This is a genomic window from Prochlorococcus marinus CUG1438, from assembly GCA_017644325.1.
In the GTDB taxonomy this organism is placed as follows: domain Bacteria; phylum Cyanobacteriota; class Cyanobacteriia; order PCC-6307; family Cyanobiaceae; genus Prochlorococcus_A; species Prochlorococcus_A marinus_AA.
Genome location: JAEPLS010000001.1, coordinates 519043 through 576713 on the forward strand (window position 1 = coordinate 519043; position 57671 = coordinate 576713).

The 57671-nt window shown below is 32.5% G+C and carries 60 protein-coding genes, 3 tRNA genes, 1 other RNA gene and 1 riboswitch (2 of these 65 only partly in view); of the genes, 46 read left to right on the top strand and 18 right to left on the bottom strand.

What is annotated here, in order from left to right; translation table 11 throughout:
- A protein-coding gene (locus JJ847_02850; GenBank protein ID MBO6959824.1) for an RpoD/SigA family RNA polymerase sigma factor crosses the window boundary here: on the top strand, window positions 1-681 show its 3' portion. Its footprint begins 321 nt before the window's first position; 681 of the gene's 1002 nt are visible here — the last part of the coding sequence; the start codon falls outside the window, past its left edge; it ends in the stop codon at window positions 679-681.
- Here JJ847_02850 and JJ847_02855 read toward each other — a convergent pair.
- Entirely contained in the window at window positions 666-1583 is a 918-nt protein-coding gene (locus JJ847_02855; GenBank protein MBO6959825.1) for an alpha/beta fold hydrolase, read from the bottom strand. The two genes, JJ847_02850 and JJ847_02855, sit on opposite strands and share 16 nt — an antisense overlap.
- A gap of 86 nt (window positions 1584-1669) precedes the next feature.
- Between JJ847_02855 and JJ847_02860 the strand changes: the two genes are divergently transcribed.
- Window positions 1670-2668 (top strand): carbohydrate kinase, encoded by a 999-nt coding sequence (locus JJ847_02860; protein ID MBO6959826.1) that lies wholly within the window; start codon window positions 1670-1672, stop codon window positions 2666-2668.
- Here the strand turns inward: JJ847_02860 and tsaE are convergent.
- On the bottom strand, window positions 2626-3063 hold the full coding sequence (tsaE, locus tag JJ847_02865) for a tRNA (adenosine(37)-N6)-threonylcarbamoyltransferase complex ATPase subunit type 1 TsaE (protein MBO6959827.1): 438 nt from the start codon (window positions 3061-3063) through the stop codon (window positions 2626-2628). The genes JJ847_02860 and tsaE overlap by 43 nt on opposite strands.
- A 51-nt stretch (window positions 3064-3114) precedes the next feature.
- On the opposite strand from tsaE, the gene JJ847_02870 reads away from it, so the two are divergent.
- Entirely contained in the window at window positions 3115-4533 is a 1419-nt protein-coding gene (locus JJ847_02870; GenBank protein MBO6959828.1) for an adenosylhomocysteinase, read from the top strand.
- Between the two features lie 2 nt (window positions 4534-4535).
- Window positions 4536-5195: a DedA family protein gene (locus JJ847_02875; protein MBO6959829.1), complete on the top strand. Its 660-nt coding sequence runs from the start codon at window positions 4536-4538 to the stop codon at window positions 5193-5195.
- Here the strand turns inward: JJ847_02875 and JJ847_02880 are convergent.
- A complete protein-coding gene (locus tag JJ847_02880; protein ID MBO6959830.1) occupies window positions 5192-5566 on the bottom strand; it encodes a single-stranded DNA-binding protein in 375 nt (124 codons plus the stop codon). The genes JJ847_02875 and JJ847_02880 overlap by 4 nt on opposite strands.
- A gap of 142 nt (window positions 5567-5708) precedes the next feature.
- Between JJ847_02880 and JJ847_02885 the strand changes: the two genes are divergently transcribed.
- The 6 genes from JJ847_02885 (at window position 5709) to JJ847_02910 (ending at window position 10831) form a co-directional block, all read left to right on the top strand.
- Window positions 5709-6761, top strand: a complete 1053-nt coding sequence (locus JJ847_02885) for a rod shape-determining protein (protein ID MBO6959831.1) — start codon at window positions 5709-5711, stop codon at window positions 6759-6761.
- Between the two features lie 4 nt (window positions 6762-6765).
- Window positions 6766-7515, top strand: coding sequence for a rod shape-determining protein MreC (mreC, locus tag JJ847_02890; GenBank protein MBO6959832.1), 750 nt, complete (start codon window positions 6766-6768; stop codon window positions 7513-7515).
- Entirely contained in the window at window positions 7515-8054 is a 540-nt protein-coding gene (locus JJ847_02895) for a hypothetical protein (GenBank protein ID MBO6959833.1), read from the top strand. Before mreC ends, JJ847_02895 begins: the two co-directional genes overlap by 1 nt.
- A 161-nt stretch (window positions 8055-8215) precedes the next feature.
- Window positions 8216-8962, top strand: coding sequence for a response regulator (locus JJ847_02900; GenBank protein ID MBO6959834.1), 747 nt, complete (start codon window positions 8216-8218; stop codon window positions 8960-8962).
- A gap of 50 nt (window positions 8963-9012) precedes the next feature.
- Complete coding sequence (gene lysS, locus JJ847_02905) at window positions 9013-10518, top strand: lysine--tRNA ligase (protein MBO6959835.1); 1506 nt, start codon at window positions 9013-9015, stop codon at window positions 10516-10518.
- A 64-nt stretch (window positions 10519-10582) separates the two neighbouring features.
- The gene (locus JJ847_02910) at window positions 10583-10831 is read left to right on the top strand and encodes a hypothetical protein (protein MBO6959836.1); all 249 of its coding nucleotides are present in this window, start codon (window positions 10583-10585) and stop codon (window positions 10829-10831) included.
- A 23-nt stretch (window positions 10832-10854) separates the two neighbouring features.
- Here the strand turns inward: JJ847_02910 and smpB are convergent, their stop codons facing one another.
- A complete protein-coding gene (gene smpB, locus JJ847_02915) occupies window positions 10855-11349 on the bottom strand; it encodes an SsrA-binding protein SmpB (protein ID MBO6959837.1) in 495 nt (164 codons plus the stop codon).
- A 52-nt stretch (window positions 11350-11401) separates the two neighbouring features.
- Between smpB and ruvB the strand changes: the two genes are divergently transcribed.
- The 5 genes from ruvB (at window position 11402) to thiC (ending at window position 16202) form a co-directional block, all read left to right on the top strand.
- Window positions 11402-12460, top strand: a complete 1059-nt coding sequence (gene ruvB, locus JJ847_02920; GenBank protein MBO6959838.1) for a Holliday junction branch migration DNA helicase RuvB — start codon at window positions 11402-11404, stop codon at window positions 12458-12460.
- Window positions 12447-13235 carry a tetratricopeptide repeat protein gene (locus tag JJ847_02925; protein ID MBO6959839.1) on the top strand — a complete coding sequence of 263 codons (789 nt, stop codon included), beginning with the start codon at window positions 12447-12449 and terminating at the stop codon, window positions 13233-13235. Before ruvB ends, JJ847_02925 begins: the two co-directional genes overlap by 14 nt.
- Before the next feature lie 3 nt (window positions 13236-13238).
- Window positions 13239-14423, top strand: coding sequence for an amidohydrolase (locus JJ847_02930; protein ID MBO6959840.1), 1185 nt, complete (start codon window positions 13239-13241; stop codon window positions 14421-14423).
- The gene (locus JJ847_02935; protein MBO6959841.1) at window positions 14420-14635 is read left to right on the top strand and encodes a DUF3188 domain-containing protein; all 216 of its coding nucleotides are present in this window, start codon (window positions 14420-14422) and stop codon (window positions 14633-14635) included. The genes JJ847_02930 and JJ847_02935 overlap by 4 nt, the downstream gene beginning before the upstream one ends.
- Window positions 14636-14698: 63 nt before the next feature.
- A riboswitch (TPP riboswitch) is annotated at window positions 14699-14797 on the top strand.
- A gap of 34 nt (window positions 14798-14831) precedes the next feature.
- Window positions 14832-16202: a phosphomethylpyrimidine synthase ThiC gene (thiC, locus tag JJ847_02940; GenBank protein MBO6959842.1), complete on the top strand. Its 1371-nt coding sequence runs from the start codon at window positions 14832-14834 to the stop codon at window positions 16200-16202.
- A 14-nt stretch (window positions 16203-16216) separates the two neighbouring features.
- Here the strand turns inward: thiC and tkt are convergent, their stop codons facing one another.
- Genes tkt through acpP form a run of 3 tightly spaced genes read right to left on the bottom strand, consistent with a single transcriptional unit; the run spans window position 16217 to window position 19757 of the window.
- Window positions 16217-18223: a transketolase gene (tkt, locus tag JJ847_02945; protein ID MBO6959843.1), complete on the bottom strand. Its 2007-nt coding sequence runs from the start codon at window positions 18221-18223 to the stop codon at window positions 16217-16219.
- Window positions 18224-18266: 43 nt separating this feature from the next.
- Window positions 18267-19511 (bottom strand): beta-ketoacyl-ACP synthase II, encoded by a 1245-nt coding sequence (gene fabF, locus JJ847_02950; GenBank protein MBO6959844.1) that lies wholly within the window; start codon window positions 19509-19511, stop codon window positions 18267-18269.
- Between the two features lie 6 nt (window positions 19512-19517).
- Entirely contained in the window at window positions 19518-19757 is a 240-nt protein-coding gene (gene acpP / locus JJ847_02955; GenBank protein ID MBO6959845.1) for an acyl carrier protein, read from the bottom strand.
- A 133-nt stretch (window positions 19758-19890) separates the two neighbouring features.
- Between acpP and psaC the strand changes: the two genes are divergently transcribed.
- Window positions 19891-20136: a photosystem I iron-sulfur center protein PsaC gene (psaC, locus tag JJ847_02960; protein MBO6959846.1), complete on the top strand. Its 246-nt coding sequence runs from the start codon at window positions 19891-19893 to the stop codon at window positions 20134-20136.
- Window positions 20137-20216: 80 nt separating this feature from the next.
- The gene (gene glmS, locus JJ847_02965) at window positions 20217-22112 is read left to right on the top strand and encodes a glutamine--fructose-6-phosphate transaminase (isomerizing) (protein ID MBO6959847.1); all 1896 of its coding nucleotides are present in this window, start codon (window positions 20217-20219) and stop codon (window positions 22110-22112) included.
- A gap of 139 nt (window positions 22113-22251) precedes the next feature.
- Here the strand turns inward: glmS and rimM are convergent, their stop codons facing one another.
- The gene (gene rimM / locus JJ847_02970) at window positions 22252-22791 is read right to left on the bottom strand and encodes a ribosome maturation factor RimM (protein ID MBO6959848.1); all 540 of its coding nucleotides are present in this window, start codon (window positions 22789-22791) and stop codon (window positions 22252-22254) included.
- A gap of 27 nt (window positions 22792-22818) precedes the next feature.
- On the opposite strand from rimM, the gene JJ847_02975 reads away from it, so the two are divergent.
- Window positions 22819-23004, top strand: a complete 186-nt coding sequence (locus tag JJ847_02975) for a DUF3252 domain-containing protein (GenBank protein ID MBO6959849.1) — start codon at window positions 22819-22821, stop codon at window positions 23002-23004.
- A gap of 3 nt (window positions 23005-23007) precedes the next feature.
- Here JJ847_02975 and JJ847_02980 read toward each other — a convergent pair whose 3' ends face one another.
- Together JJ847_02980 and rnpB are read right to left on the bottom strand one after the other, a co-directional pair.
- On the bottom strand, window positions 23008-23757 hold the full coding sequence (locus tag JJ847_02980) for a ribonuclease III (GenBank protein MBO6959850.1): 750 nt from the start codon (window positions 23755-23757) through the stop codon (window positions 23008-23010).
- 21 nt (window positions 23758-23778) lie between these two features.
- Window positions 23779-24158: RNase P RNA component class A (rnpB, locus tag JJ847_02985), an RNA gene on the bottom strand.
- A 38-nt stretch (window positions 24159-24196) separates the two neighbouring features.
- Between rnpB and JJ847_02990 the strand changes: the two genes are divergently transcribed.
- The 3 genes from JJ847_02990 to JJ847_03000 all read left to right on the top strand — a co-directional run bounded on the left by JJ847_02990 (window position 24197) and on the right by JJ847_03000 (window position 25168).
- A tRNA-Arg gene (locus JJ847_02990) sits at window positions 24197-24270 on the top strand.
- 78 nt (window positions 24271-24348) lie between these two features.
- Window positions 24349-24681: a hypothetical protein gene (locus tag JJ847_02995; GenBank protein MBO6959851.1), complete on the top strand. Its 333-nt coding sequence runs from the start codon at window positions 24349-24351 to the stop codon at window positions 24679-24681.
- 31 nt (window positions 24682-24712) lie between these two features.
- Window positions 24713-25168 (top strand): hypothetical protein, encoded by a 456-nt coding sequence (locus tag JJ847_03000; protein MBO6959852.1) that lies wholly within the window; start codon window positions 24713-24715, stop codon window positions 25166-25168.
- On the opposite strand, the gene JJ847_03005 is transcribed toward JJ847_03000, so the two are convergent.
- Window positions 25161-27707, bottom strand: coding sequence for a glycogen/starch/alpha-glucan phosphorylase (locus JJ847_03005; protein MBO6959853.1), 2547 nt, complete (start codon window positions 27705-27707; stop codon window positions 25161-25163). The genes JJ847_03000 and JJ847_03005 overlap by 8 nt on opposite strands.
- Window positions 27708-27859: 152 nt before the next feature.
- Between JJ847_03005 and JJ847_03010 the strand changes: the two genes are divergently transcribed.
- Genes JJ847_03010 through JJ847_03025 form a run of 4 tightly spaced genes read left to right on the top strand, consistent with a single transcriptional unit; the run spans window position 27860 to window position 32399 of the window.
- Window positions 27860-29227 carry a cation:proton antiporter gene (locus tag JJ847_03010; GenBank protein MBO6959854.1) on the top strand — a complete coding sequence of 456 codons (1368 nt, stop codon included), beginning with the start codon at window positions 27860-27862 and terminating at the stop codon, window positions 29225-29227.
- A 42-nt stretch (window positions 29228-29269) separates the two neighbouring features.
- A complete protein-coding gene (locus JJ847_03015) occupies window positions 29270-30169 on the top strand; it encodes an alpha/beta fold hydrolase (protein ID MBO6959855.1) in 900 nt (299 codons plus the stop codon).
- Window positions 30170-30178: 9 nt separating this feature from the next.
- Window positions 30179-31033, top strand: coding sequence for a galactose mutarotase (locus tag JJ847_03020; GenBank protein MBO6959856.1), 855 nt, complete (start codon window positions 30179-30181; stop codon window positions 31031-31033).
- Between the two features lie 13 nt (window positions 31034-31046).
- Window positions 31047-32399, top strand: coding sequence for a hypothetical protein (locus JJ847_03025; GenBank protein ID MBO6959857.1), 1353 nt, complete (start codon window positions 31047-31049; stop codon window positions 32397-32399).
- Here the strand turns inward: JJ847_03025 and JJ847_03030 are convergent.
- Window positions 32396-33820: an NADP-dependent isocitrate dehydrogenase gene (locus tag JJ847_03030; protein MBO6959858.1), complete on the bottom strand. Its 1425-nt coding sequence runs from the start codon at window positions 33818-33820 to the stop codon at window positions 32396-32398. The genes JJ847_03025 and JJ847_03030 overlap by 4 nt on opposite strands.
- Before the next feature lie 210 nt (window positions 33821-34030).
- Here JJ847_03030 and JJ847_03035 point away from each other — a divergent pair, with 210 nt between their 5' ends.
- The 5 genes from JJ847_03035 to JJ847_03055 are packed head-to-tail and all read left to right on the top strand — an operon-like array spanning window position 34031 to window position 37215.
- Window positions 34031-34462, top strand: coding sequence for a hypothetical protein (locus tag JJ847_03035; protein MBO6959859.1), 432 nt, complete (start codon window positions 34031-34033; stop codon window positions 34460-34462).
- 57 nt (window positions 34463-34519) lie between these two features.
- Entirely contained in the window at window positions 34520-35230 is a 711-nt protein-coding gene (locus tag JJ847_03040) for a heme oxygenase (biliverdin-producing) (protein ID MBO6959860.1), read from the top strand.
- A gap of 6 nt (window positions 35231-35236) precedes the next feature.
- On the top strand, window positions 35237-35947 hold the full coding sequence (locus tag JJ847_03045; protein ID MBO6959861.1) for a 15,16-dihydrobiliverdin:ferredoxin oxidoreductase: 711 nt from the start codon (window positions 35237-35239) through the stop codon (window positions 35945-35947).
- Window positions 35948-36709: a phycoerythrobilin:ferredoxin oxidoreductase gene (locus tag JJ847_03050; GenBank protein MBO6959862.1), complete on the top strand. Its 762-nt coding sequence runs from the start codon at window positions 35948-35950 to the stop codon at window positions 36707-36709. It begins immediately after the preceding gene.
- Window positions 36710-36741: 32 nt separating this feature from the next.
- A complete protein-coding gene (locus JJ847_03055) occupies window positions 36742-37215 on the top strand; it encodes a low molecular weight phosphotyrosine protein phosphatase (protein MBO6959863.1) in 474 nt (157 codons plus the stop codon).
- A gap of 2 nt (window positions 37216-37217) precedes the next feature.
- Here JJ847_03055 and JJ847_03060 read toward each other — a convergent pair whose 3' ends face one another.
- On the bottom strand, window positions 37218-38750 hold the full coding sequence (locus tag JJ847_03060; GenBank protein ID MBO6959864.1) for a bifunctional pantoate--beta-alanine ligase/(d)CMP kinase: 1533 nt from the start codon (window positions 38748-38750) through the stop codon (window positions 37218-37220).
- 98 nt (window positions 38751-38848) lie between these two features.
- Between JJ847_03060 and JJ847_03065 the strand changes: the two genes are divergently transcribed.
- The 3 genes from JJ847_03065 to JJ847_03075 all read left to right on the top strand — a co-directional run bounded on the left by JJ847_03065 (window position 38849) and on the right by JJ847_03075 (window position 40823).
- Complete coding sequence (locus JJ847_03065) at window positions 38849-39892, top strand: phosphoribosylformylglycinamidine cyclo-ligase (GenBank protein MBO6959865.1); 1044 nt, start codon at window positions 38849-38851, stop codon at window positions 39890-39892.
- 132 nt (window positions 39893-40024) lie between these two features.
- Window positions 40025-40669: a histidine phosphotransferase gene (locus JJ847_03070; protein ID MBO6959866.1), complete on the top strand. Its 645-nt coding sequence runs from the start codon at window positions 40025-40027 to the stop codon at window positions 40667-40669.
- On the top strand, window positions 40656-40823 hold the full coding sequence (locus JJ847_03075) for a hypothetical protein (protein ID MBO6959867.1): 168 nt from the start codon (window positions 40656-40658) through the stop codon (window positions 40821-40823). The genes JJ847_03070 and JJ847_03075 overlap by 14 nt, the downstream gene beginning before the upstream one ends.
- 207 nt (window positions 40824-41030) lie before the next feature.
- Here JJ847_03075 and JJ847_03080 read toward each other — a convergent pair.
- Window positions 41031-41101, bottom strand: a tRNA-Cys gene (locus JJ847_03080).
- Here JJ847_03080 and JJ847_03085 point away from each other — a divergent pair.
- Window positions 41066-42373, top strand: coding sequence for a hypothetical protein (locus JJ847_03085; protein ID MBO6959868.1), 1308 nt, complete (start codon window positions 41066-41068; stop codon window positions 42371-42373). The two genes, JJ847_03080 and JJ847_03085, sit on opposite strands and share 36 nt — an antisense overlap.
- A 35-nt stretch (window positions 42374-42408) precedes the next feature.
- A complete protein-coding gene (locus tag JJ847_03090; GenBank protein MBO6959869.1) occupies window positions 42409-42675 on the top strand; it encodes a hypothetical protein in 267 nt (88 codons plus the stop codon).
- Window positions 42676-42678: 3 nt separating this feature from the next.
- On the opposite strand, the gene JJ847_03095 is transcribed toward JJ847_03090, so the two are convergent.
- The gene (locus tag JJ847_03095) at window positions 42679-43314 is read right to left on the bottom strand and encodes a ribonuclease D (protein ID MBO6959870.1); all 636 of its coding nucleotides are present in this window, start codon (window positions 43312-43314) and stop codon (window positions 42679-42681) included.
- Between the two features lie 164 nt (window positions 43315-43478).
- On the opposite strand from JJ847_03095, the gene JJ847_03100 reads away from it, so the two are divergent.
- On the top strand, window positions 43479-44036 hold the full coding sequence (locus JJ847_03100; GenBank protein MBO6959871.1) for a cofactor assembly of complex C subunit B: 558 nt from the start codon (window positions 43479-43481) through the stop codon (window positions 44034-44036).
- Window positions 44037-44063: 27 nt separating this feature from the next.
- Here JJ847_03100 and hemF read toward each other — a convergent pair whose 3' ends face one another.
- Window positions 44064-45092 (bottom strand): oxygen-dependent coproporphyrinogen oxidase, encoded by a 1029-nt coding sequence (gene hemF / locus JJ847_03105; GenBank protein ID MBO6959872.1) that lies wholly within the window; start codon window positions 45090-45092, stop codon window positions 44064-44066.
- A gap of 156 nt (window positions 45093-45248) precedes the next feature.
- Between hemF and JJ847_03110 the strand changes: the two genes are divergently transcribed.
- The 8 genes from JJ847_03110 to JJ847_03145 all read left to right on the top strand — a co-directional run bounded on the left by JJ847_03110 (window position 45249) and on the right by JJ847_03145 (window position 55658).
- Complete coding sequence (locus tag JJ847_03110; GenBank protein ID MBO6959873.1) at window positions 45249-46319, top strand: Mrp/NBP35 family ATP-binding protein; 1071 nt, start codon at window positions 45249-45251, stop codon at window positions 46317-46319.
- Between the two features lie 3 nt (window positions 46320-46322).
- Window positions 46323-47591 carry a rod shape-determining protein RodA gene (gene rodA / locus JJ847_03115; GenBank protein MBO6959874.1) on the top strand — a complete coding sequence of 423 codons (1269 nt, stop codon included), beginning with the start codon at window positions 46323-46325 and terminating at the stop codon, window positions 47589-47591.
- Complete coding sequence (locus JJ847_03120; GenBank protein MBO6959875.1) at window positions 47591-48949, top strand: HAMP domain-containing histidine kinase; 1359 nt, start codon at window positions 47591-47593, stop codon at window positions 48947-48949. Before rodA ends, JJ847_03120 begins: the two co-directional genes overlap by 1 nt.
- Window positions 48950-49063: 114 nt before the next feature.
- Complete coding sequence (locus JJ847_03125) at window positions 49064-49486, top strand: photosystem I reaction center subunit II (protein MBO6959876.1); 423 nt, start codon at window positions 49064-49066, stop codon at window positions 49484-49486.
- Window positions 49487-49545: 59 nt separating this feature from the next.
- A complete protein-coding gene (locus tag JJ847_03130) occupies window positions 49546-51066 on the top strand; it encodes an anthranilate synthase component I family protein (protein MBO6959877.1) in 1521 nt (506 codons plus the stop codon).
- A complete protein-coding gene (gene gshA / locus JJ847_03135; GenBank protein ID MBO6959878.1) occupies window positions 51067-52185 on the top strand; it encodes a glutamate--cysteine ligase in 1119 nt (372 codons plus the stop codon).
- Between the two features lie 53 nt (window positions 52186-52238).
- Entirely contained in the window at window positions 52239-55208 is a 2970-nt protein-coding gene (gene ppc / locus JJ847_03140) for a phosphoenolpyruvate carboxylase (protein MBO6959879.1), read from the top strand.
- A gap of 3 nt (window positions 55209-55211) precedes the next feature.
- Window positions 55212-55658 (top strand): N-acetyltransferase, encoded by a 447-nt coding sequence (locus tag JJ847_03145; GenBank protein ID MBO6959880.1) that lies wholly within the window; start codon window positions 55212-55214, stop codon window positions 55656-55658.
- A gap of 12 nt (window positions 55659-55670) precedes the next feature.
- On the opposite strand, the gene JJ847_03150 is transcribed toward JJ847_03145, so the two are convergent.
- Window positions 55671-55744 (bottom strand) — tRNA-Arg (locus tag JJ847_03150).
- 76 nt (window positions 55745-55820) lie between these two features.
- On the opposite strand from JJ847_03150, the gene recF reads away from it, so the two are divergent.
- Window positions 55821-56915: a DNA replication/repair protein RecF gene (gene recF / locus JJ847_03155; GenBank protein MBO6959881.1), complete on the top strand. Its 1095-nt coding sequence runs from the start codon at window positions 55821-55823 to the stop codon at window positions 56913-56915.
- Between the two features lie 51 nt (window positions 56916-56966).
- Entirely contained in the window at window positions 56967-57401 is a 435-nt protein-coding gene (locus tag JJ847_03160; GenBank protein ID MBO6959882.1) for an adenosylmethionine decarboxylase, read from the top strand.
- A 10-nt stretch (window positions 57402-57411) separates the two neighbouring features.
- Here the strand turns inward: JJ847_03160 and larE are convergent, their stop codons facing one another.
- Window positions 57412-57671: the final stretch of an ATP-dependent sacrificial sulfur transferase LarE gene (gene larE / locus JJ847_03165; protein ID MBO6959883.1), read on the bottom strand. The gene runs 565 nt beyond the window's last position; the window shows 260 of its 825 coding nt (coding positions 566-825); its start codon lies beyond the right edge, outside the window; the stop codon is at window positions 57412-57414.

Consider the following 57671-nt stretch of genomic DNA (forward strand, 5'->3'; position numbering starts at 1 on the left):
AGGTTGGTGGTAAGTGTTGCAAAAAAATATACTAAAAGAAATATGGAATTACTAGATTTAATACAGGAGGGAACTATAGGACTGGTAAGGGGGGTTGAAAAATTTGATCCAGCCAGAGGCTATAAGTTTTCAACATATGCATATTGGTGGATTAGGCAAGGTATCACTAGAGCAATCGCTGAAAAAAGTCGTGCAATAAGGCTTCCAATTCACATAACTGAAATGTTAAATAAGTTGAAAAAAGGTCAAAGGGAGTTGAGTCAAGAAATGTCTAGAACCCCAACAGTAAGTGAACTTGCGAAATACGTGGAGCTTCCTGAAGAAGATGTTAAAGATTTGATGTGTAAAGCTGGACAACCAGTGAGTCTAGAGACAAAAGTTGGTGATGGTGAGGATACTGTTCTACTAGATTTATTAGCAGGCGGTGAGGATTTACCCGACGAACAAATAGAAATGGATTGTATGAGGGGAGATCTTCATTCTCTTTTACATCAGTTACCTGATCTGCAATGTAGAGTATTAAGGATGAGATACGGCATGGATGGTGATGAACCAATGTCTCTTACAGGTATAGGAAGGGTATTGGGAATAAGTAGAGATCGTGTAAGAAATCTAGAAAGAGATGGACTACGAGGTTTGAGAAGACTCAGTGATAACGTGGAAGCTTATTTTGTTTCTTGAAGGAACTCGAATATTAATTTATTTGTTTTTTCAGGTTCTTCATCATGAGGACAATGTCCAGCTCCTTCAATAATATCTAATCTTTTTATATTCCTAAATTTTTTCTTCCATTCTTTTGCCTCACTTAAAGATTCCCAAGGATCCTTTTCTCCCCAAATCAATTGGATTGGATGATCAATCTCATCGAAAAGATCTGTAGCAAGATAATCATCAAACAAGTTGATAAATCCACGAAATGCTTCTTTAGAATTTTGCCTTTGAGAAGGTTTATAAAGTATTTCAATCAATTCATTATCGATATTTTTTCCTGAAGGGTAAGCCTGTTCAAGTATTTTCTTTATAACTTTTGGATTAGCAGCTCTTGTAAAAAGTGTATTGCTAATTACTCTTTGTCGGACTATCGTTTTAAGAACGGGTCTCAGTAGATTCATTAAGATATCACTTTTTTTTAAACGTTTATCATCCATAGTTCTTTGTGCACAATCAATCAAAATGACCCCCTTACATTTATCTTTGAGAATTTCAGCAGCTTTCAATGCAATAACACCACCAATTGAATTACCTACCAAGTAAACAGGAGATTTTATTACCTCTTCACAAAATGTTGATATCTGATTACCCCATAAGTCAAATGAATATTTAATAGAGTTTTCTTTATCAGGTTCGTAATTTAATAAAGCACTAGGTTGACTGCTTTTCCCAAATCCTAATAAATCAATTGCGTAGCATTTTGAAAATTTACCTAGAAAATCTTGATTATGTCTCCAGTGGTTTTTTGATGCCCCAAATCCATGAACTAATAAAATTTTAGTATTTTTTTCAGAAGTAGATTCTTTTGATAAAGACCAAGAAATTTCCCAATTTTTCCACTTCCAAGTTTCAGACTTATTTAAAGAAACCATGAATATGCTTTTAATTAAACTTTAATTCAAAAAAAAATTATTCGTTTTTTATAAATTATTCTTAGTTAAGAAAAAGAGTCCATTTTATGAAAAAGAAAAAGGTCATATGCGTTGGAGAGGCTTTAATCGACAGAATCAGAAATAAATCAAATCAAGGATTTACAGATTTTTTGGGAGGTGCGCCGGCTAATGTTGCTTGTGCATTAAGAAAATTAAAAATAGATTCAACATTTATAGGAAGTTTGGGTAGTGATGAATATGGAAAAAAATTTATTACGCAATTTAATGAATTGGACGTTAATTTAGATTTCTTGCAAATAGATAAAGATTCATCTACTCGTGTGGTTAATGTAGATAGAAACCAATTTGGAGATCGTTTTTTTTCAGGGTTTGAGGAAAGTTCTCATTCATTCTTTGCAGACGAAGTTCTTTGTAAGGCATTAATCGAAAAAGAAATTTTAAATTTGGAGAAATCTTTTCTAGAGTCAAGATATTTGGTTACAGGAACGATCTTATTATCATCTCCAAAATCAGCAGAGACTATTTTTTTTCTTCTTGAACAGGCTAAAAAATTGGAAGTCAAAGTGGTTATTGATTTGAATTGGAGAGAGGTCTTTTGGGATCATTCCAGTTTTTCATCAGAAATTAGTAAAGCGACACGAGTTAATTTAATCAAAAAATTTTTAAATCATGCAAATGTTTTAAAACTTGCTAAGGAAGAAGCAACTTTGTTTTTTGAGGATGAAAATCCCTTGCTAATATCTCAACAATTAGCTAATAGGCCAGACGTAATCATAACTGATGGTGAACATCCAGTATTATGGTATATCAATGGAATACAGGGAATTACCGAGACCCCTTCATCACAAAAAATTGTTGATACAACTGGGGCAGGAGATGCTTTTTTAGCTGGCTTAATTTCAAAATTAATTTCTTCTGGCTATCCTTCAAGTAAACCAGAGATAGAAGATTACATTAAGTTCGCAGGTGTTTGTGGATTAATAACTTGTCTTGGTGAAGGCGCCATCGAGCAACAGCCATATTATGAAAAGGTTAAAAAATTTTTGGGATCTCTTATTTCGTAGTTTCGCCCATAATTTTTGGCATAACTAATTTCTATTTTCCAGAAATTATCAATAACTGGTTCTATTAATTCCGGCCATTCAATAACTAAAATAGCTTGTTTTTGTATTGCCTCTTCTTCTTCTGAAAAAAAAACTTCTTTTGCTGAAGAAACATTTTCTAACCTGTATAAATCTATGTGAATTAGTGGAATTTTTCCGGAGTTATAGTGATGCGATAAAGCAAATGTAGGGCTTGTAATTTCCTCAGTGATTGATAAGCCTTTAGCAATCCCTTGAACAAATGAAGTTTTCCCAGCTCCAATTGGACCCTGCAATAAAACAATTGATTGGGGATTTAATTTGTTTGACAGTTTTTTTCCTAAATTTAAAGTCTCTTTTAAATTCTCAACAAACACAAAATTACACAAAAATCATTTATAGTTTAATAGAAAAAGTATTTACTAGATATGGTTATCGCAAATTCAGTTAAGACCTCTTCACCTAATTACGTAATTGCCGATATCTCTTTATCTGATTTTGGCCGTAAAGAAATTAAAATTGCCGAAACAGAAATGCCAGGATTAATGGCGCTTAGAGATAAATATCAATCCGTAAAGCCACTAAAAGGTGCAAAAATAGCTGGAAGTCTTCATATGACTATTCAGACAGCAGTATTAATAGAAACTCTTGTTGACCTTGGCGCAGAAGTGAAATGGGCTTCATGTAATATTTTTTCAACACAAGATCATGCAGCTGCAGCTATCGCAGATCAAGGGATTTCTGTATACGCAAAGAAAGGTGAGACTCTAGATGAATATTGGAAATATACTCACTACATTCTTGATTGGGGCCCCGACTCTCCAAATATGATTCTTGATGATGGGGGAGATGCAACTGGCTTATTGATACTTGGCAGTAAAGCAGAAAAAGATTTATCTGTTTTAGCTAATCCTGGTAATGAAGAAGAGATTGCTTTGTTCAATTCTATAAAATCTAAGTTGAAAAATGATAGTAACTTTTATTCTAGAATTAAGAGTAATATTATTGGTGTCACTGAAGAAACTACGACGGGAGTTGCAAGACTTTATCAATTACAAAAGCAAAATGCTCTACCTTTCCCTGCCATTAACGTTAATGACTCAGTAACTAAGAGCAAATTTGATAACTTATACGGCTGCCGAGAATCTCTAGTTGACAGCATAAAGCGTGCCACTGACGTGATGATTGCTGGTAAGGTTGCTTTAGTAATGGGTTTTGGAGATGTAGGTAAAGGGTCAGCCCAATCTCTAAGAGGACTTGGTGCAATTGTAAAAGTTGCTGAAGTGGATCCAATTTGTGCTCTTCAAGCGGCAATGGAAGGATTTAGCGTCGTTACATTAGACGATGTTGTTGAGGATATAGATATATTTGTTACGGCAACTGGGAACTATCAGGTAATAACAAAGGAAAATCTTGTCAAGATGAAAGATGAGGCCATAGTTTGCAATATTGGCCATTTTGATAATGAAATTGATGTGGCTTCATTGAAAGATTATCCTTGGGAAAATATTAAGCCGCAGGTTGATCACATAACTTTACCTAGTGGCAATAAAATAATCCTCTTAGCTGAAGGTAGATTAGTTAACTTAGGTTGTGCCACTGGACATCCAAGTTTTGTTATGAGTAATTCTTTTACTAATCAAGTCCTAGCTCAAATTGAACTTTTCAATAAGTCAGAAAAATATGCTAAGGAGGTTTATGTTTTACCAAAACATTTAGATGAAATGGTTGCTAGATTACATCTTGATAAAATTGGTGCAAAATTAACAAAATTAACTAAGCAACAAGCTGATTATATTAATGTTTCTGTTGATGGACCTTATAAACCAGAGCTTTATAGATATTAAGTTTGAGCCTAATTTTTGTAAATATTTTTACTTCAATCCCCGACTATATAAGTTTGGCTGTTGAAAAGAATTCAATAATTGCATACCTCACTATTTGTTTGGCTATGTTTTTAGAAAATATAATACCCCCAATACCGTCAGAAATTATTATGCCCTTGGGAGGTTTTTTCGTTTATCAACAAAAATTAAATTTTTATATTTTAGTTTTTTGGGGATTACTTGGAACTATTTTAGGATCATTGCCTTGGTATTATTTAGGAAGATTAGTAAATGAAAAAAGACTTTCAAATTTTCTAGATAAAAAAGGAAAATATCTGGGTATTTCTTCTAATGATTTAAGTAAAAGTAAAAGGTGGTTTGATAAGTACGGGGTTTCTTTAGTTTTTTGGGGCCGATTAGTACCAGGTATAAGAACTTTGATTTCTGTTCCCGCTGGAATAGAGCTTATGCCATTAAGAAAATTTTTGATTTGGACTACATTTGGGAGCTTGATCTGGGTGGCACTTCTTACTTATGCAGGTTATTTATTTGGTGAAAATTATTCAATCATTGAAACTTATTTAGATCAAATCAAATATGTTGTAAAGCCAATTTTAATTTTAATTTTTTTATATTTTTTTATAAGAATAATTATTAGATTTTTAAAAAAAAATAGAGCTTAAAAAGGGATTTCACTAGAGTTATTATTACTACTAGAATATTCGTTATTTTCCGATTCTTTTCTTGAGCTTAGCAAATTTAATCTATCTACTCTAACAACTGGTTTAAATCTATCTTCACCAGTATTTTTATCTTTCCAACTATCAATTTTGAAGCTTCCTGTAATTCCTATTAAAGATCCTTTCTTGACGTAATCTGCTGCTATTTGGGCTTGTTTTCCCCATATCTCTAGATTAAACCAATCTGGTTCTTCATCTCTGCTTCTGCGGTTCACTGCTAAAGTAAAATTCGCTACAATGCTACCAGATTCAAAATATCTGACATCTGGTTCTCTTCCAGCTCTGCCAACAAGGTTAATAGTGTTAATTTCCATGAATTTTTTTTTTAATACTACTCATATTTTGAGTTTTTGCTCAAAGTTTTACGTGGTATTCATAACTAAACGGGAGAATAGTGAGAGCTCAACAAAAAATAGATATATTATTTAAAAAAATATTTTTAAATAATTTCTTATCGTGATTTTCAACAGATTAAAGTTTTCTAGAGATATTGGTATAGATTTGGGCACTGCCAATACTTTGATACATCTTTCAGGAAAGGGGGTTGTGATACAAGAGCCTTCAGTGGTTGCAATCGATTTAGAGGCAGGAATTCCATTGGCAGTTGGTGAAGAAGCAAAGCTTATGCTAGGAAGAACTCCTGGTAACATAAGAGCTGTAAGACCACTAAGAGATGGTGTGATCGCAGATTTTGATGCGGCAGAGCAAATGATAAAAACATTTATTCAAAAATGTAACGAAGGTAATGGCTTAGTAGCACCTAGAATCATTATTAGTATCCCAAGCGGAGTTACAAGTGTTGAGCGAAGAGCAGTCAGAGAAGCTGGATTAGCAGGAGCTAGAGAAGTGCACTTGATTGACGAACCTGTGGCAGCGGCAATAGGAGCATCATTACCAGTGACTGAGCCACTTGGAACAATGATTGTTGATATCGGCGGTGGTACTACAGAGGTTGCAGTATTAAGTCTTGGTGGAACTGTATTAAGTGAATCTGTGAGAATAGCTGGTGATGAAATTAATGAATCAATTGAACTATATCTTAAAAAAGTTCACGATTTAGTTGTAGGAGAACGAACTTCTGAAGATATTAAAATTAAAATTGGATCTGCATTTCCAGATAATGATTTTGATAAAACTTCTCTTGAGGTAAAAGGTTTACATCTAGTATCTGGTTTACCAAAATCAATTACTTTGACAGCAGGAGAGATTAGAGAAGCTATGGCTGAACCACTAACCAAAATTGTTGATGCTGTAAAAAGAACTTTAGAGCGAACTCCCCCTGAACTTGCTGCAGATATTGTTGATAGGGGTATTATGCTTGCAGGGGGTGGAGCTTTAATTAGAGGTATAAACGATTTGTTGAGCAACGAAACGGGAATTTTCACTCACGTAGCAGAAAACCCATTGCTTTGCGTAGTTAATGGTTGTGGAGAGGTTTTAGATGATTTTAGAAAACTCAAAAAGGTTGTTGATACTCCAGACTTTATAAAGAACGCGATAAGAGATTAATACTATGTTAGATATCCGACGAATTTCTACTAGTCGTTGGTGGCACAAAAAGAAAACTTGGACATTGTTCTCAATATTTTTGTTTTTGATTTTCGTAAGGATATCAAAAGGTTCTATTTATAAGGATTTTTATTATTTTATTTCCAAGCCTTTTTGGCCTGGTCAGTTTCAAAAAGAAATTATTCTTAAAAGCTCTGACCAAGAATCTCTAATAAAATTAAATCTTCTTAAAAAAGATAATGCAAGATTACGGGAAATTTTAAATCTTCAAGAATCATCAAATAGTGAATATATTTCGGCTGCAGTTATTTCTAGAAAAACAGGTAGTTGGTGGCGACAAATTATATTAAATAAAGGTTCAAATGATGGAGTCCAAGTTGGTAGTGTTGTTATGGGCCCGGGAGGATTATTAGGAAGAGTAAAAAGTACTTCTTTTTTTACTTCCTCGGTCATATTGTTAACCTCTCCTGAGAGTAAAGTGGGTGTATGGTTGGATAGAATTCAACTTAATGGACTACTTATTGGTACAGGAGATGATAATCCTGATTTAATACTTTACTCAAAAGATGCCGACATAAAAGTTGGAGATTTTGTTTCATCTTCTCCAGCTAGCACTCTATTACCCTCAAATATTCCTATTGGTATTGTCCAATCTATAAACGAGTCACTAAAAGCAGAAAAAACGGCCAAAATATTGCTTTTGGCAAAACCTCATGTAATAGATTGGGTTCAAATTTTAAAAGTAAAAATTTAATGAATAAATTTTTCACTAATAAACTATCTATAATATGCTTTATTTTTATTCCAATTATTTTTCTATGGCACCCAAATTGGCTTGGAATGTTAGGAATTCAACCATATTGGCCTTTATTTTGGTTATTGCCATGGTCGATGATTAATGGATCAATAAATGGATTAATATTTGGTCTTTTTTTAGGTCTTATTTTAGATTCTGTAAGTATTGATAGTAGTTTTACTCAAATACCTGGTTTAATTTTATGTGGAATTTGGTTTGGGAGAATAAAAATTCATAGTGATATTCTGATAGGACATTTTAGATATGGTTTAGTTTGCTCGTTGGGTTGTTTTTTGTGTGGTTTTTTGCATTTTGTACAGATATTGGTTCAAAATTTTTTAGGTAGTACTTTTTTACTTTTAATCCCAAGTATTAAAAATATAATTGCTGAAGTTTTTCTTACAGGTTTGCTTGCCCCTTTAGTTTGTTCTCAACTTTTAAGGCTATTTAAATCTTGTAGGGGTAAAAGTAGAATAATTAATTACGCAAAGAAATAATAAGTTTACGGAAAATTCATATTTTTTCAATATATTTCGGATATTTGTAAATCTTGAGAATATCTCTTTGTGGCATCGTGATGTTATATTTTTAATTGTTAGAATGTAAATTCAATAGCAATAAATCTTTGCTTTGAAATATCTGAAAATCTTTTTTAACTATGTCAAAAGCGAGAATTTTAGTTGTTGACGATGAACCAGCAGTTTTGAAGGTATTAGTTACAAGACTGCAGCTAGCGGGATATCAAGTTTATTCGGCCACTAACGGAGAAGAAGCTCTTGAATCTTTTCACAGGGACTCTCCTGATTTGATTGTGCTTGACGTTATGCTCCCAAAAATGGACGGATTTGCAGTTTGCCGAAGAATTAGGGCTGAATCAGTTGTACCAATAATATTTCTGACTGCACTCGAGGCAATTTCTGAGAGAGTTGCAGGTTTGGATTTAGGAGCTGATGATTATCTATCAAAGCCATTTAGCCCAAAAGAGCTAGAAGCTAGAATTGCTACTATTTTGAGAAGAATGGGCCCAACCGTTTCGGTTACTGAAACAAAAGAAACTCCATCTGGAAAAGGAGTTATGAAATTTGGAAGTTTAGTTGTTGATACAAATAGAAGACAAGTTTCTAGGGCTGGAGAAAGAATTAGCTTAACTTATACCGAATTTAGTCTTTTAGAATTATTATTTGATGAGCCAGGTAAAGTAGTTCCACGAGCTGAAATTCTTGAACAGTTATGGGGTTATCCTCCCAGGAGAGCGGCAGACTTAAGAGTTGTAGATGTATATGTAGCAAGATTAAGGGGTAAGCTGGAACCAGATCCAAGAAATCCAGAATTGATATTAACTGTTCGAGGTATAGGTTATGCTTCTCAGAGAGTTGGCGAAACAGCAACATCTTTGGCAAGTTGATACTTCTTCTGATAATTTTATTAAATAAAACAAATTCATTAGATTAAATTTTGTCTGAAATCAGAGAATCCCGCTTACATAAAGCTAATGCACTAGTTGGTAAAGGATTTGCTTCTTATGCAGAAAGTTTCAGAATTTCTCATAACACTAAATTTCTTGTTCACAAATTTAATTACTTAGAAAATGGTCAAGAAGTTGACTTCATTGTCTCTATTGCTGGCAGAGTGATGGCAAAAAGGGTAATGGGTAAAATTGCTTTTTTTACAATAAGCGATCAAGAAGGTCAGATTCAGCTTTATCTAGATCAAAGGATTATAAATTGCGATTTAGAAAACCAAAAATTACTTTCTTTTGAAGATCTTAAGGAAATAGTAGATATTGGTGATTGGATAGGTGTCTACGGAACTATTAAAAAAACAAATAAAGGTGAACTTTCAATCAAAGTTGAAAAATGGGAAATGTTATCCAAATCACTTCAGCCTTTACCCGATAAATGGCATGGATTGACTGATATTGAAAAAAGATATAGACAACGTTACTTAGATTTAATAGTTAATCCTCACTCTAAAAATGTATTTAAAACAAGAGCAAGATGTATAAGTTTTATAAGAACATGGTTAGATAATAGAAATTTTTTAGAGATAGAGACTCCTATTCTTCAATCTGAAGCTGGGGGTGCTGAGGCAAGGCCATTTATTACCCATCACAATACATTAGATATTCCTTTGTATCTAAGAATAGCTACAGAATTACATTTAAAAAGGATGGTTGTTGGAGGATTTGAGAAGGTTTATGAATTGGGAAGAATCTTCCGTAATGAGGGGATTAGTACGAAGCACAATCCGGAATTTACTTCAGTGGAAATTTATCAGGCTTATTCTAACTATGTCGATATGATGGATTTAACTGAAGAACTTATTAAAGGAATTTTAGCGGATGTATGTGGTTCTTTAGTGATAAATTACCAAAATAAAAAAATTGATTTTTCTAAACCTTGGTCTCGGATATCCATGAAAAATCTAGTCAAAAAATATACGAGTATTGATTTTGATTCTTTCAGTGGAGACTTTAAAGCGGCAAAACAAGTTGTGGAGAGTAAAAATGTTGTTTTATCCAATAAAGTAAATTCTATTGGAAGACTTTTAAATGAAGTTTTTGAGCAAAAAGTAGAGTCTAATCTTATAGAGCCTACTTTTGTTATTGACTATCCTGTTGAAATTTCTCCTTTAGCTAGGACTCATGATGATGATAAAGAAATGGTTCAGAGATTCGAACTATTCATTGTTGGACGAGAATTGGCAAATGCTTTTAGTGAGTTGATAGACCCTATAGATCAAAGACAAAGAATGCTAATACAACAATCTCTTAGAGATCAAGGAGATGTAGAGGCTCATTGTATAGATGAAGATTTTTTGAATGCTTTAGAGATTGGTATGCCTCCTACTGGAGGACTAGGCATAGGAATTGACAGACTTATTATGTTAATTACTGATAGTCCATCAATTAGAGACGTGATCCCTTTCCCATTGTTAAAACCGGAGATAACTTCTAAATAAAAATCAAAAATTATCCTTGCAATGAAGTAAAATAAAAGAATTAATCCAATACGAAATTTTTTAAATGAGTGGTGAACGTGTTGGTTTCCGTTTTAAACACGCGGATGCAGTAGTGAAAAGAAATCCTCAAGGCCGATCAAGAAGAGGATGGGTTATTGAACCAGTTGAGCAAACTACAAGCAGGGGCACAAAAATGCCTGCTTATAAAATCCGCTGGAGAGATAGTGAGAGACCTGAAACTGTTTTACAGCATATGTTAATTGCAGATCCAGATCCTTCCCCTCCGCCAAGTTCAGTAAATCTTGACTCATAGATTCAAAACTTTAAATAATATTTTTATCTTTTTAGTGCAGAGTTGATTTCTTTTTTTATGCTTTTTTGTTTTTCATCTTGTCGTTTGTCATGTAATTTTTTCCCTTTACCAACTCCAATAGTTAGTTTTATCCATGACCCCTTTAAATAAAGAGATAACGGAACAATAGTCATTCCTTTTTTTTCAGTATTGGATTTAAGTTTTATTATTTCTTTCTTGTGTAGTAATAACTTTCTATTGCGTAATGGATCATGATTAAAATAAGAACCCACATTTTTGTGTGGTGAAATGTGAACATTTAATAATAAAATTTCACCATCTCTGAATGAACAGTACCCATCTCTTAAATTTGCTTTTCCGTCTCTAATAGACTTCACTTCAGTCCCCAAAAGTTCAATTCCAGCTTCGATTGTTTCAGATATTGCATATTGAAACTTTGCATATCTATTTTCAGCTAGACGTTTAAAATTACTTTCTTTGTTAATAATTTTTTGATTTTTGTTTGAATTTTTTGGCATTTTGTTTGTAAAAAATCTTTCTACTCAGAACAATTGCAATTAACCTTTCATTATGGCAATAATTTCCTCCAATATAGGCGATAATGATTCTTCTCCACGTAAAAAAGAACTAAGGTTAGTTAATTCAAAGGTCATTCCAGAAGAAAAAAGAAAAAATAATCTGAACTTAGCTCGACCTTGCAATTTAAAACAATTTATTGGTCAAGAACAACTTAAGTCGTCGTTAAGAATTGCTATAAATGCTGCAATTTATAGAAAAGAACCTTTGGAGCATATTCTTTTATATGGGCAACCTGGTTTAGGTAAAACCACCCTAGCTTTGTTGATAGCTCAAGAAATGAATACGAAATGTAGGATAGCAACTGCACCCTCGATTGAAAGACCTAGAGATATTGTGGGGTTGCTGCTTGGATTAAAAGAAGGTGAAGTTTTATTTATCGATGAGATACATCGCTTAAATAGGTTAACTGAAGAGTTGTTATATTCTGCAATGGAGGATTTTAGACTAGATTTAACTATGGGAGCTAATAGAGGAACACGTTGTAGAACAATTAATCTTCCAAAGTTTACTCTTATTGGGGCGACGACTAAATTAGCCTCAATTAGTGCCCCACTAAGAGATAGATTTGGTATATCCCAGAAAATTGAATTTTATACATACGATGAATTAAAACAAATTATTGTTAATTTCGCCCGATTAATAAATCTTAATTTAGATGATGAAGCATCATATAATTTAGCAAAGATATCTCGAGGTACTCCAAGAATTGCTTTGAGATTATTGAGACGAGTTAGAGATTATGCTCAAGTTGTCAAAAAAACTAATTCCATTTCTGTGAATTTAATAAAAAAAGCTTTAAATTCATATCAAATAGACGAAAAAGGATTGGATTCTTTAGATAGACAATATTTATTTTTTTTAAACCAAAATAATAATGTCCCAACTGGCCTCGATTCAATTGCAGCTAGATTAGGTGATGAATCTTCAATGATAGAATTTGTGGTTGAGCCATATCTTATTCAAATTGGTTTCCTTGAGAGAACTCCAAGAGGAAGATTGCTTACTCTTTTAGGGAAAAAGTACATTGATTCATATAATGACAACTTTTAAAAAAGTTAAAGTTTGTTTTTTATTACTTTTTGTTTTTATAAGTATTTGTTATGTTTCGCCATGCTATTCATTATCTTTCAGGGAGGATTTGTTTAAAAATGCATTAGATTTAAGTGCAAGTGGAAAATTTAATCTCGCCTTACAAGAATGGAATAACTATCTTGATTCCTACCCTGATGATGCTGCCGGTTTCAGTAATAGAGGAAACGTTAGACTTGTCATAGGAGATGTGGAGGGATCAATAGATGATCAAAATAAGGCAATAAGTTTAAATCCAAATGAAATAGACCCTTATATTAATAGAGGCATAGCAGAGGAAGCAATGGGATTATGGTCAGAAGCGAGAAAAGATTATATGTTTGTTATTTCTCAAGATAGTAAAAATTTTTCTGCATTATATAATTTGGCTAATGTTGAAGGTTCTACATCACAATGGGAAAAAGCACGAGATTTATTTTCAAAAGCTGCTTTATATAATCCTGGTTTTGCAATGGCTAGGTCGAGTATGGCTTTAGCAGATTTACAGTTGGGAAATATTGATGCATCTGAAAAGGAATTAAAAAACTTAATTAGACGTTATCCAACTTTTGCAGATGCTAGGGCCGCTTTAACAGCTTTGAATTGGTCTAAAGGTGAATCTGGCAAAGCAGAGAGTAATTGGATAGCAGTGACTGAACTAGATTCTAGATATAGTGATGAAGAATGGTTAAAAAGAATCAGAAGATGGCCCCCAATACCGATTAAAGATTTAATGAACTTTATCGATTTAAAATAAGAAATGAATATAGATCAGTTGTTTAGAAAAGTTGATTCCTTTAATGATGAATTAATTAATTTAAGAAGATATATCCACGCACATCCGGAATTAAGTGGATGTGAAAATCAAACGGCGATTTTGATAACTGGTTATTTAAAGAATATTGGTTGGAATGTCAGAGAGTCTGTTGGTAAGACAGGAGTTATAGCTGATTTTGGCCCTTTAGATAAAGGTATCATAGGCTTAAGAGTTGATATGGATGCTTTACCAATACTTGAGGAAACTAAATTAAGCTTTTCTTCGAAAGTAGATGGTGTCATGCATGCGTGTGGACACGACTTGCATATATCGATTGGGCTTGGAGTCGCAAAAATTATAAAAGATCTAAAACTTAATTTTGGTGTTAGGATTATTTTTCAGCCTGCTGAAGAAATTGCAAGCGGAGCTAGATGGATGATTAAGGATGGTGCAACCAATGGTTTAACCCATATTTTAGGGGTACATGTCTACCCAGATTTATCTGTAGGGACTATTGGGATTAAGGAGGGAAGTTTAACTGCAGCTGCTGGAGAGTTCAAAGTAGAAATCATAGGAAAGTCAGGACATGGTGCTAGACCGCATGAAGGAGTCGATGCTATTTGGGTAGCCTCTAAAGTTATTTCGGGAATTCAAGAATCAATAACACGGAAGTTAGATCCTCTAGATCCTGTAGTAATAACTTTTGGTAAAATAAATGGTGGAAATGCATTCAATGTTCTTGCAGAAAAGGTTAATTTAATTGGTACAGTTAGATGTACCAATCTTAAATTATTTAAAAATATTGGTAATTGGCTCAATGAAAATATTTCTTCTATAGCAAATAGTTGCGGAGCTGATGCAAAAGTAATATTTAGAGAAATTGCTCCACCAGTTAATAATAATTCTGAAATTAATAGAGTTTTTAGAGATTCGGGAATTAAGGTGTTAGGGCAAGAAAATGTTATTGAATTGCAAAAACCGTCACTAGGCGCAGAAGATTTTGCTGAGTTCTTGAATGAGATACCTGGAGCTATGTTTAGGCTTGGTGTTTCTGGTTCAAATGGATGCGCTCCACTACATAGTTCTAAATTTGATCCGGATGAAAGAGCTATCGCTATTGGAATTAAGGTGATAACTGCATCCATAGTAAAATTGAATAATGAAAAGGTTAATACAGTAAATAAATGAAAATTAATAAAAGATTTTTTCTATCTCTTGTGTCCCCTTTTATGATCTTTATATCAGTAATTGGGATAGTAATGAGGGATAATTCCAGAAAGATTTTTTATTTACCTATCGGCTTAATGGGGATTTCTATTATTTTGGAGAAAGATGTAAGTAGAAGATGGGATAGGAAAAACATCTTAAAAAAAATAAAATCTTATCGAAAAGTTGAATAAACATTATTTTATTTATTTTACGCAATATGTGATGACTATTTTTTGGAAAAGAGCTATTAATAAGATTAATACTAGGGGTGCTAAGAATTTAACCTTAGCTGAGATCATACCCTTTGAACCTGAATCATTTATTTTGATGCAGGGAAGTGGAAATTTGATCAAACTTTAGTAATAACAATTTTAAAATTTATCAATTATGAGAAGTTCATGGATTAAGCCTAGGCTTGGGAAAAGCAATGTAACTCAGATGAACTTTGCAAGGAACGGATATATCACTGAAGAAATGAGTTTTGTTGCTAAAAAAGAGAATCTACCTGCCTCTTTAATAATGGAAGAAGTAGCAAGAGGAAGATTAATCATCCCAGCTAATATTAATCATTTGAATCTTGAGCCAATGTCTATTGGTATAGCTTCTAGATGTAAAGTTAATGCAAATATTGGTGCTTCTCCTAATGCAAGTGATATTAATGAAGAAGTAGAAAAGCTTAGGCTGGCCGTTAAATATGGGGCTGATACGGTTATGGATCTTTCTACTGGAGGAGTAAATTTAGATGAAGTGCGCCAAGCTATTATTAATGAATCCCCTGTACCTATTGGAACTGTCCCTGTTTACCAAGCTTTAGAAAGCGTACATGGTTCAATAGATAGACTAACTGAAGACGATTTCCTTCATATTATTGAAAAACATTGTCAGCAGGGCGTTGATTATCAAACTATTCATGCTGGATTATTGATTGAGCATCTGCCAAAAGTTAAAGGAAGAATTACAGGAATCGTAAGTAGAGGGGGAGGTATTTTGGCCCAATGGATGTTACATCATTTTAAGCAAAACCCTCTTTATACAAGATTTGATGATATTTGCGAGATTTTTAAAAAATATGATTGCACTTTTTCTTTAGGTGATTCACTTAGGCCTGGATGTTTGCATGATGCTTCTGATGATGCTCAGCTTGCTGAATTAAAGACTTTAGGAGAGCTTACTAGAAGAGCATGGGAACATAATGTTCAAGTAATGGTTGAGGGTCCCGGTCATGTACCTATGGATCAAATTGAGTTTAACGTGAGGAAGCAGATGGAAGAATGTTCAGAAGCGCCCTTTTACGTACTTGGCCCATTAGTAACAGATATATCTCCTGGATATGATCATATATCAAGTGCTATAGGGGCGGCTATGGCAGGCTGGTATGGAACTTCTATGTTGTGTTATGTAACCCCAAAAGAACATTTAGGTCTTCCAAATGCAGAAGATGTACGAGAAGGATTAATTGCCTATAAGATAGCCGCACATGCCGCGGACATAGCAAGACATCGAGCTGGAGCTCGTGATAGAGATGACGAACTTAGTCATGCAAGGTATAACTTTGATTGGAATAAACAATTCGAACTCTCATTAGATCCAGAAAGAGCAAAGCAATATCATGATGAGACATTACCTCAAGAAATCTTTAAAAAGGCCGAATTTTGTTCAATGTGTGGTCCTAAGCATTGCCCGATGAATTCAAAAATTTCTGATGAATCTCTTGATGAACTTAAGGATAGACTGGAGCAATGTAATACTTCAGTATAATGAGAAATTAATTGCTATAAAATTTCTTTTGTTTTGTTGACCACGTTTTCGACAGTAAATCCAAAATTTTTCATACATTCTCCACCTGGTGCTGAAGCACCAAACCTATCCATAGTTATACAAATCCCATCAAAACCTGTATATTTATGCCAACCAAAGGAATGGGCAGCTTCTACTACAACTCTCTTTTTCACACTACTTGGTAAAACACTTTCTTTGTAACTTTCTTCTTGCTCTTCGAAAAGTTCTACACAAGGCATAGAAACAACTCTAATTTTTTTACCTAAGCTTGAAATTTCCTTACCTGCTTCAATGCAAAGATTCAGTTCGCTTCCGGTCCCAATAAATATTAGATCTGGTGTTCCTTCGCAATCAGAAACCACATATCCTCCTAGAGCAACTTTATCGATAGAAGTATTTTCTTGATTTGGCATACCTTGTCTACTTAAACAAAGGGCAGAGGGTCTTTTCCGATTTTGAATAGCAAGCTTATAAGCTCCACTTGTCTCATTCCCATCTCCTGGTCTGAAAACTAGCATGTTAGGCATAGCACGAAGAGAAGGGATAGTTTCAATAGGTTGATGTGTTGGACCGTCTTCTCCTACACCAATTGAATCATGGGTTAATACATAGATTACTCCTAACTCACTGAGTGCTGAAAGCCTCATTGAACCTCTCATGTAATCGGCAAAAACAAGGAAGGTACCTCCGTATGGAATAAGACCACTATTGTGATAAGCAATACCATTAAGAACAGCTGCCATTGCATGTTCACGTACGCCAAAATGTAAATATCTTTTTTCAGGACTATGAGGTTGGAATGATCCAGTTTCTCCTTTGATATCTGTGTAGTTAGAGTGAGTTAAATCTGCTGATCCACCAATTAATTCAGGCAGGTTAGGTCCTAAAGCTCCTAAACATATTTGTGAGTGTTTTCTGGTGGCTAAACCTTTGTCATCAGGTGAATAAGAGGGCAGATCTGAGTCCCAATTCGCAGGTAATTGTCCTTTTAACATTCTTTCTAACTCTGCGCCTTCAGTGGGATATTTTTTCTGATATTCTTCAAATTTAGAGTCCCATTTTTTTTCTAAATCTTCACCTTTATTAACTGCTTTTCTAAAGTGATCATATACTTCATTAGGGATTTCAAATGGAGGATATTCCCAATTTAAAAATTCTCTCGTTAATAAAGCTTCCTCTTCTCCAACTGCTGCCCCATGAATTCCAGCAGTATCTGATTTATTAGGTGATCCATAACCTATGGTTGTAGAGATTTTTATTATTGAAGGCTTATCTGATACTAATTTTGCTTTTTCTATAGCTTCAGTTATTCCTTTAACATCATGATTTCCATCTTCGACATGTTGAACATGCCATCCATAAGCTTCATATCTTTTTAAAACATCTTCGGTAAAAGAAACATCTGTACGGCCATCAATTGTAATTTGATTATCATCATATAGCGCAATTAATTTTCCAAGTTTAAGATGGCCAGCTAATGAGCAAGCTTCTGATGCGATCCCTTCTTGATTACAACCATCTCCCATTATCACGTAAGTGTAATGATCAACAATATTACAATCAGGCTTATTGAATTTTGCTGCTAAGTGAGTTTCAGCTATTGCTAAACCTACTGCATTAGAAATTCCGGCTCCAAGAGGTCCAGCTGTCACCTCAACTCCTTCAGTCTCGAATGTTTCTGGATGACCAGGAGTTTTGGATCCCCATTGTCTAAATTCTTTAATATCGTCTATTGAAACTGATTTGTATCCTGTTAAATGAAGCAAAGAATATAACAACATACAGCCATGACCAGCCGATAATACAAAACGATCTCTGTTAAACCATTTTGGATTATTAGGATTATGATTAAGAATGTTTTGCCATAGTGCATAACCCATTGGAGCACACCCCATTGGTAATCCAGGATGTCCACTATTAGATTTATTTACTGCATCTACAGCAAGCATTCTTATACTGTTTACACAAAGTGATTCTAATGAAATAGACGCAGCGACCATTGTTTTAAAATGAGATAAGTTGGATACTAAAAATTGGTTGTCATCAATTCATTTTGCTGAAAGCAAGGCAAACATTATGACCACCAAAGCCGAAGGAATTAGAAAGAGCAACTCCTACTTGAGCTTCTCTTGCATTATTTGGTACATAATCAAGATCACAATCAGGATCTGGATTGACGTAGTTAATTGTAGGAGGGATAAAATTATGTGTCAAAGAAAGTATACAAGCTACTGCTTCTATACCTCCTGAACCTCCTAGAAGATGACCAGTCATCGACTTAGTAGAGCTTACAGGAATAAGGTAAGATCTGTCTCTAAATATTGATTTAATTGCAGAAGTTTCATTTTTGTCATTAGCTGATGTACTCGTTCCATGAGCATTAATGTAATCAATTTTGTCAAGGCTTAGAGAACTTTCTTCAACTGCTAGTTTGATCGCTTCTGCGCCTCCAACCCCGCCAGGTGATGGAGCAGTAATGTGATGAGCATCACAAGTTGTTCCATATCCAATAATTTCAGCATAAATTCTTGCATCTCTTTTTTGTGCATTTTCTAAGGTTTCTAAAACAAGAATTCCAGATCCCTCTCCAATAACAAATCCATCTCTCTCTGCATCGAAAGGTCTGCTCGCTGTTTCGGGACTTTCATTTCTGAAAGAAAGAGCTTTAGCACTAGCAAAACCAGCTACTCCAAGAGGAGTAATACTGGCTTCTGCACCTCCACAGATCATTGCATCTGCTTTGCCTAGTTGGAGTAATCTAAATGAATCGCCGATTGCATTAGAACCAGCAGCGCAAGCAGTGGAAACAGAGGAACTTGGTCCTTTTGCACCCAAGGCTATGGCTGCTAGTCCAGTTGCCATGTTTGGAATCATCATTGGAACTGTAAATGGACTTACTCTTTTTGGTCCTTTATGACTCAAAATCTGAGCTTGACTTTCCATAGTTAGTAAGCCTCCAACACCAGAGCCAATAATCACTCCAATTCTTGATTCATTAGCTTCAGTAATTTCTAGTCCAGAATCACTAAAGGCTTGCTTTGCTGCAATAACTCCAAACTGGGAAAAACGATCCCATCTTTTGGATTCCTTAGCTTCAATAAAATTTTCAGATTGAAGATTTTTAACTTCTGCTGCAAATTTGCAAGGATGGTTTTCAGGATCAAAGAGAGTGATACCCGAAACTCCATTCATACCTTTTTGAAGACTGAGTAAATATTCATCAATGTTGTTACCAATTGGAGTAACTGCTCCGATACCGGTGATAACTACTCGATGGAAATTTGGCATCCTTGATTAACCTTTTTTTTCTTCTATGAATTTCACTGCGTCGCCTACTGTTGCGATACCTTCAGCGGCTTCGTCAGGAATTTCAATATCAAATGCTTCTTCTAGAGCCATTACTAATTCAACGGTATCTAGAGAATCAGCACCCAAATCATTTTGGAAATTTGAATCTGATTTTACTTCTCCCGCTTCAACGCTTAATTGCTCTGAAACAATAGAACAGACTTTTTCGAGGATTTCTTGTGACATAGTTTATGGAAATTACTAATTATCTATAAGATTTTATGCCCTAGAGTTAACAAGAGTGAAGCATATCTTAATTTTTTTAATTTCTTTGTAAGACAATAGTATTATATAACCAGGTTCAAAAGACAATTTTTACATGTCACACGCAGTTAAAATTTATGACACTTGCATTGGATGTACCCAATGTGTAAGGGCTTGCCCACTTGATGTTTTAGAGATGGTTCCTTGGGATGGCTGTAAAGCTGGCCAAATTGCCTCATCACCTAGAACTGAAGATTGTGTAGGCTGTAAAAGATGCGAAACTGCTTGTCCAACGGATTTCTTGAGTATTCGTGTTTATTTAGGAGATGAAACCTCTAGGAGTATGGGCTTAGCATATTAGATTTATAGTGCAGTTTTAAGAGAGTCCATGCTTTAAGAAATACGCGTTTTTTTTCAATATAATTGAAAAAAAATTACTATATGTGCGGAATAGTTGCTGTAACTGGTTATAAAAAAGCCTTACCATTATTAATGAATGGTTTAGAAAAACTTGAATATAGAGGTTATGATTCAGCAGGAATAGCAGTTATTAATCCTGAGACGAATTCAATAAGTTGTAACAAAGCAGAGGGAAAACTTATTAATTTAAAAGTTAATCTTAACGAAAAAAAGATTCCTGGTACTGTCGGAATAGCTCATACTCGTTGGGCAACTCATGGAAAACCAGAAGTTAAAAATGCCCACCCTCACATCGATAGTACAGGAGCAATTGCAGTTGTTCAGAATGGAATTATTGAAAATTTCCAAGATTTGAAAAATAAATTAGAAAAAGAGGGTATAACTTTTAATTCTGATACAGATACTGAGGTAATTCCTCATTTAATTCAAAGAGAATTAAAGACATTAAGTAAATTGAAACTTGAAAATAACGGTTCAACATTATTAGTAGCTGTGAGAAATGTGATATCTGATTTAGAAGGGTCCTATGCTTTAGCAGTTTTGTGGGCTGGTGCCCCAACATCACTTGTAGTTGCAAGAAAACAAGCACCTTTGATTATTGGTTTGGGTGAAGGAGAATTTATTTGTGCAAGTGATACTCCAGCTATTGCCAATTTTACAAATATTATTCTTCCTATGGAGGATGATGAAATAGCTTTATTAACTCCTCTTGGAATAGAAATATACGACTCAAACAATGAGAGACAATATCGAAATCCTGTTTCCCTGAAAGTCTCAGAGCAAATCATTGATAAGATGAATTTCAAACATTTCATGTTAAAAGAGATATACGATCAGCCGGAAACTGCAAAAAATTGGTTGAAAAATTATTTAATACAAAATTCAGAAAATGGTCAATATCAAATCAACTACCCCTTTGATACAAAGTTTTTTGACTCAATCGAGAGAATTGAAATTATTGCTTGTGGAACAAGTAAGCACGCTGCCATGGTGGGTAGCTTTTTACTAGAACAATTCTCAGGAATCCCTACAAATGTTTTTTATGCTAGCGAATTTCGTTACTCACCACCCCCACTGCTGCCAAATACATTAACTATTGGAGTTTCTCAATCTGGAGAAACTGCTGATACTATTGCGGCTATTGATATGGAAATCAAACGGAGGTCCGAGATTAAAGATGAAAAATTTAGACCTAATCTTATTGCAATAACCAATAGAAGAGAGAGCTCTATAGGAAGACAAGTTTCAAACATAATCGATATTTGTGCAGGGATAGAAGTGGGTGTTGCTGCAACAAAAACTTTTTTTGCACAATTACTTTCTTTTTATGGATTAGCTATACACTTTGCGCAGATTAAAGGTAGTCAAAGTCCTGATGAAATAGAAAAATTAATAAAAGAGCTTCTAAAACTCCCTCCATTACTAGATGATCTTCTAGAAAAACATGATCAATCATCTGAAAAGTTAGCACATGACTTTTTTAATATTAAAGATGTTATTTTTTTAGGAAGAGGCATAAATTATCCAATTGCTCTTGAAGGGGCATTAAAACTTAAAGAAATTAGTTATATACATGCAGCTGGATATCCAGCTGGTGAAATGAAACATGGTCCAATCGCGTTGTTAGATAAAAAAGTGCCAGTAATTTCTATTGCTTCTCCTGGTGAGGTGTTTGATAAAGTTATTAGTAATGCTCAAGAAGCAAAAGCTAGAGATTCATATTTGATTGGAGTTGCACCTGAATGTAATGGAACTGAAATTTTTGATTATTTAATGCAGATTCCTTCTGCTAATGAATGGGTTACACCCTTACTTAATATAATTCCTCTTCAATTATTGAGTTATCATATTGCAGCTCACAGAGGGCTTGATGTTGACCAACCAAGAAACTTAGCAAAAAGCGTAACTGTGGAATAAGATCAATGACTATTAGTTCTTTGAAAAAACAAGATAAATCCAATAATGTTTTTAAATTGAATTAATCTGATGATGATGAAATTATTCCTGGAGCTGGTTTGCCTAATTTAAATAAAATAATTTACGAAAAATATAAATTTCAAAGTTCTAAAAGCCCCTTGGGGGGGGTTATTATCAAGAATCTATTTTTAATATCTACCTCTGGAACGATTTCAGACACAAAAGGAACTAAAACTTCTTTATCTGTGTCAATAAGTTTTACTTTTAATAAACTATTTTTTTCATTATCAAAGTCGCAGACTTCTCCAATTACTTTGTATTCCTTATTTTCAAATATTTTTACTTTTAAGTTAATTAGTTGAGATATATGAAACTCTCCTTCCTCTAATTTAGGAATATCATCAGTTTTTATCAGAAATTTATAATTTTTTAGACTTTCGGCTTGCGTTCTGTTATCGACATTTTTGAATTTAACTATAAAAATTTCTTTACCCGGTTGCTTAAATCCTGAAATTAATTCAAATAATATAGGCTTTTCTTGATTTTTGCGTAACCATCTTTGGCCTGGTTTTGTGAATCTTTCATCAAAATCACTTAATGATTTAATTTTTAGTTTTCCATCTAATCCGTGTACAGATGTTATTACTCCAACAACCAACCAATCATCATTATTTAACATAAACTAGGATAATAGTATCAATTTAGTATGGAAATTAAAAGCAAACCAATACTTCCTGGTTCTGAGGTAATTGTAAAAGATGTTACTTCCATTTATAGAGGATATAAAGGATTTGTACAGAGAGTTACAAAAAAAAGAGCAGCTGTTCTGTTTGAAGGAGGTAATTGGGATAAACTCATTACTTTTCAGCTAACTAATCTAGAAATAGTATAAAAATTAGATTTTACCAATAGTTATAAATTTTTCTATTAAAACTCTAGCTGCATTTGTTTCGGCTTGTTTATGAGATTTGCCTACTGCCGAGGATTCTTTTTTCCCTTCGATGAAAATATCGCAGGAAAATCTTTTAGGATCTCCATTGATTCTAGAAACTTCGATAATTTTATAGACTGGCAAATCAAAACCTTTACTTTGACACCACTCTTGTAACACTGTCTTAGATTTGAATTTATACGGAGCTTTTAAAAATATTTCTGAATCTTCTTCCCAAAAATCATCTAGCCATATATTTACTTCTTGAATTGAGTTAAAGCACTTGTAGAGTGCACCGATTAAAGCTTCTGTGGCTTCTCCAATAATTGTGTTTTTTGAATTTTCATCACCAAGAGCTTTAGGTCCTTTAATTATTAATTTCTCTATTCCAATTGATTTTCCTAATTTAGTTAACCATTCATCACTTACAATTTGAGCTCTTAGCTCTGATCTCTCGCCTACGCTCATTTGAGGATATTTTTTTTCAATAAAGTTTGATGCAGCTAATCTGAGGACTGCATCTCCAAAGAATTCTAATTTTTCGTAATTTATTATTTTGTCAGCTGAAGAATGGATTAATGCCTGATTAAAATCTTGAATTACTGAAATATTCTCTGTTCTAATTATTTCAGAAAATCTCTTTGATCTAATTTTTAAAGACTTTAAAAAAGTAATTATTAGATTAATTCTCGTTTCGTTTATCTTATTTGTCATATGATTTTAATAATCACAACAATTAGAAAGCAGGTCATAAGCCGGGTTCTGTTCATCTTTTATAAGATGGGCAATCATCTATCTAGGGCTGGAATTACTTCACAGTCTCAAGCGGCGCTTATAAGTTGATCATGCAGTGGTCATAGATCTCCTAAACCTTGCTCCCAGCCGGGGTTTACCTAGCCAACACCTCTCAATGTTGCTGGTGCGCTCTTACCGCACCCTTGCACCCTTGCCATACATAAAGTATTAGGCGGTATGTTTCTGTGGCACTATCCTCACGGTTACCCGCACTGGGAATTACCCAGCAAGCCTGACCACGTGGGAGCCCGGACTTTCCTCAAAAAAGTTTTATTTTGGAAACAAAATAAAACTTTTTTGCGATTGCCTCTCCTGCTTTCATTTAGCATAATGCTTATTACTCCAAAAATCATCTATTGGGGCTGTAGCTCAGCAGGATAGAGCAACGGTTTCCTAAACCGTAGGTCGTGGGTTCGACTCCCGCCAGTCCCGTTAAAGTAATAAACTATATGTAGTATATGTGCAAACTTGCTACTCTCTAGCTAGCGTATAAATAGTAATAAATCTTTTATGGCTAAGTTGCATGATATGCGCTTAAAACTCTTAATTCAACAAGAGCACGAACGTATTACTAAATCCCAACCTAATGATTTAGACCTTTCAATAGTTCAAGCAAGATGCTTATGTTGGCTTGCTTTATTGGCAGAAGCTCATGAAGACCAAGCAAATGATGCTGAAAAAAGAGGAGATGCTGAACAGGCAATGGGTTGGTTTGCTGATTCTATGAGATTAAGAGATGTTATTAATTTGGTTACTAGTATTGAGATACCTTTGCCTGATAGTCCAGATTCACTTGATGAAAATGACGAATTATTGGATGGCCCTACAATTATGCCCAAATAATGAGATGATATAAGAAGAGTTATTTTTTCTTTTGACTGAAGAACCTTGTCAATGTCCTGATTGTCAGAGATTTTATAGTGAACATGATCGTCTAATTAGAGAATTTCCTACTTTTAAGCAGCAACAGGAATTAAACTGGACATCTATTCAGTCTTTCAGAACCCTTTGCAGCAAAGTCACTGATGAGTTGCAGAGTAAATTATCTGAAAGAGAATCTAATGAAGATAAAGCTCTAGATGAAAACCATATTTCTGACATTGAAATTACTGAGGCCTTAGATGAACTTGAAAGTGTAAATGCATATTTATATGCAATTGAGGCTTTGATGGAACGAATTTTTGATACAAAAATTTCAAACAATATTGAATCAAAATTTAAAGAAATTGCAAACGAATTAGCACCTGACCCATTAAATGTAGATAGACTAATTTTAAATAGATTATTTCATCAGACTCCTGATTTCCCAGATAAGAAAAATATTAATTAGTTAATTCTTCGACATCACAAACAATCTCTACAGGCATAGGAGAAACCTTCCAAATTGATTTGCAGTACTCTCTAATAGATCTATCTGATGAGAAATAACCAGATCTTGCAGTATTTAATAATGCCATTTTATTCCAAGATTTTTTATTGTTCCAGCATTTACTGACCTCATCCTGTTTATTTAAATAGTCTTCGAAGTCAGCCATAACAAAAAATGGATCATGACCGGTTAAGCTATTCAATAAAGGTTTAAATAATTCTTTATCGCCATTACTAAAGTGTCCGATTTCAATTAAACGTAATACTTCTTTTAGTTCTGGACATTGATCAATGAAAGTTTTTGGCGAGTAATTATTATTTTTTAAATCCATAATTTCACTTTCAGTTTTTCCAAAAAGAAAGAAATTCTCTTTTTTCACTAGATCTCTTAACTCAACGTTAGCTCCATCTAAGGTTCCAATAGTCAATGCTCCATTCATAGCAAACTTCATATTTCCAGTTCCAGATGCTTCTTTTCCAGCAGTTGAAATTTGTTCTGAAAGATCTGTTGCAGGATAAACTATTTCACCAAGCTTTACATTATAGTCAGGTAAAAAAACAACTCTTAATAGCCCGTCCATATCTGGATCAGAATTTACTACATCAGCAATACCATTAATAAATCGAATCATTAGTTTGGCCATGAAGTAACCTGGTGCAGCTTTACCTCCGAATATTATTGTTCTTGGGACTTCGTAGTTATTTGTACCATTTTTGATTCTTAGATATTGAGCAATTATTTGTAAAGCATTCAAGTGTTGTCTTTTATATTGATGAATTCTTTTTACTTGAACATCAAATAAACTTGATGGATCAACAAGTATTCCTGTTTTTGAATGGATAAAACTAGATAATTTTCGTTTTCCGTTTAATTTGGTTTCTTCAAACTTCTGTAAAAAGTTGCTATCATCTTTTTTCTCTTCCAATCGCTTGAGAAGTTCCATATTGGTAATCCAATCAGGACCAACTTCTTTTTCTAGAAGGCTAGATAAAGATGGGTTTGAGAGGGCGACCCATCTTCTTGGGGTGACTCCATTAGTAACATTTGTAAATTTTTCTGGCCACAATTCTGCAAATTCAGGAAGAAGTTGTCTTTTTATTAAATCTGAGTGGAGAGCAGCTACTCCATTTACATGATGAGCTCCGATTGTGGCTAAATGAGCCATTCTTACTGATTTAGAGCCTTCTTCATCAATTATTGAAAGCTTTTGAAGGATTTTGTCATCGCCTGGATAACGTAATCTTAATTGTTGTAGAAATCGCCAATTAATTTCATAAATAATTTCTAGATGTCTTGGTAGGAGATCACTAAAGAGACCCAAATCCCATTTCTCTAAAGCTTCTGGAAGTAAAGTGTGATTAGTATAAGCAACTGATGAGGTTGTTATGTTCCAAGCTTTATCCCAACCTATTTGATATTGGTCGATGAGAAGTCTCATTAATTCTGCTACTGCAATAGCTGGATGAGTATCATTTAGTTGAACTGTCCAATGTTCAGAGAATTTTGTTATTGGTATTGATCTTTTTTCAAGACTTCTCAACATATCCTGCAGAGAACAACTTACAAAAAAGTGTTGTTGTTTCAGTCTTAATCGTCTTCCTTCATCAGTGCCGTCGTTTGGGTATAGAACTTTTGAAAGGGTTTCTGACGCAACTTTTTCTTCTACTGCTCCATAATAATCTCCTATATTAAAGGCATAAAAATCGAAGCTTTCTGTTGCATCAGCTCTCCATAATCTTAGTCTGTCACATGTATTTACTCTGTATCCTAAGACTGGAACATCATGAGGTACTCCAATAGCATGTTCTGAAGGTATCCATCTTGATCTGTAGTTTCCCTTATCATCTCTATAACTTTCTGTTCTGCCTCCAAAACCAACGAAACATGATTCGTCAGGTTGTGGAAGTTCCCATGGCCATCCACCTTTTAACCATTTATCAGTTACTTCAACTTGCCATCCATCTCTAATTAATTGATTGAATATACCAAATTCATATCTAATACCATAACCAACAGCAGGAACTTGTAGAGATGCAAGTGATTCCATATAGCATGCTGCAAGTCTGCCAAGTCCACCATTGCCTAATCCAGGTTCTTCTTCAACTTCAAGAATTGTTGACAATGATTCGATGCCAAATCTCTTTAAAGCATCTTCAGCCTCTTGAGTTATTCCAAGATTGAGAAGATTATTACTTAATTGAGGGCCTATTAAAAATTCTGCTGATAAATAGGCGACTGTTTTTTGTGGTTTTTTTCTTATAACTTCTTGACTAGCTAAATATCTTGTCATTAGCCTATCTTTCACTGCGTAACTCAAAGCCATATACAAGTCGTGAGGACTTGCAGAGGTTGCTAATTTTCCAAGAGTATAAAATAAATGAGCCGTCATTCCTTGGAAAACTGCATCAGAATCCATGCCAGCTTTCTCAGGATCTAAGTAGCATCCTGGAGTAGGCAAACGTAGATCAAAGGGTTCGTTGGAATTCATTGGATTAGCCATATACCAGACAATAGCCATTTTTTTGAAAATTTCTTTGTTGTAACTTCAGATCCACACTTGTTGAGTATTTTTGCTTTTTTCTTACATATTTCTCTAAGTGGGCCCTCAATAAACTATCTTCCAAATAGGAAGTTTATTTTTTTACACTTACGATGTACTCTTTAATTGCTGAATTAAGTGCACATGATTTAGAAGTCGCTGAAACCTTGATCGGTGTTATAAGATTTCTATTGATCTTTTTAGCAGCCAGAGCATTAGCAGAAGTATTAGTAAGACTTAGTTTGCCAACGATTGTAGGTGAGCTTCTTGCAGGAGTTGTTATAGGAGCATCAGGATTCCATTTATTAATACCTCCTACAGCTGGAACTGAATTAAATGAGGGACTTGTAAATGTTATTAGTTCATTAGCTTCAATCCCCCCTGAAGCTGTACCTGATGTTTATTTCGAAAGTTTTCCCTCTCTTCAAGCAGTAGCAACTCTTGGTTTATATGCACTTTTATTTTTAACAGGATTAGAAAGTGAGTTAGAGGAATTGGTAGCTGTGGGTGCGCAGGCTTTTACTGTCGCAATGGCTGGGGTGATTTTACCTTTTGCATTTGGAACTCTAGGATTAATGTTTATTTTTCAAGTAGATCTAATCCCAGCAGTTTTTGCTGGAGCATCTATGACAGCCACAAGTATAGGAATAACTGCAAGTGTTTTCGGTGAATTAGGATATTTGAAAACTAGGGAAGGACAGATTGTTATTGGGGCGGCAGTGCTAGATGATATTTTGGGAATTGTTATTTTGGCAGTAGTTGTAGCTCTTGCTTCGGGAGGTTCTTTAGAGATTGCTCCTATTGTTAAATTAGTTGCAGCAGCTGTAGTGTTTGTTATTGCTGCTATCGCATTAAGTCGAACAGCAGCGCCAGGATTTGATTGGTTATTAGATAGACTAAAAGCACCTGGGGCTGTAGTAGTAGCATCTTTTGTGATACTTGTCTTATGTTGCTTTGTCGCAACAGCCATTGGATTAGAAGCCGCTCTAGGTGCTTTTGCGGCTGGATTGATTCTTAGTAGTTCTAAAAATAATCATGCAATACAACAATCTGTTTTACCTTTAGTATCCCTATTCGCAACAATTTTCTTCGTATTAGTAGGAGCTGGAATGGATTTATCAGTTATTAATCCCCTTGATCCAACAAGTAGGTCAGCTCTAGTAGTCGCAGGATTTTTATTAGTTGTAGCAATTATTGGAAAAATTGCGGCAGGATGGGTATTTTCCAGTGACAAACCTACAAATAGATTAGTTGTAGGTTTGGGTATGATGCCTAGAGGAGAGGTGGGTTTAATTTTTCTTGGACTAGGAACAAGCGCTAAGTTGTTAACTCCTTCTCTTGAAGCAGCTATTTTATTAATGGTTATAGGAACTACATTCCTTGCACCTGTTCTCTTGAGAATTGTTTTAAAAGATAAGCCCCCAAATGATGGTAATAAAATTTCAGATGATGTTGCAGCTGATCCTGTAGGTCTTCTTTAGGAAATAAGTTTATTAGAATCAAAGAACAAAAGATTTTAATAAATGGAAAAATCAGCTCTAATAGATAGTGATGTAAATTATGACTGGAATTTTTTAAATTACCCAATACATACTGTCTCAGCCAACCCTGAACAAACATCAAATAATTACGCAATTTTATTAATTCATGGTTTCGGTGCTTCTACGGAGCATTGGAGATTTAATATCCCTGTTTTGAGTACAAAATACGAAGTTCATGCTATGGACTTACTAGGTTTTGGAAAAAGTCCTAAGCCTCAAGACGTCGAATACTCAGGATCTTTATGGAAAGACCAGGTTGTCGCTTATGTAAAAGAGAAAATAAAAAAACCTACAATTGTTGTTGGAAATTCATTAGGTGGTTATGCAGCATTAGCAGCTGGTGCAGAATTAAATGAGCTAAACGCAGGAGTGATATTACTTAATGCTGCTGGATATTTTAGCGAAGAAAAAACTATCAAAAAGAATATGTTGCAAACTTCAATTGAAACAGTTGCCGGCATATTTTTGAAAAATATTGTTTTTCAACGTTTGATTTTTGAGAATATGAGGAATCCAAAAAATATTAAAAAAACTTTGAATCAAGTTTATGTTGATAAAAAAAATGTTGATGATTTTTTAGTTGAGTCAATAAGGAAGCCTTCGCTAGATTTCGGAGCTTTTAATGTTTTTAGAAGTGTATTTAACCCATCAGGTCCTCAGGGGTTGCCGTTGGATAAGTTATTCGCAAAGCTAAATGCACCATTATTACTTCTTTGGGGAGGGAAAGATCCATGGATGAATACTCCAAAAAAAAGGAATCTATATAAAAAATTTACACCAAAGAATACAAAAGAAATTATTCTTGATGCAGGACATTGCCCTCATGATGAGATACCTGAATTAGTTAATAAGCATATTTTGGATTGGGTTGATTCTCTTTAAGTAATAATTGTGAAACTTGAATTATCTAATCAAGACCAAGGTATTTTTGTCTTTCAATTAGATAAAAATAACTACATTAAATTCTGTCCAGAAAGAGGAGGCGTTATTACAAATTGGGTTTCGGATGGTAATGAAATACTTTATTTCGATGAAAAAAGATTTACGGACAAGACAAAAAGTATTAGGGGGGGTATTCCAATCTTGTTTCCAATATGTGGAAGTCTCAATACCTCTAGTTCAGTATTTGGAAATGATTATTTGCAATTACCACAACATGGTTTCGCTAGGGATTTGCAATGGCAATACGCCTTCAACGCAAATGAAAAGTTTTTATGCTTATTCTTAAATGCATCTAAAAAGACCAAAAAATATTATCCTTTCGATTTTGAACTTAGAATAGACGTTATCTTAAAGATTAACTGTTTAGAATTTGAAATTACAATCCATAATAAAACAGACTTTGCTATGCCTATAAATTTTGGTTTGCATCCTTATTTTAATGTTTCAGATTTAAAGAATTTAGATTTTATTGATAATCCACTTAATTGTCAGGATCAAGAAAGAAACATTATTAGTAATACTTTTGATGAATTAAACAAAATTAATTTAGGAGTTGATCTGCTTATGTATACTTCCGGTAGAAGCTCTTTTCGAGATAATATTTTTAAAAGAGAGGTCACTTTAAATCATCCATATCCTTTCGATATAGGCGTTATTTGGAGTGATCCTCCAAGAAGAATGATATGTCTCGAACCCTGGACTAGTCCAAGAAATTCTTTTGTTGATGGATTTAGAAAAATTATGATTCCTTCAAATGATAGAAAGAGGTTAAATGCCTCAATACAAATAAAATCACTTAAGTAATCATGCAATAATTATGAAATTTGTAGTTATAGATGATGATCCAACAGGCTCTCAAACTGTTCACGATTGCTTATTACTGCTCAAATGGGACTACTCAACTTTAGTCAAAGGTTTTGAATCTAAATCTAATTTATTTTTTATTTTGGCTAATACAAGGTCACTTTCTGAAAATGATGCGAAATTAACAATAGAGGAAATTTGCAAAAATCTAAAGACTGTTATTGCTTCACAAGCGTATGAAGAAATTATTTTTATAAGTAGAGGAGACTCTACTCTTCGAGGGCATAACTTTTTAGAGCCAAGTACTCTAAATAGTTGCTTAGGTCCTTTTGATGCTACTTTTCATATTCCAGCTTTCATAGAGGGTAAAAGATTAACAATTAATGGATCTCATTTTGTAGATAAAGTCCCTATAAGTCAAACAATTTTTGCAAAAGATAAAATTTTTGGATATCAGACAAGTAATATAAAGAATCTTTTATTTCAGCAGAGTAAATCTCAAATAAATTTTAAAGATATTCAAAATCTTTTATTATCAGATATCGAAATGCTAAATGATGAAGAAAATAATATTGTTTTTAAAATATTAAAAAACTTGAAGAATAATAAACATGTAATCGTAGACGTAGAAAATTATTTTCAACTAAAAAAATTTTCTCTAGTAATTAAAAAATTAATTAAACACAAAAAATTCCTTTTTCGAACTGCAGCAAGTTTTATAAGTTCAATTTCTGAGAAAAAAAGTCTCTTTCAGGGGCAAATATTTTTCTCTAGTTTAAGAATAAGAAATAAAGAAAAGAGTTTTCTTCCAGGACTAATAATTGTTGGATCTTATGTAGAACTTTCAACAATTCAATTGAATAATTTATTAGAGACAAGTAATTGCTATCCAGTTGAATTAGATGTTTTCGAATTCTTTAGAATTACTTCATCAGATAATAATCAGAAGCGAAGAAATTTGTTTAAAAATAAATTTTTGAGAGAAATTAGATATTCTTTCGAGAAAGGAAAAACTCCTGTTTTGTTTACTTCAAGAAAGTTTATGTCCTTAGATTCTTATGAACTATTTAATTTTTATAATTTACTAGCTTGTTTTATTGCTGAAATAGTCGCAGATTTGAAGTATGAAATAGGATATTTGATTTCGAAAGGTGGAATAACAACAAATTTGATTCTTAGTAATGGACTTAATGCAGATTATGTTTATCTTGAAGGACAGATTTTAGCAGGCATTTCAGTAGTAACTTACAACCTAAAAAATGGCCAAAAACTTCCTATTGTTACTCATCCTGGAAACATTGGTACAAAAGATTCATTGGTTAATATTTGGAAAGTTTTTGAAAATAACAATAATTTTCAAAATTAGAAATTAGATATAATTTCTTCAGCAAAATTGCTACAGGATAAGGGCTCTACTTTTGGTTCCATTAAGCGTGCTAAATCATAGGTGACTTTTTTTTGCTCTATTGCCTCACTTAAACCATTAGTAATTAAGTTAGCTGCTTCATTCCAACCAAAATATTCAAGCATCATTACACCACTAAGAATTACTGAGCCTGGATTAATCTTGTTTAAGCCTGCATGTTTTGGAGCGGTACCGTGCGTAGCTTCGAAAATTGCTGCATTATCTCCAATATTTGCACCGGGAGCCATACCGAGGCCCCCAACAATTGCTGCAGCTGCATCAGAAACGTAGTCACCATTAAGGTTTAATGTTGCAAGAATTGAATATTCTTGAGGTCTAGTTTGAATTTGTTGAAATATACTATCAGCTATACGATCATCAATAAGAATAAGTTCTCTCCATTTTCCATCTCCGTGAGAATTTGATATTGATGCAATAACTTCTTTAATTTCTTCGCAAATGAATGCTTTTTTGTTATTTGTAAGCTTGTCAAAACCGGGTTCAATTTTTCGTGCATTATCTTCAATTGTTATTTCTGGATTTTTCTGAATATTATCTAAAATCCAGCTTTCTCTTTCTGTAATGCAATCTTTTCTAAATTCATTTACTGCTAATTCATATCCCCAATCTCTAAATGCACCTTCTGTGTATTTCATAATATTCCCTTTGTGTACAAGAGTCACATGCCGTTTATCTCCTGATAATCTTTTAGCATGTTCAATAGCTTTTCTAATATGCCTTTGGCTACCAGATTTACTCACCGGTTTTATTCCAATACCTGATCCGTTTGGTATGGATCTATTTTTTAAATTTTTACTTTTTGGTATGACAACGTTATTTAAGTGGTCAATTAATTCAAGACAATTATTATCCTCTGCTTCCCATTCAATTCCCATGTAGATATCCTCAGTATTTTCTCTGTAAACAATAACGTCTAAATTTTGGGGATTTTTGTGAGGGCTTGGAGTTCCTGAATAATATTTGCATGGTCTAACACAACTATATAAATCAAAGATTTGCCTTAATGCAACATTAAGAGATCTAATCCCTCCGCCGATGGGAGTAGTTAAAGGACCTTTGATGGCTACACCAAAGTGTTTAATTGCTTCAATAGTATCTTGAGGGAGATAATTATATGTTCCATAAAGTTCACAAGCTTCATCGCCTGCATAGACTTTAAACCAATTAATTTTTCTTTCATCCCCATAGCTTTTTTTAATCGCTGAATCAAGAACGATTTGAGTAGCAGGCCAAATATCAACTCCAGTACCATCACCCCTAATAAATGGGACAATTGGATTATTAGGAACATTTGGTTTGCCTTGATTGAAAGTTATTATCTCGCCTTCATTAGGTAAAGTTAATTTTTCAAATTTTGGCATAGCATTGAATTAATAAAAGATAACTCATTGAATTTCCTCGTATTGTAATTTGCGAAGAGTTATTTTCTTTAAAACCTAGAAATTTATTATCCAAATGTGAATAGAGAATACGTTATTGATCAGCATTTCAACATCTTTATTAAAAGAAAAAGTAGTTAATAAGCAAGTTAAAGCAAATTATGTCATTTTCAAAAAAATACTCAGCTACTTATGAATGCAAGTTCAAATGTAAGTAATGTTGAAATAGCTAATAAAATTGCTTCTACTGCAGCTTTGTTTCGGAAATATTTTCCGGATGCAAGCGTAAACTTTAGTCCCTGGGACAATTCAAATAATGAATACATGCGAGATACTATTGATTTTGCGTTTCATTTCCCTGGTTGGAGTCCTCTTATTGAATGTAGAGCAATACTCCTACAATTAAGAATTGAAAATGATAATAATGATAGAGTTCCGAAATTGTTGGGAATAATAATGCGAGGTATGATTGTTCCATCCGAGAGATGGAGAGTTGCTACAATCGGTGATTGGGAAATGACTGGCACTCATCTTCCGCAAAAGGAACAAAAAGATAACCTTTTTTTGGTTTGTAAAGAACTCTATAAGCTATTCTCTACAACATCCGCTGGTAACAAAAATTAGCTGTTTTATGTATTTTCCTTGTAGATTAAATACACTTACAAAAATCATTCAAGATATATGGCAGTCGCTCTTGCAGGACAATTAAGAGAAGGGACAAAAAAATCCCACACAATGGCAGAAAATACCGGCTTTGTAGCTTGTTTTTTAAAAGGAGTTGTTGAAAAAAAATCTTATAGAAAATTAATTAGTGATTTATATTTTGTTTATGAAGCTATGGAAGAAGAAATTGAAAGACTGGTCAATGAGGAACATCCCGTAATAAAACCTATAGGTTTTAAATCGTTATACAGGAAAGAAACCCTTGTAAACGATCTTAAATTTTATTTTGGTGAAAACTGGAAGAATGAAATTAATATTTCTCACTCAGCAAAAGAATATGTTGAAAGAATCCGAGAAGTCTCAAAAAATTCACCAGAGCTATTGGTTGGTCACCACTACACTCGCTATATAGGAGATTTATCTGGGGGACAAATTTTGAAAAGGATTGCTAAAAAAGCATTAAATTTGAAAGGAAATGATGGTTTAAATTTTTATGAGTTTGAATTAATTGCTGATGAAAAGAAATTCAAGGAAGAATATTCTCTTACTTTGAACCAACTTCCAATTAATCAAAAGACTGCTGATCAAATAATTGATGAAGCTAATCAAGCTTTTACTTACAATATGAAAATGTTTAAGGAGCTTGAAGGTAACTTGATTGCTGTTTTAGGCAAGATTGTATTTAATTACATTACAAAAAAAGTAAGGAAAGGAAGCACCGAGACCTAGTTATTTATGTTTGATTCATTAGTTGATTTCCTTAAAACAAATATTGATGAATTAAATGGTCATGAAGTAGAAATATCTAGCGAATTCAAAGAACATCATAATGAAGACTCAAAATATATAATTAAAAATTGGCTTTTTTCATCTCCTGAATATCGAAAGTGGCGAATAACAAGATTAGATGGTGGCAAAAAACTGCAAGTGTTTAATACGGTCGCATATCCAAATTTTGATAGTGAAATGCCTATTTTAGGAGCTGATATTTTATGGTTTGGAACTTCTCAAAAGTTATTAGCAATACTTGATTATCAACCTTTAATTCAAGAAGGTAATTATCTTGAAACATACTGTTCAAGTTTAGGTAGTATTAAGAAAAAATATTCTGCATTTGATAATAATAAAATGAAGAATATATATGATTCAAAAAAGTATTTTTCCCCATGGGTGATTATTTGTAGAGGAAATAAATTAAATCTTGATAGAGATTTAAATAATATTTTCCATTCATTTGTAAACAACTATTTGAATATTTACAAATCGAATCCTGTTAATCAATTTTTAAATGCAGAAGAAATAAAGATGAATCAAATTAAATACGATAAGTATAGTTTTGAAAAAGACCCTGCAGATAAACTGTTTAAATCTTTTTTTGGAGAAAAATGGACAAAAAAATTTATCAATAAATTTCTTTTTACATTAAATACTGAGATTATTCATTGAATGTTAATAAAAGATACTATTTTTTATAGGCCAGATTGGAGATGGCATAATTTTCTAAAATATTTAACTAATAACTTAAGCAAACATAATTGTTTAGAAAAAATAATACCCTCGGAATATTCTTATAAAGATTCAACTTATGGTTCAAAAAAATCAAAAAAAAATGTAAATCTCTCTACTTGGGGTGTAACGCATAAAAAAAGAATTCAATTCGCAAGAGCAGTGTGTATAAATAGTCCAAATTATTCTGTTTTAAATTTTTTAATTATTCCTAATACTATTTATAATGTCCCATTTTTTGGAGTAGATTTTGTTTCTCTTCCTAATAGTCATTTATTAGTATTAGATTTTCAGCCTTCATTAAAAATACACAATCAATACAATAATCAGTTATTAGAAAAACTTATAAAACTCAAAAATCATTGTCATTCGTCACTCCCATTAGCTGAAAAAATGTCTGCAGATGTAGCTAGATTTTTTTCTCCAGGAGTAATCTGGTCAAAATTACCAAAAGAAGAAAGAAGTGATTTTCTAATTGCTAATCATCTTTATAACTCATTTAAGGGATATCTTGATTTGTATTTAGAAATTCTTTTCGAAAGCAAAGAAGCCAATATAGAACTGCAAAAAGAATTAATAAAAGGTCAAAATAATTATTTAAAATATAGAAGAGATAACGATCCAGCAAGACCCATGTTGACGAGTTTGTTTGGTAAAGAATTTACTGAATCTTTAATTAGAGAAGTTTTATTTACTACTTAAAAGTCTTATAATTCAAGGAAATTTGAAATCATATGAAAAAAATTTCTGTTCTTTTTGTATGTTTGGGCAATATTTGTAGGTCTCCTGCAGCAGAAGCTATCTTTATAAGTTTACTTGAAAGGAAGGGATTAACCGATGGCTTTATTGTAGATTCTGCTGGAACAGGCAGTTGGCATATTGGAAAAAAAGCTGACTCTAGAATGAGAATTGCAGCAGAAAGAAGAGATATAAATATCTTAAGTAGGGCTCGTCAAATTACTAGCAAAGATTTCGACGAATTTAACTATATTCTTGCGATGGACCACTCAAATTTTAGAAATATTCAAGATCTTAAAAATAGAACAGCTTCAACTGATTTTGCATCAATTAAAAAAATACAAGATTTTAGATCCGTTTTTAATGAGCAAGAAGTTCCTGATCCATATTTTGGAGGTGATGAGGGCTTCGATTATGTCCTTGATATTTTAGAAGACTCTGTAAAAGGTTTTTTGGAAAGTATTTCTTGAATTTATTTGATCTCAGTCTCTTTAGGAATCCTGTCATTATAAAGATTAATAATTTGATCCACTACTTCATTAATTGAATATCCATCCGTAATAATTTCTATTGAGTCATTTGCTTTTATTAGAGGTGAAATTTCCCTATTAGAATCTTCAAAATCTCTTTTTTTTATAAGTTCTTTTAATGTATGGAGATCTATTTCTTGTGAGTCTTTACTATTTTTATCAGATTTTCTTCTTTTTGCTCTTTCATCGATGCTAGCAGTTAAAAATATTTTAAGTTCTGCATCAGGAAAAACAGTAGTACCTATATCTCTTCCCTCAGCTACAAGTCCGCCTGATTCTCCAATTTTTCTTTGTTCTTCTACTAAGAATTTTCTTACTTCTTTTATTGAGGAGATTTTAGAAACGATGGAACTTATCTTTTGCGACCTAATTTCTTCAGTAACGCAGTAGTTATTTACATAAACATCCTGATGCGAATTTATATTCGACTTGAAAACAATAGATATATCTTTAAGAATATTCTGTAAATTTTTTTCTTTTTTATAATCAATACTTTCTTTTATCATAAGCCAACTCAATGCCCTATACATTGCTCCAGTATCTAGATATAAAAGTTTAAGTTTCTTCGCTATTAACTTTGTTACGGTACTTTTACCTGACCCCGCAGGACCATCAATTGCGATAATCGGCCTTCTTTTCATTAGAAAAATGTGATCAATTAATCTTGTCTCTCCACATCTTATCGCACCAGCAAGTAACGAAATGTTATCCTCGAGTCTTGCTTTTTGGAGTGTATAAGGGTGTAAATGTTCTAAATATTCAATGGAAATTTTTTTTGCTGATAGCTTTTTAATTATTTCGTTTAAATTGATCTTTTTTTCTTGTTGAAAAATTTTTTTTGCTTCTAATAACTCACTTGAAAAAAACCTAATCAATTTTCTTTCGTTTTTTGATAAATGTACATTACGAGAACTTAAAGGAATTCCATCAAAATCTCTTTGTGTAGGAATAGATTTAATAGCAACATTTAATTTTTTTCTTTGGATAAGATTTTTTAAAATTAAAAGTTGTTGCCAATCTTTTTCTCCTAAGTAAAGATTTTTTGGCTTGATGAGATCAAGTAATCTATAAACTACTGTACAAACTCCATCAAAATGTCCAATTCGAGTTAATCCGCATAGTGCTGAAGATAATTCTACTGAAGCTTTTAGGAATCTAATATTCTTATTATTCGGTGGATATATATCTTCAGTACTTGGAATAAAGATGGCATCTGCTCCACTTGAAAAAGAGGTATCAATATCATTTTCAATTGATTTTGGGTAATTTTCTAAATCAGCCTTGTTATCAAATTGAAGTGGATTAATAAAAATACTTACTAAATTAGTATTAGAGTTATCATTTTTTGCTGTTGATATTAGTTTTTTGTGCCCATTATGAAGATTACCCATGGTTGGAATGAAGTTGATTTCACTACTTAAATTTCTTCTCCAATACTCTATTTCTTCAGTTTTCCTTATGATTACTTTTTTCACCTTGTTTTTAAAAAATAAATCTATTTGATAAATAATTACTGGACAAAAGCAATCTTAGGAGGAATATCTATATAGGGAAAGTCTATCATTTTTATTTCATGGATTACAAAACATCAGGTGTTGATATAGAAGCTGGGCGAGAATTTGTTTCGGAAATTAAACAGGCAGTTGAAGGAACTCATACATCTAATGTGATTGATGGTATTGGTGGGTTCGGAGGTTTGTTCAGAATTCCTATGGATAGTTTTAAAAAACCAGTTCTTGTTTCAGGAACTGATGGTGTTGGAACAAAATTAGAATTAGCCCAAAATAAAAACTTTCATTTTGAGGTTGGTATTGATTTAGTTGCTATGTGTATGAACGATATCATTACTAGTGGGGCAAAACCTTTATTTTTTCTGGATTATATTGCTACTGGTAAACTTGATAAGAAACAATTATTGAGGGTTATCCAGGGAATTTCACATGCCTGCGGAGAAAATAACTGTTCATTACTCGGAGGAGAAACTGCCGAAATGCCAGGATTTTATTCAAAAAATAAGTATGATCTTGCAGGATTTTGTGTTGGAATAGTTGATGAGGATAAGCTTATTAATGGTAAAAAAGTATCTGAAAATGACTTAATAATTGCTTTAAAAAGTAATGGAGTTCATAGTAACGGCTTCAGTTTAGTAAGAAAAATTATTCAAAACAATAATCAAATAGATAAAGAATTTGAGAAAGTTTCTCACTTAAATTTTTATGATGAGTTATTGAAACCTACAAAAATCTACAATAATGTGGTTAACCAAATGTTATCTGAAAATATAGAAATTAAAGCAATGTCTCATATTACAGGAGGAGGAATTCCAGAAAATTTACCAAGATGTATTCCTTCTGATTTTATTCCTTATATCAATACCAGTTCTTGGGAAATACCTATTTTATTTAAATTCCTTAAAGGCAAAGGATCGATTCCTGAAAAAGATTTTTGGAATACTTTCAATCTTGGAGTAGGATTCTGTTTAATTATTGATAAACAATTTAAGGAGGCCGTATTAAGTATTTGTAAAGATCATGACATAGATAGTTGGGAAATTGGAAAGATAGTTCGAAAAAATGATTCAAAAATTAGTAATTTTTTGCCAGAAATTTTAACTTAAATTTTTTTACCTTTTTAAAATGAGTTTTAAAAAATTATTTTTTATACCCAAATGAAAAAGTTAGGTGTAATATAATAAAATTACCGCCGAATTATATCGGAAGTTTAAGTATTAAGATTTAACCTTTATTCAATGCCCTTTGCAAATAATCAAAGAATTACACGTAGACGTAGTTCAGCAGGCCCTACACCTCCCAAAAGACCAATAGGTAATAATTCTGAATCATTTGGTAGACAGGCTCAAGGCCCAAGACCAACTTTCTTGACCCTAAGAGATCATGGGAAAGTATTTGTTGCTGATTTACCTAATTTGTCCGATGGTCAATTGGCGCATATAAGTAAGGAAGCTAATGAAGTTTTAAATAGTTTGGAAAAAAGACTTAATGATCTTGAAAATGAACCTAATGTTAGTAATCCTGAAAACGATACGCTGATAAAGGCCTCTACCAAAAGAGATGTCACACTGAGGTTTATTAAATCAATAGAAGAAGAACAAGAACATAGAAAGAATAATCCTGCTTTAAGAGATGCTGCATCCGAATCATTACCTAGAACTTTTCTTGAGGTTGCTAGACATAGATTACCTGGGGCAACTTTTGATTCACTACTGCGAGAGGCTCTTGAAGCTTGTGCAGTTGATGAAAGTACTCAAGAAAATCAAGTTATTGATGAGCCTAGAGAAACTGTAAAAATTATGGATATACCCTCTTCCAACACAAATGCTTCCCTTGTTGTTAATATCGACTCAAGAGATGATACCAAGAATGACTCTATTTGATTCAACACAAGAGTTAATAAGCTTTAAAGACAATAATAATTCAAAAATTAACCTTACTTTAGAGACAGATCCCATTTTATGTAATCATTGCAAAAGGACTGCATCCAATGGTGTTAGATGTTTAGGAATGTGTGTAGCAGATAATGATTACTAAAATAATTCAAATTTATATATAAAAATTGATGAAAATAATTAAAAAATCCAATTGATTTTATTTATTAATAAATATAAGGTATTATTTATCAATAATAAAAAAAGATTATTTTTCTATATATTAATAAGTAATTGAAACTTGATAACCTTTATTTGAAATTGAAGTTTTTGGAAAACTTCATCATTAAATGCGTAAAAAAATTAAATAAGGCGGCACCCAGATTCGAACTGGGGATAAAGGATTTGCAATCCTCTGCCTTACCACTTGGCCATGCCGCCGAAAAAGATTCGATTGAGTCTTTTTATGATCTTAACAGTAAGGTGTCTCATTCTCTATTATTTATATGCAATGGACATGGTGAAGATGTAATAGCATCGGAAATAATAAAATTATTACTAAAAAAAATAAAAAATAAAAATATTGAAGTTTTGCCGTTAGTAGGAAATGGGGATGTGTTTAATTCCATAAAAACAAAGAATTTTCGTAAAATAGGATATTTAAAAGAGCTGCCTAGTGGAGGTTTTAGTAATCAAAGTCTGAAGGGATTTGTGCTTGATTTATTTGCAGGATTTTTAATTGATAATTTAAGAAATTTTCTACTTGTAAAACAGAAGTCAAAACATAAATGCAAAATTATCGCAGTAGGCGATTTATTGCCATTATTTTATGCTTGGAGTTCAGAATGCGAATTTAGTTTCATTGGAACTCCAAAAAGTGATCATACTTGGAGCAGTGGCCCAGGTTGGGATTTAAGCGATTTTTATCATAAGTTGAAAGGTTCTGAATGGGATCCATGGGAAATGTTTTTAATGAAATCTCCAAGATGTAAAAATTTAATTATGAGAGATAAAATTACAGCTAATAATTTGAATAGAAAAAATATTGATGCAAAATACTTGGGTAATCCAATGATGGATTTTGTTAATGAAAAAAATGAGAAGATTTCAAATATTATTTCTTTTAAAAGGATTATTTTATTAGTTGGAAGTAGATACCCAGAAGCCCTTAAAAATCTTGAAAATTTTCTTAATTGTTTGCAAGATTTTGATTTATCAAAGGACTTGTTAATACTTTTGCCTTTGAGCATTAATGCGAATGTGATTCAAATTCAAAGTTATTTAAATAAATATGGTTTTGTAAAACAGAGTAAAGTTAAATTTCTAATTGATGAAGATTCAGTATGGAAAAACAAAGATCAATACTTAGTCATTGGAAAAGGTAAATTCAATTCATGGGCCAATATGGCAGAAGTTGGTTTGTCTAATGCAGGAACTGCTACAGAGCAAATTGCTGGCCTTGGAATTCCATCTCTTTCTTTACCGGGAACTGGACCACAATTTACAAAATCATTTGCAAAAAGGCAATCAAGATTATTGGGAGGTAGTGTTTTAGTTTGCAAGAACAAAAAAATTCTTCTAGAACGTTTAAGTTTACTTTTGAAAGGAAACTTAGTTAGGTTAGAACAATCAAAAATTGGAAAAAAAAGAATGGGGAAATCCGGAGCAAGTAAGAAAATCGTGGATGCCATAAACCTCCATTTGTTATCTTAGTAAATGGCACTAGCTTATTAATTATTAATTCTTTTATGTATCCAATAAATGATCGGCAATATCTAAAAATTTGTGCAGAGATTGCAAAAATTATGAGTATAAGCTTATCTTCTGCTAAGAAGAAAGTAGAAATTCAAATTGCAAAAGAAGGCTCGAAAACTATTCAAGAAAAAATAAAAGTTGCGCAAAATGTCTTAAAAATTTGTAAAGAAAATTATAAAGATAAATTAAGTTCTTCAAGAATACTTGATAAGCTTATGGAAACTCTTGATGGTGAAGATAATTTTTTAACTGAAGATTGATTCTTAATGTTCAAATATATTTGAGAATTTTAGTATGTCTAAATCAGCATGTACAGAGACTGTTTCGAAACATTTTTGAGCTAATTCATATCTATTCTCTCTTTTTAAGATAACTTTTAATTTATCCATAGCTTCAATTAAATATCTAACATCATTTGCAGCATAATCTAATTGATCTTTTGTTAAATCTTCGTTGCTACCCCAATCACTACTTTGCGAGCTTTTGTCCAGTTCTATACCTAATAATTCATTAATTAAATCTTTTAAACCATGTTTATTTGTATAAGTTCTTGCCAACTTGCTAGCAATTTTTGTACAAAAAATATTTTTTGTATTAATTTCAAGATTGCATTTTAGAGCTGCTACATCAAACCTCGCATAGTGAAATATTTTAGTAATTTTGTCATTTTCAAGAAGTGCTTTTAAGTGAGGTGAAGAAGATGTATTAAGTTCGATTTTTATACAGGATGTTCTTTTAAATTCATTACATATTTGTACTAAACAAAGTCTATCTCTTCCATGAATTAAACCCATTGCTTCAGTATCAATAGCTAGATAGGATGATTTTTTATAAAGGTTGTATAAATCTGCTGTTAAATCGCTGTAAAGAAGATCAATATTTTTATTTTCAATAGTCATTTTTAATAATTATTCAAAGTAATTTAAGATTTAGAATATTACTTAAGATTTGATTTAATTAAGAATCTTTATCTAATAAATTTATTTTACAGAATAATTCTAAAAAATTATAATATGATGTAACTTTAATTTTTATTCTCGAGTTACTAGAAAAAATTTATTTAATGTCCTATTCCTTAAATTCAACATTATTGCTAACAATTCTCTTGGCCATAGGATTATTTTTTTTTCTTAAGGCTTCCAGTAAAGATAGAACAACTATCGTTGAGATTTCATCATCTCAGCAGCCAGTTAAGGTTTTAAATAGTTTATGTGAATGGCTTAATTTGAGGGGATGGAAGCAAACAGGTGGAGATTTTGAACAAAGAATTTTAATATTTAAGGGTCAAGTTGTTTCTAGTAAATTTTTAGCAATTTTTTTAGGTTTTCTTGGTGGTTTTGGTTCTTGTGCTTTGGGATTAGTAATAATACAGATATATCCTGAATTAGGTTGGTGGCCTATTCTTTTGGGATTAATTGGTGGCCCTTTGTCTGGAATTGCTTATTTTAAAAAATCAGCAAGAGAGGAGAAATTTGAATTAAGGTTGATCAACGAAAATGAAAATGATTCTACTTTCATGAGACTAAGAGCGCATAGGGATGAATTAATCTCTTTAGAAAATGAACTTGGAGAAAAACTTCAATTAAAAAGTGACGGTTCTTTATTTAAAACACCTATTTAAGATATTCTAAAAAGTTATTCGATGATTTCAATCAAAAATATTATTCTCTATACAGAATTTCTCTAACTCTTTATCATTTAACCAATCTTGGGGTTTTGTAAAAATTGACGTGAGCAATTCCTCTCGAGAACCCTTTTTTGTTTTATATCCATATTCCCATCTAGCCAAAGGCGGTAAGGACATTAATATAGATTCAGTTCTACCATTTGTTTGTAGTCCAAAAATCGTCCCTCTATCCCAAACTAAATTGAATTCGACATATCTACCTCTTCGATATAGCTGGAATTCTCTTTGTTCAGAAGTATAGTTTTGAGTATCTCTTTTTTCAATAATTGGCAAATATGAAGGGAGAAATGCATTCCCACAGTTTTCTGCTAAAGAAAATAAATTATCCCAGTTTAAATTAGTTTTGCCAATATTTTCTGAAGCTTTTGATGCCTCTCCATTTTGATTATTTCCTCTATAAATATTGCCTGAACCATCTTGATAATCATAAAAAATACCTCCTATGCCTCTAGATTCATTTCTATGCTTCAAGAAGAAATATTCATCACACCAAGGTTTGAAAACTTTATGCAAATCTTTATCAACTTTCTCACAAGCTTTTTTATGCTCGTTATGAAAATTCCTCACATCAGAAAGATAAGGATAAAAAGGGGTTAAGTCTGCACCTCCTCCAAACCACCAAACAGGACCAGCTTCAAAATATCGATAATTCAGATGAACTGTAGGAATATAAGGATTCTTAGGATGCAACACCATTGAAGTTCCCGTAGCAAACCATTTATGACCTTTTGCTTCGGGCCTTTGAGAGATTATAGATTGAGGTAATTCTTTTCCCTCTACTTCTGAGAAATTTACTCCTGCTTGCTCAAAAATAGAACCATTTTTTAATACCCTGGATCTTCCACCACCACCTTCGTCTCTTAGCCAGGATTCTTCTATAAATTTCTCTTTGCCATCTACATTTTCAAGCCCTGAACAAATTTTGTCTTGTAGAGTTAATAAGAGATTTTTAGTTTTTTCTCTCGAGTTTGTAGGAGGTTCTTTGAACATGTATTTAGAGAATCTTGAAGAAAAAATTTTTTGTTAATTATAAGTTTCCCTTTATAATTTCTCTTAAGGGGTCCTTATTGCCTATTATTTGATAGTTCGACATAGTTCTTAATCTTTTAAACAGTCGACTACCCTGTCAAAATATTTAAAAATTTAATGACCACAATAGAAGATGCGAATTTTGCTTTACAAAAAGTTCTAGATGCTGGATCTCAGAAAAATGTAATTGAATTAGCTTGGATTAAAAACGTAAGAGTAACTATACCGAGAGTAATCGTAACATTATCATTACCATCATTTGCAAATTCTCAGAGAGATAGGATTGTTCAAGAGGTTAGAAAAGTACTGCTGGATTTTGATGATATTGATGATGTCCAAATAGAGATAGATAATAATCCTTCCACAACAGAATCTCAAAATCAAGGTAATGCCCCTGAGTTGCAAAAGATTGATGGAATTCGGCATATCATTGCTGTTAGTAGTGGTAAAGGTGGAGTTGGGAAAAGTACAATAGCAGTTAATCTTGCTTGCTCTTTATCTAAATTAGGATTAAAAACTGGTTTGTTGGATGCGGATATTTATGGTCCTAATACTCCCTCTATGATGGGAGTTGCCGAACAGAATCCAAAAGTCACAGAGGGTAGTGGTAATGATCAAAGGTTAATACCAATAAATAAATATGGAATTTCATTAGTATCAATGGGTTTTCTTATAGAAGAAGGTCAGCCAGTTATTTGGAGAGGACCAATGCTAAATAGTATTATCCGACAATTCCTTTACCAAGTTGAATGGAATAATCTGGATTTCTTAGTAATTGACTTACCTCCAGGAACAGGAGATGCTCAAATTTCACTTTCACAATCTGTTCCTATTTCTGGAGCTATTATCGTTACGACTCCACAACAAGTCTCTTTGCAAGATGCACGGAGAGGATTAGCAATGTTTAAACAACTTGGTATTCCTTTATTGGGCATTATTGAAAATATGTCAGTATTTATTCCGCCAGATATGCCTGGTAAAAAATATGAAATTTTTGGTAAAGGTGGTGGACAAATTTTAGCCAATGAAAATAACTTACCATTATTAGCCCAAATACCTATTGAGATTCCTCTTGTTGATGAAAGCAATAAAGGAATACCAATATCAATAAGCCAGCCTGATAAAGAAAGTTCGATTGAATTTGGTAATTTAGCTCAATTAATTAAAAATCAATTTCTTAATAAATAATTGATGTTTAAGGGGATTTCTTCATCACAAACTAGAGGGTTTATCCCCAAAAAAGATAATATTGGTAGACGATTTTTATTTTCTCCACTGTTATTGATTCCTCTATTTTTAGTTATTATTTCAGGGGTATTAATAAAAAGTATTCAGGAAGATTTCTTAGTATCTAATTATTCTAGTCATATATTAACTGGTTTCATTGGCTATTTTTTGGCATTTTTTATTTCTTATATACCTTTGGAGAGAATTAAAAAGTATTTAATACCATTTTATATATGTACTTTAATATCCTTATTTCTGATTTATTTTTTTGGGATTACAATTTCTGGAGCCCAAAGATGGTTAAATTTTGGAATTTTTTCATTTCAACCTTCAGAAGTAGCTAAATTGAGTACAGTATTAACTCTTGCTCTAGTTCTCGACAAAAAAATAATTTCATCAATAAGAGATTTATTACTGCCATTGTTGGTAGTCATCTTACCTTGGATATTAATTTTTTTTCAACCAGACTTAGGTACCTCTTTGGTTTTATTGGTTTTGACGGGTGTGATGCTTTATTGGTCGCAAATGCCGATAGAGTGGATTTTGATATTAGTTTTTTGTATTTTTACTTCTATTTTTTATTTAACCTTGCCCAAAATTCTCATTTTTTGGATCCCATTAGTAGGATATCTCGCCTATAGATCTTCGAAAAAGAAAATTATTTGTTCTTTTCTAGCTATTTCTTTTCATGTATTGGTTGCGAAACTAACACCAATTTTGTGGCAATATGGTCTAAAAGGATATCAAAAAGATAGATTAGTTTTGTTTTTAGATCCAAATAGAGATCCTTTAGGAGGTGGATATCATTTAATACAAAGTAAAATTGCAATTGGTTCTGGAGGTTTTTTTGGCACTGGTTTGTTAAGAGGCAAGCTGACTAATTTGCAATTTATACCAGAGCAACATACTGATTTTATATTTAGTGCCTTAGGAGAAGAGTTAGGTTTTTTGGGATGCACGATAGTTTTATTTTTGTTCTTTTTACTTATTAAAAAACTTATTAATATTGCAAAAAGTGCTAGGAGTGATTTCGAATCTCTAATTGTTGTTGGAATCGCGACAACTTTTTTATTCCAAATAATTATTAACTTATTTATGACAATAGGATTAGGACCAGTTACTGGAATTCCTCTTCCTTTTATGAGTTATGGTAGAACATCTTTGTTAATTAATTTTATTTCTATTGGATTGGTCTTATCCATTATGAAACGCTCTAGATCACTGAAAAATTGATGCAATCACAAATAACTATAAAAAAAATTCAAGACCTTTTGATTAAAGGAGTTCAACCTATTTATGTGGATGATGAAACCTCAAAAAGAATGTGGTGGGCCTCTCTAGAAGTTATTCAAAAAGATTTTCTATCTCAGAATTATAAATACGGCGGTGTTTGGGTTTCTTCCCCTCTGCCAGCTCTTAATGATAAAAGATTTTTTAATCAACTTCATGGATGGCTTTGGGCACCTGAGGGGTTTCCATATTTCAAAAGAGAAAATGCAGGTTTTTTACCAACCAATAATTCAGATAGGATAAAAAAAGATGTTGATTTAATTACTAATTATAAAGTTTTAAATATTAGCCAAAAAGATGGTTATGCCCCTTTTTTGATGATAATTACCCCGAATTTTCAGTGCATATTATCAATTTTAGGAGAAAAAGATAAGAAAATTTTATTAATGAAATGTGATGAAGAGAGCTTAAAAATATCAATTGAGTTAATACATGCGAAATTAAATCAAGAGAATTACGAGGAAGGAGTTAAATTTCGCACTTCAATCAATAAGTTAGGAAATCTAAATATGAATAATCAATTTGAAAAAAACTTTTGGCCAATACTTTCTACAAAACTTGCAAAGCTGGCCCCGAGCCGTAACGTATACAATTCCGTTAAAAACGACGAAAAAAATGTGCAAATTTCTGAAGCTAAGTTATTACGTGCAATTTCTCATGAAGTAAGAACACCTTTAGCAACAATAAGAACTCTTTTAAGTTCTACTTTAAAAAAATATAATATGGATGAATCAATGAGAAATCGCTTAATTGAGATAGACAATGAATGTAACGAACAAATTGATAGGTTTGGCTTGATCTTTAATGCAGCAGAGTTAGTAAGTAATGAAGTCCCTTCATTGAATAATTTGGCAAAAATAAATTTAGTTGAAATTTTTAAAAAACTATCTCCTGTGTGGAATAAACAATTAAATCGACGTGGGATTTCTTTAAAAATTGACATTCCGAATCAACTTCCGCAAATTTTAAGTAATTCTGAAAAATTAGAATTAATGTTGAGGGGATTAATTGATAAAAATACTAGAGGATTAAAAGAAGGAAGTACATTAATTTTAGAATTAAGACCAGCTGGTCAAAAACTCAAGCTTCAACTAAAAGTACAAAAGTTAGGTAGTAATCAAAATGAAATTCAAAAAAAAGATAATGGTTCTGATATTGGTCCTGTTTTAAATTGGGATCCTCAAACAGGTAGTTTACAACTAAGTCAAAACGCCACTCAAAAGTTATTAGCAAGTTTAGGAGGGTATGTCACAAATAGACGGGATACAGGTTTGACAGTATTCTTTCCGATTTCTGTTTAAAAATGAAATCAAAAAAGTTTTGCATTTATTAAATAATGTAGAAAAACCTTATCAATTTTGAATTTTGTAAAATATGAATGCTAATTTCTTATTAGAAATAACTCAAAATTTAGGATGACTGAAACTTTAGTTGGTCAATTTCCAAAGCATATAGGAAGTACTGGTGGTTTATTAAACTCAGCAGAAACCGAAGAAAAATATGCAATTGTATGGAAAAGTTCAAAAGAACAAGCATTTGAATTACCCACTGGGGGCGCCGCCATAATGCATGAAGGCGATAACTTAATGTACTTTGCAAGAAAAGAACAGTGTCTTGCACTAGGAACACAATTAAGAGCTTTCAAACCAAGGATTGAGGACTTTAAGATCTATAGAATTTTTCCAGGTGGTGATGTTGAATTCCTGCATCCCAAGGATGGTGTTTTCCCTGAGAAAGTAAATGAGGGAAGAGAAAAAGTCGGCCATAACCCTAGAAGAATAGGGGAGAATCCTAATCCAGCTGGCTTGAAATTTACTACTAAGAACACTTTTGATTAAATTCCTTAAAGTTGATATAAAGGAAAAATATAATTATAATTTGGGTTGACGTTACAAGTATGATCAGCTCACAGAAAGATAGTTTTTTCAAGGCTTACAAAGAAGGTAAAAATTTTATACCTATTACTCAAACTTGGCCAGCAGATTTGGAGACCCCATTATCAACATGGTTAAAATTATCTGAAAAAGATTCACACGGGGTTTTTCTTGAATCTGTCGAGGGTGGTGAGAATTTGGGTAGGTGGAGTATTGTTGCTACCAAACCTCTTTGGGAAGCAGTTTGTCATGGAGAAGAAATTGTCAAAACTTGGAATACTGGAAAAAAGGAAATATTGAAAGGGGATCCCTTTAATATTTTAAGAAATTGGACAAAGGAATATAAGTCATCTATGGTTGATGAATTGCCATCAATTGGACAGTTATATGGCTCTTGGGGTTATGAACTAATTAATCAAATAGAACCTAGCGTTCCGATAAATAAAATACAAGAAAGTAATATACCTTATGGTTCCTGGATGTTTTTTGATCAATTAGTTGTTTTTGATCAAATAAAAAGGTGTATAACCGCAGTAATATATGCGGATACAGCTTCTTCAAACGAATCTTCTGTTGAGTCAGTTTATTTAGATTCAATTTCTAAAATCAAGAAAATTAGAAATTTAATGAAAGTTCCTCTGAAAGAGAATGATTTTTTAGATTGGAACGAGAATGAGAATTTGAATTTAAATATTAATAGTAATTGGGAGAAAAAAGATTTTGAAGATGCAGTCCTTTCTGCAAAACAATATATAAGAAAAGGAGATATATTCCAAATAGTTATTAGTCAAAGATTCCAAACTCAGGTCGCTCATGATCCCTTTAATTTATATAGAAGTTTAAGGATGGTTAATCCGTCTCCTTATATGTCATTTTTTGATTTTGGATCTTGGTATTTGATAGGTTCCAGTCCTGAAGTTATGGTTAAGGCAGAAAAAAATAAAAATAGTCAGATTATTGCGAGTTTAAGACCAATAGCAGGAACAAGACCTAGAGGTAATGATCCTGAGCAAGATTTAAAACTAGAAAAGGATCTATTAAAAGATCCAAAAGAGATAGCAGAGCACGTAATGCTAATTGATCTTGGAAGAAATGATCTAGGAAGAGTTTGTGAAATTGGTACTGTTGAGGTTAAAGACTTAATGGTAATTGAAAAATATTCACACGTTATGCATATAGTGAGTGAAGTTGAAGGAATTTTAAAAAATAATACTGATGTATGGGACTTGTTAAAGGCAAGTTTCCCCGCTGGAACAGTAACTGGAGCACCAAAAATACGAGCTATGCAATTGATTAAACAGTTTGAGAAAGATGCTAGAGGTCCATATGCTGGTGTTTACGGCTCGATTGATATTAATGGGGCTCTAAATACGGCAATTACAATAAGAACTATGATAGTTGAACCTTCAAAAGATGGGAAATATACTGTATCAGTACAAGCAGGGGCTGGAATAGTTGCTGACTCCTCTCCTGAAAATGAATATCAAGAGACAATTAATAAAGCTAAGGGAATACTCAAAGCATTAGCCTGTTTGGATAAATAAATGAGTCAAAATAATCTTTATAAGGGTTTTGAAGTGGAACTTTTTACAGGTTCTTTTGATACTCATATTGGAATATCAGCTGAAGTTGCAAAAATTTTTTCTAATTTTGTAAAAGAGCCAGATAACAGAAATGTTGAATATATAACAACACCTGAAAAAGACTATAGATACTTATACGAGAAATTAATAACTCCAAGAAAAGATTTAAGACAATGGTTAAAAACTAAAGGTTTAACAATTATTCCTTCATCCACACTTTGTTTCAAACACGATACTCAATTTCAACGATCTGAAATTGAGAATGTTTATCATCAATTTATACAAGATAATTATGGAATCTCTATAGCCACTTCAAGCGTCCATATAAATATAGGAATAGAGAACTTAGATAAGCTTTTTGCTGCTATTAGACTAATAAGATCTGAGGCTGCTTTGTATCTATCTATAAGTGCCAGCTCACCCTTTTTAAATAATATAATTACAAAAAATCACTCTCAGAGATGGATTCAGTTTCCTAAAACTCCAAGTAAAGTTCCATTTTTTATCAATCATAATTCTTATATAGATTGGATCGAGGAAAATATAGCTAATAAAAATATGCAGAATATCAGGCATTTTTGGTCTTCAATCAGACCAAATGGACCCAAGAGGCCTTTAGTACTTGATCGTTTGGAATTAAGAATTTGTGATTACGTTCATGACATTGATTTGCTGTTGGGGATAACTGCTATGTTAGAACTGAGGATTTTACAGCTTTTTGAAAATATAAATACTTTAGATCCCCTTAATGCCAGTATTTTTTCTCTAGATGAATTATCTGAAATATGTGACACAAATGAAATTAATGCCGCTAAGAATAGCTTAAATTCAGAGTTAATTAGTTGGCAAGATGGAAAAAAAGTTATTTGTAGAGAATGGATTAAAAACTTATTATCAGATTTATCATCCACAGCCGAAAAATTTCATATGAAACATCTTTTGGCACCTATCTATAAAGTGCTTGAAGAAGGTAATCAATCCATGAAATGGGTAAATCAATATGAAAAAGGTCTTTCTATTGAGCAAATAATGAAAATTACTATCGGTGATATGATCAAGAATGAAGATAGGGGTATTTGATTATTTAAACAAACATTTGATCTGAACATTTTTACTTGTGACATAATGGATACATGGAATCTTTTAAAAAGAATAAAACTAATAACGTGGATCTTGTAAGTAATAATGATCCACTTGATAAAAATCGTCTTTTAATAGAAGATCTATGGGAATCTGTGCTAAGAGAAGAATGCCCTGAGGAACAGGCAGAGAGACTTATTCAACTTAAAGAACTTAGTTATTCAAAACAAATTGATAGTGATAGTTCAAAAAATTTAAAAAATGAGATAGTTGATATTGTTAATTCTATGGATTTGGCAGAATCAATAGCAGCAGCAAGAGCGTTTTCATTATATTTTCAACTAGTGAATATTTTAGAACAAAGAGTTGAAGAAGATAGATATATTCAAAGCTTTACAAATCAGAATGTTCAAAAATCTCCTGATAATCTTGATCCTTTTGCACCAGCATTGGCGAGGCAAAATGCTCCAGTAACTTTTAGAGAATTGTTTTATAGGCTTAGAAAACTAAATGTCCCGCCGGGAAAATTAGAAGAGTTGTTGCAGGAAATAGATATTCGTCTAGTTTTTACTGCACATCCTACTGAGATAGTAAGACATACGATTAGACATAAGCAAACTAGAGTTGCAAATTTGTTAAAAAAAATACAGGTTGAGCAATTTCTAACAAAAGAAGAAAAATATTCTCTTAAAACCCAACTTAAAGAAGAAGTAAGACTTTGGTGGAGAACAGATGAATTACATCAATTTAAACCTTCAGTTCTTGATGAAGTTGATTATGCCTTGCATTATTTTAAGCAAGTTTTGTTTAATGCAATGCCGATATTGAGAGGCAGAATAGCTGAAGCACTTAACGAAAACTATCCAGATGTTCAAATGCCTTCTGAATCTTTTTGTAACTTTGGTTCTTGGGTCGGCTCTGATCGGGATGGTAATCCATCGGTGACTCCAGATATAACTTGGAGGACGGCTTGTTATCAAAGGCAATTAATGTTGGAAAGATATATTATCGCAGTTTCTAATCTTAGAGATCAATTAAGTGTATCTATGCAGTGGAGTCAAGTAAGTTCTTCTCTATTAGAGTCATTAGAAACAGATAGAGTTAAGTTTCCCGAAATTTATGAAGCTAGGGCGACAAGATATAGATCAGAGCCTTACAGATTGAAATTGAGTTACATATTAGAAAAATTGAGATTAACTCAAGAAAGAAATAATTTATTAGCAGATAGTGGTTGGAAATTTGATTTAGAGGGGGATATTGATGTTAAAAATATAGATAAAGTTGAGAATTTATATTACAAATCAGTGAATGAATTTACATATGATCTCGAACTTATTAAAAATAGCCTGATCAGTACAGATTTAAATTGCGAGGCAGTAAACACCTTACTTACTCAGGTTCATATTTTTGGATTTTCTTTAGCAAGTTTAGATATTCGACAAGAAAGTACAAGACATAGTGATGCCATACACGAGCTTACAAATTATCTTGATTTATCTGCGCTGTACGACCAAATGTCTGAAGAAGACAAAATTAACTGGCTCATAGAAGAACTTAATACAAAAAGGCCTCTAATTCCCTCCGACGTAAATTGGACAAAAACTACAGAAGAAACTTTTTCAGTTTTTAAAATGGTTAAGAGGCTACAGCAAGAATTTGGAAGTCGCATTTGTCACTCTTATGTAATTTCAATGAGTCATAGTGCATCTGATTTGCTTGAAGTTCTTTTATTAGCAAAAGAAATGGGACTTCTCGATCAAAATTCACAAAAGTCAAAATTATTAGTCGTTCCTCTTTTTGAAACTGTTGAAGACCTTAAAAGAGCTCCAGAAGTAATGGAAAAATTATTTAAATTAGATTTTTATAGATCATTACTACCGAAAGTTGGAGAATCTTTTAAACCTCTTCAAGAATTAATGCTTGGCTATTCTGATAGTAATAAAGATTCAGGGTTTGTTTCTAGTAACTGGGAAATTCATAGAGCTCAAATAGCTCTTCAAAATCTTGCAAATAGAAATAACTTGTTGCTAAGGCTTTTTCATGGAAGAGGGGGTTCTGTAGGAAGAGGCGGAGGACCGGCTTATCAAGCAATATTGGCTCAACCCAGCGGAACTTTAAAAGGAAGAATAAAAATAACGGAACAAGGTGAAGTTTTAGCTTCAAAATATAGTCTCCCTGAACTTGCTTTGTATAATTTAGAAACTGTGACTACGGCCGTTATTCAAAATAGTTTAGTAAATAATAGGCTTGATGCTACTCCAGAATGGAATCAATTAATGTCCAGGTTAGCAGAAACATCAAGATCACATTACCGAAAATTAGTTCACGAAAATCCTGATTTGTTAAATTTTTTTCAAGAGGTTACTCCAATTGAAGAAATCAGTAAATTACAGATCTCTAGTCGACCTGCGAGGAGAAAAAAAGGTGCAAAAGATTTGTCTAGTTTAAGAGCTATTCCATGGGTATTTGGCTGGACACAAAGCAGATTTCTTTTGCCAAGTTGGTTTGGAGTAGGAACTGCATTATCATCTGAGTTAAATTCAGACCCTCAACAAATTGAATTATTAAGAGTTTTGCATCAAAGATGGCCATTTTTTAGGATGCTCATTTCTAAGGTAGAAATGACATTATCTAAGGTAGATTTGGAGGTTGCTAAATACTATGTTGATACTCTCGGCAGTCAAGAAAATAGAGAGTCTTTTGATGTTATTTTTGAAGTTATATCTAAAGAATATAATCTTACAAAATCTTTAATACTTGAAATCACTGGTAAAAATAAGTTGCTCGAATCTGATAGAGACTTAAAATCATCAGTAAACTTGAGAAATAAGACAATAATTCCATTGGGATTTTTGCAGGTTTCACTTTTAAGAAGGCTAAGGGATCAAACAAGACAACCCCCAATTAGCGAATTTCTTCTTGAGAAAGATGAATCTAGTAGAGCTTATAGTAGAAGTGAACTATTAAGAGGAGCACTTTTAACTATTAATGGGATAGCCGCTGGCATGAGAAATACAGGTTGATAATTGCAATATTTTTCTAAAAAAAAACTTATTCTTCCCGAAGGTTATTTTGTTAACTCTACAAGTATCCCATTAGCTAAAGAAGTAAACAAACTTTTAGCTAGCTGTGGATGTGAGACATTCCCAATAAAACCTTTATCTGAAGCTATTCAGAAAAGTGATTTTTTCTTTACTATACAAAATGAATCAAAAAATAAATTATTTGGATTTGTAAGAGTTACATCTGATAGGGGGTTAAATGCAAACTTATGGAATTTATGCGCAGACAAAGGAAGCAATCAGAAACTTTTTTATTTAATATTGCTTCAAATAACTCTTGAGAAAATTAATAGAGAAATGCCTGGATGCAGTATTTCTGTACAAGCTCCAGTATCCTCATTTAAAAGTTTAGAGGAAAGTGGATTCATACTCGATCCTAATGGTATAAGAGTAATGGGATACAAACTCTAAAAATCCTTTTTACGAGCATGGAGGGATTCGAACCCCCGACTCTCAGAACCGGAATCTGATGCTCTATCCAACTGAGCTACATGCCCTTTAATTTTTCAATTTCTTTAAAGAGAATCTAAATATTTTTAACTTAGCTAATTTATTAATAAATGCACAAAAAAAATTTTTTTAAACAAATTAAAAATTCAAAATTTTCGAAACCATAAATGTTTTGAAATTGACCTCAAAGAGCAAAGAACAATTGTTCTAGGTTGTAACGGAATTGGTAAATCAAATTTGCTTGAATCTATTGAAATTCTTAGTCAATTAAAATCTAGTAGAGCATTAAGTGATAAAGATTTAATAGAAAATGATAGTGAGATGGCTTCAGTGATGGGACAAATAGATTTTAGAAATGATTTAAAATTAAATTTATTTCGAAAAGGATCAAAAAAAATATACGTTAATGAATCAATTTTGAAAAAGCATAGTGATATAAAGAACTATATTAGGAGCGTATGTTTCTGTTCAAATGATATAGATATTGTTAAAAGTGACCCAAGCTATAGAAGAACATGGATTGATAAAGTTGTATTTCAGCTTGAACCAGTATATTTAAACTTGATGAGTAGATTTAATAGGCTCTTAAAACAAAGAAGTCATTTTTGGCGTTCAGAAAATACCCTAAATACTCAATCCTTAGAGATTGTTGAAACCTTTGATATTCAATTATCAATAATTAGCACCAGAATTTTTAGGCGCAGAAGAAGGGCTTTATTAAAAATAAAACCATATGTTGAATATTGGCATAATCACTTAAGTAAATCTAAAGAGCAAATAGGCATTAATTATCTTTCAGGGATACAAAATATTAGTCCAGAAGAAGAAGAAGAAGAAGAAGTTATTAGTCAAAAAATAGCAGAACAACTATTAAATCAGCGTCCACTGGAAGCATTGACTGGTAAATGTAATTTTGGCCCGCATCGTGATGATATTGAGTTTTTAATTAATAATATTTCAGTTAGAAAATATGGTTCATCTGGTCAGCAAAGAACTTTTATTTTGGCTTTAAAAATGGCTGAATTAGATTTATTAACTAAAACATTAAATGTTCCGCCAATACTTATATTGGATGATGTACTGGCCGAACTAGACATAACAAGGCAAAATTTGTTACTAAATTCTGTTGGGAAAGATAGTCAATGTTTCATAAGTGCGACACATCTAGATAAATTTAATCAGTCTTTCTTAGGCTCCTCACAAATGATTCATTTATAGTTCTAAAAGTCACGATTTTTGGCTAATCTTATATTCATATGAATTTCTTTAATGGAAGTCTCTAAGAAAAATCAAATTTTAAGTTCATTTATTAATGATCAAAACTTAAGTCATCAAAGTAAACATCTTCTTTTGGAACTTTATAGATGTGATTACGAAAAATTAAATGATGAATCCTTTTTGCGCTGTTCATTAAATAGAGCTTCGAAATTAGCTAATGCAACAGTTCTGAATTTGATCAGTAACAAATTTGAACCTCAAGGGGTTACCGCGATTGCATTACTGTCCGAATCACATATCTCAATTCATACTTGGCCTGAATCTAATTATTCAGCAATTGATATCTTTACATGTGGTCAAAATATGATGCCAGAACTAGCCAGCAAATATTTAATTGAAGCTTTGAAGGCAGAGGAACATTCTCTTCGTATTATTGAGAGAAATCCCCCTGCAACAGTACTTAAACAGATGAGATTCGTTGTTTAACTTGCATAATTTATCTATTTAACTTTCCGCTTATTAGTCCTTCAAGATCTAGGCTTGTACAATTAAATCCTAACTTAGAGAAGTATTGAACTAAATCAATAAAATTATATTTCTCAAAAAAATACTTTAAATCATCTTGTGGAATTTCTATTCTTGCAGTTAGCCCTTGACATCTAACCCTAACCTCTGATAAACCACCTTTTTTGAGATATGCTTCTGCCTTCTCAACCATTTTAAGCCTATAACTTGTTATTTCATTGCCATAAGGAA

What these genes read in the sequence shown, in the direction of transcription:
- JJ847_02855 (MBO6959825.1), bottom strand. Translation starts at nt 1,583, where the DNA reads ATGGTTTCTTTAAATAAGTCTGAAACTTGGAAGTGGAAAAATTGGGAA.
- JJ847_02860 (MBO6959826.1), top strand. Translation starts at nt 1,670, where the DNA reads ATGAAAAAGAAAAAGGTCATATGCGTTGGAGAGGCTTTAATCGACAGA.
- JJ847_02870 (MBO6959828.1), top strand. Translation starts at nt 3,115, where the DNA reads ATGGTTATCGCAAATTCAGTTAAGACCTCTTCACCTAATTACGTAATT.
- JJ847_02880 (MBO6959830.1), bottom strand. Translation starts at nt 5,566, where the DNA reads ATGGAAATTAACACTATTAACCTTGTTGGCAGAGCTGGAAGAGAACCA.
- mreC (MBO6959832.1), top strand. Translation starts at nt 6,766, where the DNA reads ATGTTAGATATCCGACGAATTTCTACTAGTCGTTGGTGGCACAAAAAG.
- JJ847_02895 (MBO6959833.1), top strand. Translation starts at nt 7,515, where the DNA reads ATGAATAAATTTTTCACTAATAAACTATCTATAATATGCTTTATTTTT.
- JJ847_02900 (MBO6959834.1), top strand. Translation starts at nt 8,216, where the DNA reads ATGTCAAAAGCGAGAATTTTAGTTGTTGACGATGAACCAGCAGTTTTG.
- JJ847_02910 (MBO6959836.1), top strand. Translation starts at nt 10,583, where the DNA reads ATGAGTGGTGAACGTGTTGGTTTCCGTTTTAAACACGCGGATGCAGTA.
- smpB (MBO6959837.1), bottom strand. Translation starts at nt 11,349, where the DNA reads ATGCCAAAAAATTCAAACAAAAATCAAAAAATTATTAACAAAGAAAGT.
- ruvB (MBO6959838.1), top strand. Translation starts at nt 11,402, where the DNA reads ATGGCAATAATTTCCTCCAATATAGGCGATAATGATTCTTCTCCACGT.
- JJ847_02925 (MBO6959839.1), top strand. Translation starts at nt 12,447, where the DNA reads ATGACAACTTTTAAAAAAGTTAAAGTTTGTTTTTTATTACTTTTTGTT.
- JJ847_02930 (MBO6959840.1), top strand. Translation starts at nt 13,239, where the DNA reads ATGAATATAGATCAGTTGTTTAGAAAAGTTGATTCCTTTAATGATGAA.
- JJ847_02935 (MBO6959841.1), top strand. Translation starts at nt 14,420, where the DNA reads ATGAAAATTAATAAAAGATTTTTTCTATCTCTTGTGTCCCCTTTTATG.
- thiC (MBO6959842.1), top strand. Translation starts at nt 14,832, where the DNA reads ATGAGAAGTTCATGGATTAAGCCTAGGCTTGGGAAAAGCAATGTAACT.
- tkt (MBO6959843.1), bottom strand. Translation starts at nt 18,223, where the DNA reads ATGGTCGCTGCGTCTATTTCATTAGAATCACTTTGTGTAAACAGTATA.
- fabF (MBO6959844.1), bottom strand. Translation starts at nt 19,511, where the DNA reads ATGCCAAATTTCCATCGAGTAGTTATCACCGGTATCGGAGCAGTTACT.
- acpP (MBO6959845.1), bottom strand. Translation starts at nt 19,757, where the DNA reads ATGTCACAAGAAATCCTCGAAAAAGTCTGTTCTATTGTTTCAGAGCAA.
- psaC (MBO6959846.1), top strand. Translation starts at nt 19,891, where the DNA reads ATGTCACACGCAGTTAAAATTTATGACACTTGCATTGGATGTACCCAA.
- glmS (MBO6959847.1), top strand. Translation starts at nt 20,217, where the DNA reads ATGTGCGGAATAGTTGCTGTAACTGGTTATAAAAAAGCCTTACCATTA.
- rimM (MBO6959848.1), bottom strand. Translation starts at nt 22,791, where the DNA reads ATGTTAAATAATGATGATTGGTTGGTTGTTGGAGTAATAACATCTGTA.
- JJ847_02975 (MBO6959849.1), top strand. Translation starts at nt 22,819, where the DNA reads ATGGAAATTAAAAGCAAACCAATACTTCCTGGTTCTGAGGTAATTGTA.
- JJ847_02980 (MBO6959850.1), bottom strand. Translation starts at nt 23,757, where the DNA reads ATGACAAATAAGATAAACGAAACGAGAATTAATCTAATAATTACTTTT.
- JJ847_02995 (MBO6959851.1), top strand. Translation starts at nt 24,349, where the DNA reads ATGGCTAAGTTGCATGATATGCGCTTAAAACTCTTAATTCAACAAGAG.
- JJ847_03005 (MBO6959853.1), bottom strand. Translation starts at nt 27,707, where the DNA reads ATGGCTAATCCAATGAATTCCAACGAACCCTTTGATCTACGTTTGCCT.
- JJ847_03010 (MBO6959854.1), top strand. Translation starts at nt 27,860, where the DNA reads ATGTACTCTTTAATTGCTGAATTAAGTGCACATGATTTAGAAGTCGCT.
- JJ847_03015 (MBO6959855.1), top strand. Translation starts at nt 29,270, where the DNA reads ATGGAAAAATCAGCTCTAATAGATAGTGATGTAAATTATGACTGGAAT.
- JJ847_03025 (MBO6959857.1), top strand. Translation starts at nt 31,047, where the DNA reads ATGAAATTTGTAGTTATAGATGATGATCCAACAGGCTCTCAAACTGTT.
- JJ847_03030 (MBO6959858.1), bottom strand. Translation starts at nt 33,820, where the DNA reads ATGCCAAAATTTGAAAAATTAACTTTACCTAATGAAGGCGAGATAATA.
- JJ847_03035 (MBO6959859.1), top strand. Translation starts at nt 34,031, where the DNA reads ATGAATGCAAGTTCAAATGTAAGTAATGTTGAAATAGCTAATAAAATT.
- JJ847_03040 (MBO6959860.1), top strand. Translation starts at nt 34,520, where the DNA reads ATGGCAGTCGCTCTTGCAGGACAATTAAGAGAAGGGACAAAAAAATCC.
- JJ847_03045 (MBO6959861.1), top strand. Translation starts at nt 35,237, where the DNA reads ATGTTTGATTCATTAGTTGATTTCCTTAAAACAAATATTGATGAATTA.
- JJ847_03050 (MBO6959862.1), top strand. Translation starts at nt 35,948, where the DNA reads ATGTTAATAAAAGATACTATTTTTTATAGGCCAGATTGGAGATGGCAT.
- JJ847_03055 (MBO6959863.1), top strand. Translation starts at nt 36,742, where the DNA reads ATGAAAAAAATTTCTGTTCTTTTTGTATGTTTGGGCAATATTTGTAGG.
- JJ847_03065 (MBO6959865.1), top strand. Translation starts at nt 38,849, where the DNA reads ATGGATTACAAAACATCAGGTGTTGATATAGAAGCTGGGCGAGAATTT.
- JJ847_03070 (MBO6959866.1), top strand. Translation starts at nt 40,025, where the DNA reads ATGCCCTTTGCAAATAATCAAAGAATTACACGTAGACGTAGTTCAGCA.
- JJ847_03075 (MBO6959867.1), top strand. Translation starts at nt 40,656, where the DNA reads ATGACTCTATTTGATTCAACACAAGAGTTAATAAGCTTTAAAGACAAT.
- JJ847_03090 (MBO6959869.1), top strand. Translation starts at nt 42,409, where the DNA reads ATGTATCCAATAAATGATCGGCAATATCTAAAAATTTGTGCAGAGATT.
- JJ847_03095 (MBO6959870.1), bottom strand. Translation starts at nt 43,314, where the DNA reads ATGACTATTGAAAATAAAAATATTGATCTTCTTTACAGCGATTTAACA.
- JJ847_03100 (MBO6959871.1), top strand. Translation starts at nt 43,479, where the DNA reads ATGTCCTATTCCTTAAATTCAACATTATTGCTAACAATTCTCTTGGCC.
- hemF (MBO6959872.1), bottom strand. Translation starts at nt 45,092, where the DNA reads ATGTTCAAAGAACCTCCTACAAACTCGAGAGAAAAAACTAAAAATCTC.
- JJ847_03110 (MBO6959873.1), top strand. Translation starts at nt 45,249, where the DNA reads ATGACCACAATAGAAGATGCGAATTTTGCTTTACAAAAAGTTCTAGAT.
- rodA (MBO6959874.1), top strand. Translation starts at nt 46,323, where the DNA reads ATGTTTAAGGGGATTTCTTCATCACAAACTAGAGGGTTTATCCCCAAA.
- JJ847_03120 (MBO6959875.1), top strand. Translation starts at nt 47,591, where the DNA reads ATGCAATCACAAATAACTATAAAAAAAATTCAAGACCTTTTGATTAAA.
- JJ847_03125 (MBO6959876.1), top strand. Translation starts at nt 49,064, where the DNA reads ATGACTGAAACTTTAGTTGGTCAATTTCCAAAGCATATAGGAAGTACT.
- JJ847_03130 (MBO6959877.1), top strand. Translation starts at nt 49,546, where the DNA reads ATGATCAGCTCACAGAAAGATAGTTTTTTCAAGGCTTACAAAGAAGGT.
- gshA (MBO6959878.1), top strand. Translation starts at nt 51,067, where the DNA reads ATGAGTCAAAATAATCTTTATAAGGGTTTTGAAGTGGAACTTTTTACA.
- ppc (MBO6959879.1), top strand. Translation starts at nt 52,239, where the DNA reads ATGGAATCTTTTAAAAAGAATAAAACTAATAACGTGGATCTTGTAAGT.
- JJ847_03160 (MBO6959882.1), top strand. Translation starts at nt 56,967, where the DNA reads ATGGAAGTCTCTAAGAAAAATCAAATTTTAAGTTCATTTATTAATGAT.